The sequence below is a fragment of the Nucisporomicrobium flavum genome (assembly GCF_016464385.1).
Classification (GTDB): Bacteria; Actinomycetota; Actinomycetes; order Mycobacteriales; family Micromonosporaceae; genus Actinoplanes; species Actinoplanes flavus_A.
Map to the genome: position 1 here is coordinate 489,724 of NZ_JADMLH010000003.1, position 56,685 is coordinate 546,408.

Here is a 56,685-nt window from a genome sequence, read left to right on the forward strand (position 1 = left end):
CGCGGGGGGGGCCGGGGGCGTCCGGGGGGGGGCGGGGCCCCCCCCCCCGGCCCCCCCCCCCGGCGCCTCAAGCGGCGACCAGCCGCAGCTTCAGGGTGTGCGAGATGTCGTCGCTCAGGTTCCCCTCGAAGCCCAGCGCGATGCTGCCCTCGTCGGTGACGCCGAACGACATCTCGACCGTGCTCTCCTCCAGCTCGAACGGGTCGTCGCCGGTCGCGGCGCTCCGGACCGCGGCGCGGATCCGCTCGATCGCCTCGACGAGGGCGTCCTGCAGCGCCACGCCGCGCAGCTCGACCCGGTCCCTCAGGTCCGGCGGGACCAGGCTGATCGTCACCGTGTGCAGGTCCGTCCGGGTCAGCTTGCGGCCGAGCCGCAGCTGCAGGCCGAGCACGGGCACCCGGAAGTCGACGCCCCCGCCGCCGGACCGGGTCACCACGGTGTGCAGGGTGAGCTCCACCCCGGCCACCCGCAGGTCCCGCCCCGGCTGCGCCTGCGACATCCCGGCCGCGACGATGACCTCCTTGACCGTGCCGATCACGTCCGTGACCGCGACGCCGTCCTCGATGACATCCATGGCCCCGCACTCCTCCTGCTCAGACCGCACGGCTGATCGTGGCGGTCGGGTCTCCGTACGCGGTGTACGCCAGCCAGGTGGGATCGCCCGGGTCCGCGATCGCCTGCCGGGCCCGCAGGGACGCCGTGCCGAGGCCCGCGCCGGCCGTCAGCTCGGCGTAGAACGCCTCCGCGAACCCGGCCGCCCGGGCGCTGCCGACCGGCCAGAGCGTGCCGACGAACGCGCCCGCGCCGGCCAGCATGAACTGGCTCGCCCAGCCCATCATCCGGGTGTACTCCGGTGCCACGCCGGCGCTGCGGCAGGCGTTGACGAAGACCAGCGGATGCCGGTCCGCGAACCGCCTCCGCTGCACCGCGCTGTTGAGCATCAGCGGCACGAACGCGCCGCCCTCCATGGCTATCGCGGACCCACCCTGCTGCAACGAGAAGGCGTTGTGGCAGGCGAAGTGCAGCAGCCCCACGTCCGGGCCGTCCAGCACCGCCATGAGGTCGTCCAGGTGCGTCACGTACGCCGGTTCCGCACCGCCGGCGAGGATGCGGTGCACCGCCGCTGCCTCCTCGCGGGCGTTCGCCGGCGAGCGCCCGGGCACGATGTAGCGCGCGTGGTCGACGGACACCGTCTGCGCGGACAGCGTGCCGAACACCCGGCGCAGTACCGGGAACTGCTCGACGAGGAAGCCGTGGTCCTCGGCGCGGGCGAGCGGGTACAGCAGCTCCCACGGCACGCTGTCGTCGGCGCAGGCGATCGTGAACGTGCCGATCTGCCCGCGCAGTTCCCAGAACGCGTCCTTGATCGCGTCGGGGACCATGTCCCGCCACAGCCCGACGCCGGTCTCCTGCACCCAGCGCCGCGCGGCGGCGGGGCCGTACGCGGCCTGCCCGCCCGCGAACCGGCGCAGCATGTCGACGGTCCGCTCCACCGCCTGCCCCGGAGCCTCGGTCAACGACCGGGCCACGATCTGCTCCGACCAGTACCGGCTCGACGCGATCTGGAACAAGTAGCGGCTGCCGTCGAAGCTCACCTGCAGCGTCACGTCGCCCGGCCGGGAGGCCAGCTCGGACATGGGGGCGCGCCGGTGCTGCGTACGCTCGTCGACCGCGGCGGGCTCGGCGGAGATTTCGAGGGTCAGCTCGGCCAGCGCGGTGCCGCCGATCCACGCCGACAGCTCGAGCCGCAGCAGACCCACCTCGTGCGCGCGCAGCCCGAACCGCACCGGGGCCGAGCCGCCGTCCGCGGGGACGCGTACGGTCGCCTGCAGGTCCTCGCCCCTGAGCCCGGACCGCGGCTGCACGAGCAGGACGACCTCCACCTCGTCCGGGCCGGTGGGGAAACCGACGAGGGGTGCCGCGGAGGCGCCGGGCCACGGCTTGTCCACGGCGATGCGCGCCACCAGGCTGAACTCCTGGCCCACCCGTACGCTCGTCGGCAGCTCGCCGATCAGGAACCGTTCGAGGTCGCCGGAGGGCGGCGATGACCGGACGGCGCCGCCGGGCACGTTGCCGATCCGCGCCTCGACGACCTCCTGTTCCCACTGTTCCCACACCTCGGCACGGCCGTGCTGTGCCGGTGGGAGCTGCGGTTCGACGGAGAAGACGGTGATGCCCTCGGGCAGGCGTATCTCGTCGCGGAAGCCCCGATCGATCCCGCGCGCCCTCAGGAAGGCCCCGATGATCGGCTCGGGGTCCTCGACGGCGTTGCGGACGACGGCGAGCGGATCGTGCACCCGGAATCCCACCTCCACCGGGTACGGCTCGCCCTCGAGACGGAGCACGATCCGATGGTCTGCCGTGTCCACGTCGTACCGCATGCGGTAGCGGGTGCTGACCTGCTCGGAGGAGGTGAGTGCCCGCCCGCCCAGCGAGAAGAGCTCGCCGGTGCCGGTGGCGTAGACGACGTGGACGCCGGGCCCGGGCGGGGCCGAGACCGGGGCGACCCGGTGCACCGGCTCGACGCGGAGGATCAACCGCAAGGCGTCTCACCCATCCCGCCATTATGGACCCGGGGCGGCCGTCGTGACCGCCCCGGGCGTTGCGTCACGGGGTCCAGCGCAGGTACGGGTTCACGTGCCCGGTCCAGTCGAAGGTCGCCATGTTGTCCCAGCCGTCGCCCGTGCCGTTGATGTTCGCCGGGTCCCAGCCGTTGCCCTTCACCGCGTACCAGGTGGGTTCCCAGTAGAAGACGCCGATGGCGCCGGCGTTACGGGCGGTGTTCTGCACCCAGGCGAACTCCTGCGCCTGGCCCTGCCACGTGGCCGGGATGTTGTCGCACAGCACGGTGCCGGGGATGGAGTTCTTCTCGCTGTCGGCGTCCGCGGTGGTGAACTGGTACGCCGTCTCCGCGATCACCACCGGCTTGCCGTAGCGGGCGCGCACGTCGGTGATCACGTTGTACAGGTTCGCCAGCGTGCCGTGCCACATGCAGTAGTACGACAGGGCCGTGACGTCCCACTGCACGCCCTGGGCACGGATGCCGTCGTAGAACCAGTGCGCGTTCGCCATGCTGTCCGCGTCCGCGGTGTGGATCATCACCTGGGTGCCGGGGTTGCACGCCTTGGTCGCCGCGTACCCCTGCTTGAGCAGGCTCGCCAGCGGCGCGAAGTTGCTGTTGTCGACGCGGCCCTCCGGCCACAGCATGCCCACGTTGATCTCGTTGCCGATCTGCACGCTGTCCGGCGTGGTTCCCTGCGCCTTGAGGGCGGTGCACACGTCGTACGTGTAGCCGTAGACGTCCCGTTGCAGCTGCGCGAGCGTGTGCGACGACCAGGCGGCCGGCTTGAACTGCTTGCCGGGGTCCGCCCAGGTGTCGGAGTAGTGGAAGTCGATGAGCAGCTTGAGGCCCTTGGCCTTCAGCGATCGGGCCTGCTGCAGCACCTTGGCCTTGTTGTTGTAGCCGCTGGCCGGGTTGTTCCAGACGCGCAGCCGGGCGTAGTTCAGCCCGGCCGACCTGAGGATGTCCATCGGGTCGCGGGCGGTGCCGGCCGCGTCGTAGTACTTCGCGCCGAGGTCGAGGCTGCGCTGCAGCGACGAGACGTCGGCGCCGAGCATGGACAGGGTGCCGGCCGCGGTGGCCGGGGCGGGGACGGTGAGGCCGAGGGCGGCCGTCGCGAGGACGGCGACCACGGCCCGGAGGTACCTCTGCATGGCGGTTCCTTTCCGGTAGGGAGCGAGAAAGGGTGGTGCCGTGGGGAGAGGGTGGTGGAGCGGGTACAGGGTCGTCAGGCGGGTGAGGACTCGCGGAGCACCAGCGAGGTGGGCACCGTGATCGACAGGGGCGTACGCCCGGCGACGAGCTCGCCGAGCAGCCGGACCATCTCCTCGCTGATCCGGTCGAGCGGGTTGCGGACGGAGCTGAGCGGCGGGTGCAGCGTGGCGGCCAGGCCGGAGTCGTCGAAGCCGACGAGGCGGACGTCGCCGGGCACGTCCCGGCCGGCCTCGCGCAGCACCGGCAGCGTGCCGGCGGCCATGGCGTCCGAGGCGGCGAACACCGCGTCGAGGCCGGGAACCCGGCGCAGCAGCTCACGCATCCCCGCGGCGCCGCTCTCGTGGCTCCAGTCGCCGTGCACGATCGCCGCCTCGTCCACCGGCAGGCCGTACGCGGTGAGCGCGTCGGCGTACCCGCGGAGGCGCTCGACGCCGCCCGAGGTGTCCTGCGGGCCGGCGATGTGCGCGATCCGCCGGCAGCCCGCGGCGAGCAGGTGCTCGACCGCCGAGCGCGCGCCGGCCCATTCGTCGGCGGCGACCGAGCTGATCGTCGTCTCGTGGCCGAGCACCTTGCCGCAGGCCACGATCGGCACCTCGGCGCGGACGAGCTGGCTCAGCAGCGGGTCGCCGGAGTGCGGCGAGACCAGCAGCACCCCGTCGACGTGCCCGCCGCTGAGGTACGTGACCGCGCGGCCGCGCTCCTCCGGCGTCGCGGCGATCATCAGGATCAGCGTGAGCTCGCGCGCCGACAGCGCCTGCGCCACGCCGCGCAACAGCACCGCGAAGTTCGGGTCCTCGAAGAGCAGGTGCTGCGGCTCGGTGAGCAGGAACGCGATCGACCCGGACCGGCCGGTCGCCAGCGAGCGGGCGTGCGGGTTCGCGGTGTAGCCGGTGCGCGTGATGGCGTCGCGGACCGCCCGGACGGACTCGGGGCTGACCCACTCCCGGCCGTTGAGGACGCGGGAGACGGTGGCGTAAGAGACCCCGGCCTCGCGCGCCACGTCGCGGATGGTGGGCCGCTTGCGCCCCGTACCGGGCGAGGTCGGCACGGTAGGGATCATAGTCGCGTCCATGCCGGCCTCATGCCTTGACCGCGCCCGCGGCCAGGTCGACCTGCCAGTAGCGCTGCAGGCTGAGGAAGAGCGCGACCAGCGGCAGCACGGACAGCAACGCCCCGGTGATCACCGAGGTGTACATGGCCGGCTGGGTCGCGCCCTGGTTGAGCAGCCCGCTCAGGCCCACGGTGACCGGGAAGAGCCGGTCGTCGCCGAGCATGATGTACGGCAGCATGAAGTTGTTCCAGATCGCCACGAACTGGAACAGGAACACGGTGACCAGCCCCGGGCGCATCATCGGCAGGGCCACCCGGGCGAACGCGTGCCAGTCGCCGGCGCCGTCCATCCGGGCGGCCTCCAGCACCTCGCCGGGCACGGCCGCAGCGGCGAAGATCCGGCAGAGATAGATCCCGTACGGGCTGATCATGCTGGGCAGCAGCACGGCCCAGTACGTGTTCGTCATGCCGACCTTGGCCAGCAGCAGGTACTGCGGAACGGCGAGGATGACCCCGGGCACGAGCACGCCGGCGAGGATCAGGTTGAAGATCACGGACTTGCCGGGGAAGGCGTACCTGGCGAGGGCGAAGCCGGCCATCGCGGACACGAACGCCGAGGCCAGCGCGCCCACGCCGGCGTAGAGGGCGGTGTTGGCCATCCACCGCCAGTAGAGGCCGCCGCGGTAGTCGCTGAGCGCGGCGACGTTGTCGAAGAGGTGCGTGCTGGGCGTCAGGGTGAAGGTGGAGAACAGCTCCCCGGCGCTCTTGGTGGAGGCGATCACCACCCACAGCACCGGCAGCAGGCAGTACGCCGCGCCCAGCACCAGCAGCACGGTGGCGGCCGGGCTGCGGCGGGTCCGCGCCTTGACGGCGGTGGCGACGGCCATGCTCAGTCCTCCTGCCGGAAGGCGCGCGAACCGACGAGCTTGAGGAAGCCGAAGGACAGCGCGAACGTCGCGACGGCGATGACGACCGAGGTGGCCGCCGCGGCGTGGATGTCGTTACGGATGAACGCGTCGCGGTAGACCATCATCAGCGGCGTCCAGGTCGCGGAGATGGTGTTGGCCAGCGGCCGCAGGGTCATCGGCTCGGCGAAGACCTGCAGCGTGGCGATGAGCGAGAAGACGAACGTCATGATCAGCGACGGCAGGATCACCGGGATCTTGATGCGCAGCGCGATCTGCACGTCGGAGGCGCCGTCGATCCGGGCCGCCTCGGACAACTCGCCGGGGATCGTCCGCAGCGCGGTGTAGAGCACGATCATGTTGAAGCCCATGCCGCCCCAGATCGCGATGTTGGCCACGGCGTAGAGCACCCACGAGGAGGAGAACACGTTGGGTGCGCTCAGGCCGGCCCCGTTCAGCACGTCGCTGATCGGGCTGATCCGCGGCAGGTAGAGGAAGCCCCATAGCAGGGAGGCGATCACGGCGGGGACCGCGTACGGAAGGAAGATCGCCGTGCGGGCGAACCGGCCGGCCCGGCTACGCCCCGCGTCGATGAGCAGCGCCATGAGCAGCGCCCCGCCGAGCATCAGCGGGACGACGATCAGCCCGTAGAGGGCGATCCGGCCGACGCTGGGCAGAAATTCGGAGTCGGTGAGCACGCGGGTGTAGTTGCTCAGCCCGGCCCACTGCTCGACCCGCGAGCCCCGGCCGAGCCCCAGCCCGGAGACCTTGACCCGGCGCAGGCTGAGGTAGCCGGCGTAGACCACCGGCGCGCCGAGGAACGCGGTGAAGAGCACCAGGGCCGGGGCGAGGAAGGCGTACGGGGTCCCGGAGCGCCGGCGGCCGCGCCCCGGGCGGTCCGCCGCCGTGGTGACGGCGGACCTCTCGGCGGCGGGCGTCACCGCGGGCAGCGTGGTCATCCGGCGACCTTGAACCCGGCGGTCTTCATGTCGCTCACCGTGGTGGTCTGCATGGTGCCCAGCGCGGCGGTGAACGCGGCGCTCTGCTCAGCTTCCGCCGCCTTGCCGAACGCGTCGTTGTACGCGCTGTACGCGACGTTGACGTTCGGCCCGTACGTGAACGGGTTGGTGACCTTCCCGGCCTCGGCGGCGATCGCGTAGAAGTCCTGCTGGCCGGCGAAGAACGCGGGCGGCGCGGTCAGCGCGGTGCTGGTCGCCTCGGTGGCGGCGGGGTAGATGTTCGCCGTGCCGGCCAGCGCCTTGAGCGCGGCGGGATCGGTGTTGAGCCAGGTGATGAACTCGACGGCCTGCTTCTTGTGCTTGCTCTGGGTGGTGACGCTGGTGGCCGACCCACCCCAGTTGCCGCTGGCCGGCTTGGCCGGGTCCCACTGGGGGAGCGCGGCGACCTTCCACTTGCCCTTGGTGGAGGCGGCGTTGCCCTCGAGCACGCCGGGGGCCCAGACCGCGCTGAGCCAGCCGACCTGGGTGCCGTCGTTGAGCGCGGCGTTCCAGTCCGGCGTGTACATCGGGGTGTTCGCGATGACGCCCTCCTGCACGAGCCCACCCCAGTAGCCGGCGACCTTCTGCGTCGCGGCGTCGTTGATGGTCACGGTCCAGGAGTCGCCCTGCACGCCCCACCAGGACGCGCCGGCCTGCTGGGCCAGGCCCGCGAACCAGCCCGGGTCGTTGGCGGAGAAGGTGCCGAGGTACTGCTTCTTGTTCGCCGAGTGAATCTTGCGGGCGGCGTCGGCGTACTGGTCCCAGGTGGCCGGCGGGGAGATCGAGAGCTTCTCGAACACGTCGGCGCGGTAGTAGAACATCATCGGGCCGGAATCCTGCGGGACCCCGTACACGGACTCGGAGCCCAGCGTGACCGCGTTCCAGGCGGAATCGGGGAACTTCGCCTTGAGCCCGCCGGCGTCCGCGGCGATGTCGGCGATCGCGTCGGCCGAGACCAGCGTCGGGATCTTCTGGTATTCGGCCTGCATGACGTCGGGCGCGCCGCTGCCGGCCTTGATCGCGGTGAGCAGCTTGGTGACCGCGGGATCGCCGCCGTCCTGCTTGTTGACGGTGACGTGGATGCCGGGGTGGCCGGCGTTCCAGCCCTCGACGACCTTGTCCATGTTCGGCGCCCAGCTCCAGTAGGTGAGCTCGACCTTGCCGCCACCGGCGGTGCCGCCGCTGTCGTCGTCGCTGCCGCTGCAGCCGGCGGCCAGGAGCAGAAGGGATGCGGCGAGCGCGCCGCCGATGGCTTTCCTCACGGGTCCTCCTCAGGCAGGCGTGCCATTCCTGTAACCGGTTACAGTGATGCTCGTTTACACGCGTGTCAAGAGCTTGCTTCCGCGCTGTTAACCCGGTGTATGGTGCGATGACCTCGCCTGTGACCGGTTACAGGCGTCCGCGCCGAAGGGGCTCGCGTTGCCGACCGATCACCCACCCCTGTCCGTGCGCCACCGGCCCTGGGCCGCACCCCTGCGCCGGCCGCGGATGAGCAACGCGGAGGACGTCCGGCCCGGGCTGGGCCTGACCAGCCGCTACCTCACCCGCGACGGGGTGCCGCTCATCCCGGTCTCCGGCGAGCTGCACTACAGCCGGGTGCCCCGGGCACGCTGGGCGCACCGGCTGCGGCAGATGCGGGCCGGGGGCGTGACGGTGGTCAGCTCGTACGTCTTCTGGCTGCACCACGTCGAGCACCGCGACGAGCCCCGCTTCGACGGCAACCTGGACGTGGCCGCGTTCGTCGACCTGGCCGCGGAGGCCGGCCTCGACGTGATGCTGCGGATCGGACCGTGGTGCCACGGCGAGACCCGCAACGGCGGCTTCCCCGACTGGGTCCAGCGGGCGCCGGTGCGGCACCGCACGGACGACCCGGCGTACCTTGACATGGTCCGCGACTGGTACGGCCAGCTCGCCATCGCGCTCGGCGGCCGCTGCCGCGCCGACGGGCCGGTCCTCGCCATCCAGCTGGAGAACGAGCTGTACGAGCAGCCCGGGCACCTCGTCACGCTCAAGCGGCTGGCCCGCGAGGCCGGGATGGCCGCCCCGCTGTGGGTGGCGACCGCGTGGGGCGGCGCCGACCTGCCCGCCGAGGAGGTCCTGCCCCTGTACGGCGGCTACGGCGACGGCTTCTGGGTCGACGCCGACGCGCCCTGGGACCCGACGTTCCGCGACCACTTCTTCTTCTCGCACACCTGGGACGACCCGGGCATTGGCGCCGACGTCCGCCGCGCCCAGCACGCGGGGCACACCGCCGTGCCGCCGCGCAGCCCGTCCACGCTCTTCCCGCCGGCCACCTGCGAGCTCGGCGGCGGCATGGGGACGGCGTACCACCGGCGGCCCCGGCCCGCGGCGCTCGACATCGCCGCCGCCGCACACTGCAAGATCGGCAACGGGTCCGCCTGGCAGGGCTACTACATGTACGCCGGCGGCACCAACCCGCCCGGCGACCACGGCATGCAGGAGTCGCACGCCACCGGCTACCCCAACGACCTGCCCCGGCTCGGGTACGACTTCCACGCCCCCATCGGCGAGGCCGGCACCCTGCAGCCCAGCCACGCCGAACTGCGCCGCCAGCACGCCTACCTCGCCGCGTTCGGCGCCGCGCTGGCCGAGATGCCGTCGACGCTGCCCTCGTCGCGACCGTCCGGAGTGGAGGATGCCGAGACCCTGCGGTGGGCGCTGCGCTCCGACGGCGACAGCGGCTTCCTGTTTCTCGCCTGGCACCAGCCGCACGTGCCGCTGGCCACGTACCGCGGGGCCCGGTTCCGCGTGGAGCTCGACGGTTCCTCGCTCCTGCTGCCGTCCCGGCCGGTCGACATCCCGCCCGGAACCCTGGCCCGGTGGCCGCTGCGGTTCACCGCGGGCGGCGTACGGCTGAACTGGGCCACCGCCTCGGCGCTGACCCTGCTGCCCGGCGCCGTACCGACCCTCGTGCTGACCGCCGAACCCGGCATCGACACGGAACTCGCGCTGGACGGCGGCGAGCTGCTGACCCTCACGCCGGACCGCACCCCCGTACGCCTGACCGCCGGCGGCGGCGCGCTCGACGTGCTGCTGCTCGACCCGGAGACGGCCCGGACGGCGTGGGTCTGCGAGGACGGCGGCAGGCGCCTCCTGCTGTCCGCCGACGAGCTGTCATGGGGGCCGGACGGGCGGGTCACGGCCCGCGGCCGGGTGCCTTCGGTGCAGGCGTACGACCCGGCCACCCGCAGGTTCGCCGACCTGCCGATGGACCCGGCGGGGCCCGTGCCGGCCGCGGTCGGCGACGCGGGGATCGAGCTGCTCCGGGCTGCCGACACAGCTGTGCCGGTCTCGTACGGCAAACACGACGGCCGCCCGTCCGCACCCTCGCCCGAGACGTTCTCCTCGCTGGCCGCGGTCTACCGGCTGACCCTGCCGGGCTGGGACGAGCTCGACGTGCTGCTCGACCTCGCGTGGGCCGGGGACGTGGCGGAGCTTCGGATCGACGGGCGCACGGCCACGGACCGGTTCTGGGACGGCTCGGCATGGACGGTGAACCTGCGCGACGCCGGGTACCGCCCCGGTGCCGAGGTGACCGTCCACATCCTGCCGCTCGCGGTGGGCTCGACCGTGCACCTGCCGCGGGATGCCCGCGACCGGCTCCTCGCCGCGGACGGGCAGCTGGTCGCGCTCGACCGGGTCCGGGTCACCGGCCTGCGAACCTGGCACGAGCGACGACCGTCGTGACCCCACGCCCGGCGCCGCTTGCTGGTCCGGCTTGTTGGCCGCGTTACTTGCTGGGCCGGGTTGCTGGTCGCGTTGCTTGCTGGGCCGGGTCGTTCGTTGCGTTGCTTGCCGGGCCGGGTTGTTCGTTGCGGCGCGGGGGTCGGGGTGGGTGGCGGTAGGGTCGGTGGGTGGAGACGCTTGCCGAGGAGACGCTCGCGGCGATCGGCCGCATGACCGTGGCGGCGACCGACCTGGAGCACCTGCTCGCCTGGGTGGGCGCGGACCGGTCCGGCGGCAACCCCGACCCGGTCTTCGCGGTGCCCGGCGAGCCGCTGCGCGCGGCCCGCGGCGCGGTCGAGTTCGCCGCGCCCGCGCACCGCGAGGAGCTGATCCGCTACGTCGAGGCGGCCGGCACCCAGCTCGCCCTGAGCCAGGCGGCGCTGCGGTCCCTCTGGAAGGCCAACGCCCGCCGCGACCGCGCCACGTTCGACGAGCTCGCCGCCCGCCTGGTGCGCCTCCGCGGCATGCTCGGCGAGCTCGTCGAGAGCCACCTGCAGGCCCACCGATGACCCTCAGAATCCGGCGAGCGCACGAGGAACCGTCCACAGACGACGGTTACCGCGTCCTGGTGGACCGCCTCTGGCCGCGTGGCATCTCCAAGGACCGCGCCCACCTCGACCAGTGGCTGAAGGACATCGCCCCGAGCACCGACCTGCGCCGATGGTTCCACGCGGACGAGGGCACCTTCGACGAGTTCGCCGCCCGCTACCGCGACGAACTGAAGACCAACCCGGCAGTGGACGAGCTCCGCGACATCCTCGCGGCCCACCCGGTCGTCACACTGGTGTACGCGGCCAAGGCGCCACACGACCGCAGCCACGCCGCGGTGCTCGCCGCGCACCTCGGGCTCACACCGTCCAGTTGAGCGCCGCGGTGCTCGCCGCGCACGAGGGCTCGCGCCGTCCGGTTGAGCGCCGTCGTGTGCGGTGCGTGGCCGAGGGCTCGCGACGTCCGGTTGAGCGCTGCGCACCCGAGGCTTAGGCCGTTCGCTTGAGCAGGCAGAACTCGTTGTCCTCCGGGTCGGCGAGCACGGTCAGCGTGTCGGTCTCCCACAGGAACCGGGCGCCCAGCGCGGTCAGCCGTTCCAGCTCCGCGCCGGGATCGTCGGCGGCCACGTCCAGATGGACCCGGTTCTTCACGGTCTTCGCCTCGGGCACCTTCGTGAACCACAACCGAGGACCGCCACCCGCCCCGGGCAGCACGAGCACGGTCGGATCATCCTCGGGATCCTCGACCCCCTGAGCCCGCAGCCGCTCCAGATCCTCCGCCGTGTACGGCGCGATCGCATAGTCCTCCAGCACCGCCACCCAGAACCGGGCAAGCGGAGCGGGCCGAGCACAGTCCACGACAATGTCCTTGATCCGCGCCATGCCGCGAGCGTAATGCCGCCCACCCGCGCCGGCACGCCACGACGAAGGACGGGACCGGCGCGATGTCGGGCCGGGCGGGGGAGGGGGCAAGTCCGGCGCGGACCGTGCTGTCTCAGCCCCTGCGGCGACGGCCGGCGTGCCCGCCCCGCTTGGCCCGGCGTGGCCGCCCCGCTTGGCCCGGCCTGGCGGTCCCGCTTGGCCTGGCGTGGCGGTCCCGCTTGGCCTGGCGTGGCCGCGCCGCTTGGCCTGGCGTGGCTGCCCCGCTTGGCCCGGTTCGGTCCGACCGAAGCGCCTCGCTCGGCACAGGCCGGTTGTCGAGCGGGACCGGCCGGGGCTGGTTGTCCGGGGCGGCCTGGCGGTGGGCTGGTTGTCGGGGCGGCACGCCACGGGCCGGGTGTCGAGTGCGGCCCGGCGGAGGCTCGTTGTCGGGAGCGGCCCGGCGGGGCTGGATGTCGCGTTCGGGGCGGCGGGGCCGTGTTACGCCGCGCGGCTCTCGTCGGTGTCTGCCGGGAACGTGACCAGCGTGCGGCGGGGCCGGGCGTCCGGGTGGGGGAAGACCCAGCGGCGGAAGGCCCACAGGCGGAAGGCCATGGCGAGCAGCGTGCCCAGGATGATGCCGGCCACGAAGTCGCTGACCTCTTGCGACAGCCGGCTCACGTCCGGGACGCGCAGGTCGAGCACGTAGCGGGCTATCCACATCGGGATGTCGTTGACCACGATGCCGACCGCGCTGATGCCGAAGAACAGGAGCGCCTCGTGGTGGCGTTGGCGACCGCCTCGGGTCTTGAAGGACCATTCGCGGTTGAGGACGTACGAGACGCCGGTGGCGACCATCGTGGCGATGGTGAGCGCCGCGATGGGCTTTTCGTGCAGCACGGTCAGCTTGAGCGCGTAGTTCACCACGACCGTGATGACGAAGCACGTGCCGCCCACCACCAGGAACTTGAGCACCTCACGGTGGCGTACCAGGTAGCGGCGGGCCGGGCCGGGCAGCACGGCGAGCAGGCGGCCGACGATCCGGCCGTAGCGCCCCGCGGTGGCGGTTCCGTCTGTCATCCGCGGGACTCTAGCGGTGGCCGCCCCCGCCCCGCTGCCCGCCGAAGCGTGATCTCCGCCGCTCACCCTGGCCGGATCGCAGAGACCTCAGCCCATGACCCAGCCGTAGAGCCGCTCCACCTTCAAGCGCAGCACCAGCCTTCCGTCGGCCACCATCGCGCGGCGGTATTCGGCCCAGTCCGGGTGCTCCTTGCCGCCGACCAGCCGGTACACCTCGACGAGCTCCTCGACCGTGGCGTCGTGCTCGTCGGTGGACGGTGGGGAGAGGGTGGCCGTCGCCTCGGCCACGGCGTAGCCGCCACCCGGGGCTTCGACGCGCAGCGTGGCGCGGGGGTCGCGGCGGAGGTTGTGGACCTTGGCCAGGGTGGAGCGGGTCGAGGCGCGGAGCACGCGGGTGGCCGGGTCGGCCGTGTAGTTGACGTCGGAGAGTTGGGGGCGGCCGTCCCGTTTGATGGTGGCCAGCGTGCACAGGTTGGCCGCGGCGATGACGGCCCAGAGATCCTCGGACATGGGAGAAACACTAGAGCGCCGCGGGCCCCTCGTGGGGGTCCGCGGCGCTCGGTGATCAGATCGTCAGATTCGTGCGCACTGGCCCAGGCGGGCGCCCGTACCCGTGGTGGCGAGGCCGTTGTTGACCGGCGCCGGCTGGTTGCCGGTGCAGGTCAGCGGGCCGTTGACCGTGTCGGCCGCGACGACCGTGGCGGTACGGTTGTTCAGCAGCGTGACCGCGCCCTTGATGGTCGACGCCTCCAGCAGCACCGGACCCGAACCGGTCACCGTGACCGGTCCGTTGACCGTCGCGTGCAGCAGCGACACCGTGCCGGCGCCGGTCGCGGTGACCGCCGCTCGCAGGCTCGCCCCGGAGACGTAGAGCGACGCGCCCTTGGAGACCGTCACCAGGCCGGTCACGGTGGCGCCCTCCTTGATGCAGGTGACGCCCGACTTGACCGACACCGCGCCGACCACCTTGTCGGCGATCGTCGTGGTGCAGGCCGGCGCCGGCCTGCCCAGCAGCTCGACCTCGGCCAGCGTGGTGCTGGTCTCGCCGGTGTTGGCGGTGACGTCGAGCTTGTACGACGCGTACCGGCCCGGCTTGGCGATCTTGAATGGCCGGGTCTGCAGGCGCCAGTCGAACGTCTGGTCGCTGCGCTCGTCGATGGTCGTCCAGGTGGTGCCGTCGTACGAGCCGGAGAGCTTCCAGGCCTTGGGATCGCCGGCCACCGCGCCCGAGGTCAGGGTGTAGTAGTCGGCCTTCTGACCGCCGCCGGTGAAGTCCCACTGCCACGACGGCGTCGCGGAGGCGAAGACCGCGCGGGTGTTCGACGTGTCGTCCACCAGCGCCGGCTCCGACGCCGTGCCCTTGCCGGGGCCGGTGAGGTCGCGCAGCGGGCTCGGCACCGCGTCACCGGTGGTGATCGACGGCGGCGCCGCGTCGTCGCCCGTACCCCAGGTGGACGGTTCGGGGCCCATGGCGAAGTCCAGCACCGCGCCGTCGGCGAGCAGCGAATGCGGCAGGGACGTCGACGCGTACGCCTTCCCGTTGACCTTCAGCGACTGCACGTACACGTTCTTCGCGCTGTTGTCCGGCGCGTTGACCACGATCTTCTTGCCGCCGGGCAGGTTGATCGTCGCCTTGGTGAACAGCGGCGACCCGATCGCGTACGCCGGGCTGCCCATCTGCAGCGGGTAGAAGCCCAGCGCGCTGAAGACGTACCAGGCGCTCATCTCGCCGTTGTCCTCGTCGCCCGGGTAGCCCTGGCCGATCTCGCTGCCCAGGTAGAGCCGGGACAGCGCCTCGCGGACGATCTTCTGCGCCTTGGCGGGCTCGCCGGCGTAGTCGTACATGTAGGGGATGTGGTGCGACGGCTGGTTGCTGAAGCCCCACTGACCCATGCGGACGTCACGCGCTTCGAGCATCTCGTGGATCGTGCCGCCGTACGAGCCGGGGAAGGTCGCCGTCTCTGGCGTGGAGAAGAACTTGTCGAGCTTGCCGGCCAGCTTGTCCTTGCCGCCGTACAGGTTGGCGAGGCCCTGGCCGTCCTGCGGTACGTGGAACGCCATGTTCCAGCCGTTGGTCTCGGTGTAGTCGTACCCCCAGACCCGCGGGTCGTACGAGGCCGGCGGGTTGCGCCAGGTCCCGTTGCTGTCCTTGCCCTGGAAGAAGTTCACATCGGGGTCGAACATGTTCACGTAGTTCTGGGCCCGGTTGCGGAAGTACTCGGCCTGTTCGGCGTACTCGCCGGCCTTGGGGCCGCCCTTCTTCGCCAGCGCCGCGGCCATGTTGGCGATGCCGAAGTCGTTGATGTAGCCGTCCATGGCCCAGGACATGGCCTCGCCGGTGACGTCGAGCGGGGTGTAGCCCTTGAAGATCGACGTCGCCAGGCCCTTGCGGCCCACGTTCGCATTCGGCGGCGTCACGGTCGCGTTCTTGATCGCCGCCTGGTACGCGGTCTCGGCGTCGATGCCGGGCACGCCCTTGAGGTACGCGTCGGCGAAGGCGACGTCGGAGCTGGTGCCCACCATGAGGTTGGCGTAGCCGGGGGAGGACCAGCGGGAGATCCAGCCGCCGTCGCGGTACTGCTGGACGAACCCGTCGACCATCTCGCCGGCGGTGTCCGGGGTCAGCAGCGAGTACGCCGGCCACGTGGTGCGGTACGTGTCCCAGAAGCCGTTGTTGACGTACACCTTGCCGTCCTTGACCGGCGCGCCCGTCTCCGTGGGCGAGCTGGCCGGGCTGGTGACCGCCGACTGCACGGTGTGCTTCCACACCGGCGCCGCGGCGGTGCCGGTGTTCTCGTAGCCGGAGTTCGGGTAGAGGAACAGCCGGTACATGTTCGAGTAGAGGGTGACGAGCTGGTCCTCGGTCGCCCCCTCGACCTCGACGGTCCTCAGCTTGGCGTCCCAGGCGGCCTGTGCCCGGTCGCGGATCTGCGCGACGGTGGCGTCGGCCGCGACCTCGAGGTCGAGGTTGTGCTTGGCCTGCTCGACGCTGATCAGCGAGGTGGCGATGCGCATCGTCACCGTCTTGTCCTGCGCGGTGTCGAACTTGACGTAGCCGGTCGAGGGCCGGTTGCCGGTGGGCAGCATGCCGCTCGCGGTGATCGGGGCGTCGACCGTCGCGTACATGAACATGCGGGTGTAGCCGGCGGAGAGGCTGCCGCTGTTCACGTCGGACCAGCCGGAGACGGCGCGGTTCGCGGCGTCGATCGTCAGGCCCGCGCGGCTGTCCACGTTGTCGAAGACGAGGTTGGAGCTGTCCCCGGTGAACGTGAACTGGAACAGGGCCGCGTGGTCGGTCGGTGCGAACTCGGTCTTGAGGCCGTTGTCGAAGGTGACGCCGTAGTAGTACGGCTTCGCGACCTCGTTCTCGTGGCCGAAGGCGAGCGCGCGGTTGGCGCGGTTGGCGTCCGGCGTGCCGGTGGCGGCCGACGGCATCACCTGGAACGTCTGCCGGTCACCCATCCACGGGCTGGGCTCGTGGCTGGCGGCGAACGCCTGCAGGGTCGGCCGGTTCGCGGCGTTGTTCTGGCGGTGGTACTCGTACAGCCAGTTGACGGAGCCGGCGTTGGTCATCGGCGTCCAGAAGTTGAAGCCGTGCGGCACCGCGGTGGCCGGGAAGTTGTTGCCGCGCGAGAAGTCGCCCGAGGACTGGGTGCCGCGGCGGGTCTCGGCGTACTCGGAGAGGTGGGCGCGGGGCTGGGCCGGCGGGACCTCGCGGAGGGCGATGTCGTCGTACCACGCCCGGAAGCTCGTGGGACCGTCCGGCTTGTCGTACCCGATCAGGATCCGGTCGACGGTCTTGCCCTCGGCGACCTTGCCGATCCGGCTGGTGCGCTTGTTCCACTGCGCGGTGTAGAGCGTCTTCGACGCGCCCTGCGCGGCCGGGCTGACGACCACCCCGTGCTGGTCGACGGCCTTCAGGTCCGACAGGTACGTGCCGTCGGTGAACGCCAGGTCGACCGAGGTGTACGTGGCCGGGTTGCTCAGGTCCTCGCGGTTGAACTCGGGCAGCACCAGGTACGACAGCTCGGTGTCGGCGGTGACCGCCACGTCCACGTCGAAGACCTTGTTGTACGAGTACCCGCGCCCCTCGGCGGTGTGCCGTCCGGCGATCTGGAACGCCTTGAGCCCGGTGTAGCCCACGCCGGCCTTGGCGGTCGGTGAGCTCGCGGGTCCGTTGCCGGGCCGGCTCTGCATCGGTCCGGCCGGCGGCGCCCCGGTGTTGTCGTCGGCGAGCTCGAGGTCGGCGAGCTGGGTGAGGTTGCCCGACGGGTGGCCGGTGATGCTCAGGCGGTAGATCGGGAACGAGCCCGGGTTCGCCACCGTGTACGTCTTCGTCTGGAAGCGCTCGTCGAACGTCTGGCCGGTCCGGGTGTCCACGGTCGTCCAGGTGGTGCCGTTCGCGGAGCCCTCCAGGGTCCAGTCCCGCGGGTCCCGCTCGGGCGCGTCGTTGGCGGAGGTCAGCGCGTACTTGACGACGGTGGCCGGGGCGTCCAGCGTGTACTGCGCCCAGCTGGTCGGCGTGTCGACGAGCCACTTGGTCGCCGCGTCGCCGTCGTTGAGGTTGTTCACGCCCTCGTTGGGGTTGGGCTGGGCGTTCGCGGCGATCGCGGTGACGTGATCGCGCAGGCTGCCCGGCATGCCGACGGCGACCGAGCCGTCGACGCCGCTGCTGTGATCGCCGTCCACGGTGTCGGTCCAGGTGGGCTGCGGGTCGTCGGTCTCGAAGGACGACGCGAACGAGGTCGCGGCCGCCGCGTGCGCGGCGCCGCCGCCGGCGACCGTCGCGGCCGCGGCCACGAGACTGACGGATAACAGGGCTGCGCCCCATCGTGGCCGGTGCATGCCGTCTCCTTGCAAGGCTGAGGGGAAGGGCTGACGGAAACATCCGCGACACATCGTCACGTGTACCTGTCTCAATATGCAAGGTCTCTACCGAACACGATCGCCCATGATTGACATCGATGTCATCTTGACCCCGTGAACCCCTTGCCCACGCTCGTCACCTAGGCATATGGTCGAACGGCCGGACCCTGGACGCGATCGAGGACGCCATGATCCATGTGCGATCGTGTGCGGTTCTAGCCACGTGCATCATCGCGGCGTGCCGAGGGTGCTCAACCAGCGTTCCACCTCGGACGGCGAGCGCAGCAGCACGACCTCCGGCACGGCCGGGTCCGACCGCCACGCGCGCATCCGATCACGTTTGCGCGCGAACGACTGGAAGTGCCACGCGACGATGCCGTCGCGGCTGAGCGCCTCCCGCAGCCGCTCCCGGTTGCCGTTGCAGATCTCGGTGCGCGACACGATCCGGTACGCCGTCCGGCGCAGCAGCCGGCCCAGCGAGCGCCACCGCGGCAGGTCCAGCCCCACCACGAGATCGGCGCGTGCGAGCGGGAGGTCGCGCCAGGAGCCGTACGCCGAGTCGAGCACCCACTCGTCGCCGGCGCAGATCCGAGCGATCCGCCGCCGCTGCTCCTCCTCGGGCACGGCTGTCCAGCCCGGCTCCCACGCCAGGTCGTCCACCGAGTGGTACGGCACCCCGGTCGCCGCCGCGATCCGCCGGGCGAGAGTTGACTTGCCGGAGCCCGTCACGCCGTACACCAGAATGCGCCTCATTGTCCGGCCAGCCCTTCCTCGTACGCGACGATGACGAGCTGGACCCGGTCCCGGACGCCGAGCTTGGCGATCGCCCGGGTGATGTGGGTCTTCGCCGTCAGCGGGCTGATCACCAGACGACGGGCGATGTCCTCGTTGGACAGACCCGTGGCCACCAGGGCCACCACCTCCCGCTCGCGCGCCGTCAGCACCTCGAGCCGCCGCCCGCCCGGCGCGGCCGCGGGCCGGTTCGCGAACTGGGTGACGACCCGGCGCGTGACGCTGGGCGAGAGCAGCGCCTCCCCGGCCGCCACGACCCGGACGGCGTGCCGCAGGCCCTCCGGCTCGACCTCCTTGGTGAGGAAGCCGCTCGCACCGGCAGCCAGCGCGGCGAACACGTACTCGTCCGTCTCGAACGTGGTGAGGATGACGACCCGGCACTCCGGGAGCTCGGCCAGGATCCGCCGGGTCGCCTCGATGCCGTCCAGGCCGGGCATGCGGATGTCCATCAGGACCACGTCCGGGCGTACGGCGCGGGCCGTGCGGACCGCCTCGTCACCGGTCGACGCCTCGCCGACGACCTCGATGCCCCGGTCGCGCTTGAGCAGGCTGCGGAACCCGGCCCGGACGAGGTGCTGGTCGTCGGCGAGCAGGACGGAGATCGTCACGGCGCCAGCGGGATCGTCGCGTGGACGGTGAAGCCGCCCCCGGGCCCGGGCCCCGCCGTCAGCGCGCCGCCCAGCGCGGCGACCCGCTCCCGCATCCCCATGATCCCGCGCCCCTCCGTCACCGGGCCGCCGCCGCCGTCGTCCGTGATGTCCGCGACGACCGTGTCCGGGCCGTAGTCCAGCGTCACCGTGGCGGAGGCCGCTCCCGCATGCCGCACGGTGTTCGTCAGCGACTCCTGCACCACGCGGTACACCGCCGTCGCCACGGGAGCGGGCACGACCGTCCGTTCGCCGCGCTCGGCGAGGCGTACCGGCACCCCGGCTGACCGTACCCGCTCAGCGAGGTCGTCGAGGCCCTCCAGGCCGTGCGCCGGCTCACCGCCGTCGAAGCGCAGCACGTCCACGAGCGCCCGGAGGTCGCTCATCGCGCGGCCGCGGACGTCCTGGGCCAGCCGTACCGCGTCGCGGGCCTCCGCCGGGTCCTCGTCGAACGCGTCGAGGGCCACGTTGAGATGCACCCCCACCACGGCCAGGGTGTGCGAGACCACGTCGTGCAGGTCGCGCGCGATGTCGACGCGCTCCTCGGCCCGGCGCCGCCCGGCCTCGAGCTCCCGCTGCTCCAGCGTCTGCCGCAGCCGCGCGGCGACCTCGTCCTGCCAGCGCCGGGTGCTCCGGTACGCCTGCGTCAGCGCGAGCGCCGCGGCCAGCCACAGCGCCTCGGCGCCGACCCGGCCGACCGTGGCGTCGAAGGTGCCCAGCTGCACGAAGTAGTCCCAGACGAAGGCGTACCAGACGGTGATCGCTCCGGCGACGATCGCCGTACGGACCCGCCCGGCGAGCACGTTCGCCGCGAACGCCGCGGTCGCCGGCCACACCCAGCCGGCGCCGATCAGGTCGGCCGTACGCCACGCCACCACCGTGCCCAGCGACACGATCAGGACCGTGGCGGGCCACCGGCGCAGCAGCAGGGTCAGCGTTGCCAGGAAGAAGGCCAGCGACCAGGTCAGCACGGGGTCCACCGTGCCACCGGTCAGCGCCAGACCGGCCGGTACGCCGACGAACGTGAGGCCGGCGGCCGTCCACAGCAGAGAAGTGCGCATGCGTCTCACCTCCCGATGAGGGTCTCATTGATGCCGCCGACGCTATGGCCGCACGCGGGCCGGCCGCGTCGTCCCACCGGGGTCTGCGCGGCGGACGCCGCCGGAGTACGCGCTACTGCGATCGATGTACGTCTAGGGTGAGCGGGTGATCGCATCGCGACCCGGGCTGTCCGGCGCCGAGTTCGACGCGGTGGAGCGAGAGTTCGGCTTCTCGTTCGCCGACGACCACCGCGCCTTCCTCGCCGCAGCGCTGCCCGTGGGCCGCGGCTGGCCGGACTGGCGCGACGGTGACCGGGCCGAGCTGCGCGACCGCTTGGCGATGCCGGTCGAGGGCGTGCTCTTCGACGTGGCGGAGAACGGTTTCTGGTACGGCGCCTGGGGCCCGCAACCACCGGAGCCCGCCGACGCGGTGACCGTGGCACGCCGCTTCCTGATGACTGTGCCGCGCCTGATCCCCGTGTACTCGCACCGCTATCTGCCCGCGGGCCGGGGCACGTCAGGTCATCCCGTGCTGTCGGTCATGCAGACGGACGTCGTCGCGTACGGCACCGACCTCGACGACTACCTGCGGCGCGAGTTCGGCGGCGGCGAGCCCGGCCCGGTGCAGGGCGCCCGGCCCACCGTGGCGTTCTGGAAGGACCTGCTTCAGGCCTTCAGGTGAGCCCGGCCACGATCGCGTCGACGAGCGGGGCCAGCCCGACCTCCTCGGGTACGTGGTCCGGGTTGACCTCGGTGACCGTCATCCCGGCGAACTGCGGGCTCGCCACCAGCACCGACAGCGTCTCGACCACCTCCTGCAGCGTCAGGCCCTGCGGCTCCGGCACGTCGGCGAACGGCGCCTGCGCGAACGCGAGCACGTCCACGTCGAAGTGGACGACGAAGTGCGTCGCGGCGGCCTCCGCGGCGAACCGGGCGCGGGCTGCCGCTTTTGCCGGCCCGGTGTGAACCTCGCCGGCCGGCACGTACCCGAGCCGCAGCCTCTCCACCAGGTCCCGCTCCGGGTCGCCGGGCGGCAGGTCGAAGCCGTACGTGACCACGCGCTGCGGGGTGATCGACGCGACCGACGCGACCGTGGGGTCGCACCCCGGCAGGCCGAGCAGGTGGGATAGGCCCATCGCGTCGAGGTTGCCGTGCGGGCGCGTCTCCGGGGTGTAGAGGTCCGGCCCGCCGTCGATGTAGATCAGCGCGGCGCCGGGGGTGGCGGCGACCAGGCCGAGCGTGACGGTGCAGTCGCCGCCGAGGATCAGCGGCATGCCGGGCGCCGTCGCGGCTGCCCGGGCCACGTCCGTGGCGACCCGCACGACCGCGGTGGCGTTCTGGGCGTTGGGCCGGCTCAGGTCCGGCCGCCAGCGGAAACCCTCGACGTCACCGAGGTCCTGCACGGCGACGCCCCGGTCGTTCAGGCCGGCGAGGAGGCCGGCGGCGCGCAGCGCTGCCGGGGCACGCTCGACGCCCGGCGTGTGCGCTCCCGCGCTGGACGGGGCACCGATCACGCTCCAGCGAAGAACCATGCCGCCCATGCTGCCATGACCCCGGTCCGCCGGCCGGACGCGGAGATCGCTCGAATCCCGCCGAAGCCGACGGTTTCGGGCACGGTGCCGTAGGGCGTGGCCGACATCGATGTCATACTTTCGTCCTCCACCGCTTGGAGGAACGGGTCCTCGCACCGCTGGAAGAATGGGAAGAATCCGCCGCCTGTGAGATTCGGAGCGCCATGACCGCATCCCGGTCCGCCGACGGAGCCGTCGACGTGGCGGCCCTGCGCCGACCCACGCTGACGCAGGTGGCCGCGCTGGCCGGCGTCAGCCTGAAGACGGCGTCGCGGGCGCTCAACGACGAGCCGAACGTCGCCGAGGCCACCGGCCGCCGCGTGCGCGAGGCCGCGGACCTGCTCGGTTACCGGCTCAACGGGATCGCGCGCGAGCTGCGCCGCGGCGCGACCTCCGCGCTGGTCGGCCTGATCAGCGGCGACCTGACCAACCCGTTCTACTCGGCGGTGGCCAGCGGCATCGAGCGCGAGCTGCGCCAGCACGGGCTGCAGCTCGTCACCGCCAACAACGACGAGGACGCCGAGCTCGAACGGGCGCTGGTGGACGCGTTCCTCGAGCGGCGGGTCCGCGCGCTCCTCGTGGTGCCCAGCGGCGCGGGCCACGAGTACCTCGCCATCGAGGGCAACCGCGGCGTGCCGTTCGTGTTCCTCGACCGCCCGCCGGACGGCCTCGAGGCGGACGCGGTGCTCATCGACAACGTCGGCGGCGCCCGGGCGGCGGGGGAGCACCTCATCGCGGCCGGTCACCGGCGCATCGCCCTGGTCGCCGACCTGGCCCGGATGGCTCCGCAGCAGGGCCGCATCGACGGGTTCGTCCAGGCGATGGAGGCCGCGGGCAACGACGGCTGGCGGCCGTACCTGCGCACGGACGTGCACGACGTGCACCGCGCCGAGCGGACCGTCCGGGAGCTGCTGGAGCTGGATCCGGCGCCCACGGCCCTGTTCACCACGAACAACCGGCTGACCACCGGGGCGCTGCGGGCGCTGCGCGGGCACCCGCAGCCACCGGCGCTGATCGGCTTCGACGACTTCGACCTCGCCGACGTGATCGGCGCGACGGTGGTCGCGCACGACTCGGTCGCCATGGGGCGCGAGGCCGCCCGGCTGGCGCACCAGCGGATCAGCGGCTTCTCCGGGCCGGCCCGTACGGTCACCATCTCCACCTCCGTCATCGCCCGGGGGAGCGGGGAACGCCCGGCCGCCTCGTGACACGACGCGCGCCCGGGCCCGGGCTGCCCTAAAGTCCTTGGCGTGACGCTGGAGATCGAGGGGTCGCCGCTGGCGCCCCGGCCGGTGGCGTACCGGACGGCGGAGGAGATCCGCGAGGACCGGCTGGCCGCTGCGCGCCGCACGGAAGCGGCGCTGCACGTCCTCCTCGTCACGCTCGTGTGGCTCGTCGTGGTGCCGTTCCTGCTCGGCTGGGGTCTGCTCGGCGCCCAGCGGGAGGCCGGCACGCTCGCCCTCGCCGCCCTGCTCGCCGTGGTGCTGCCGTTCACCGCGGCGGTGATCGCCACCCGCAGCCGGCTCTACTTCACCGGTGGCGTGTACGTGGTGCTGACCCTGGTCATGATGCTTCCCGCGATCAGCATCGTGCGGGCAGGATGAGCCCATGGCGGCGGAGAAGGAAGAACGCGACGGCGTACCCCTGACCAACCTGGACCAGGAGCTCTTCCCCGGCGCCGGGGCGACCAAGCGTGACCTCGTCGACTACCTCGACGCCGTCCGCGACCGCATCGTCCCGGTCCTGCGCGACCGGCCGCTCTCCGTGGTCCGGGTGCTGCGTGGCCAGGACAAGTTCATGCAGAAGAACCTGCCGAAGTACACGCCCGACTGGGTGCCGCGGACGAAGGTGTGGGCCGAGGCGTCGCACCGTGAGGTCCTGTACGCCCTCTGCAACGACCGCCGCACCCTGCTGTGGTTCGCCAACCAGCGCGCGGTCGAATACCACCCGACGCTGATGACGGTCGCCGACGTGCACCACCCGACCCACCTCATCATGGACCTCGACCCGCCGGAGGGCGGCGACTTCGGGCTGGCGGTGGCGGCGGCCCGGCTGGTCCGGCGGGCGCTCGCCGACGCCGGCCTGGACGGTGCGGTCAAGACCAGCGGTTCTAAGGGCCTGCACGTCTTCGTGCCGCTCGACGGCGTCGCGACCGAGGACGTGGCGGCGGCGACCCGGGCGGTGGCCGCCCGCGCCGAACGGCTCGACCCGGAGCTCGCCACGACCGCGTTCATCCGCGAGGACCGGCACGGCAAGGTGTTCCTCGACGCGACCCGTTCCGGTGGCGCGAGCGTGGCCGCCGCGTACAGCCCCCGGGTGCGGCCCGGGGTGCCTGTGTCGTTCCCGCTCTCCTGGGACGAGCTCGACGACGTGACGTCGGGGGACTTCACCGTGCACACCGCGCCCGCCCTGCTGGCCGGCCGGGACCCGTGGGCGGACGGCATGCCCGCACCGCAGAAGCTCGACGCCGGGCTGGTGGCTGAGGGCCACACCATCCCGGTGGCCCGGGTGGCGGCGATGCACGAGGGCAAGCGACGGGCCCGGGCGCGGCGCGCCGAGGGCTGACCGCGGTCACCCCGCGAGCGCTACGTCCGACCGGGAGGCGGGCAGGTCGCGGCGGCCCCGGAACGGGCCGAACAGCACGATCAGGCCGCTGAGGGCGTACTCGACGGAGAGCAGGACCAGGGCCGTGCGGGTGCCGAAGGCGGCCGCGGCCGCGCCGCCCAGCACGGCGCCCACCGGGATCGCGCCGTAGTTCACGAACTGCATGCAGGTCAGGATCCGGCCGAACATCGCGGGCGGACAGTACGCCTGCCGGAAGCTGCCGGAGATGACGTTCGCGGCCACCGCGCCGGCCGAGATCCCGGCCATTCCGGCGACGAACAGGGCCAGTCCGGGCCCCCGCGAGGCCCACGGCACCAGAAGCGACGCAAGACCGGTGGCGCTCTTGCAGGCGACGAGGGCGCGGGCGCCGCCGACCCGGCGTACCAGCAGCGGGGTCAGGCTCGCCGCGGCGACGCCGCCCACGCCGGAGACGGCGAGCAGCAGGCCCACCGCGGCCGTGCCGACCCGCACGTCACGGACCAGGAAGACCACGAGCAGCGCGTTCATGCCGGTCAGCGCCAGGTTCGCCGCGGCGCCGTGGACCATCAGATTCCGCAGGTACGGATCCCCCAGCAACCACCTGGCCCCCGCGGCGATGTCGGCGCGGATGCCCCGCCGCTCGACCGCCGCGGGCCGGCGCTCCGGCCGGCGGATGCGCCAGACGCAGAGCGCCGAGATCAGGAAGCTCAACCCGTCCACGACCAGCCCGGCGGCGGCGCTGACCGCGGCGATCAGCACGCCGCCCACGGCGGGCCCGGCGACCTGGGTGCCCGACTCGGTGCCGTACAGGACGGAGTTCGCGGTGACGAGGTCCGCGTCGTCGAACATCGCCGGCAGGTACGCCGTCCAGGCCACCGAGAAGAACACCGTGGCGACCCCGAGCGCCATCGCGACGACCAGCAACTGCCCCATCGTGAGCACGCCCAGCCACGCGGCCACCGGCACGCTGAGCACCACCACCGCGGACACCACGTCGGCGGCGAGCATCACCGGCCGGCGGGCGACCCGGTCCATCCAGGCGCCGGCGGGCAGCCCGACCAGCAGCCACGGCAGCCACGCGACCGCCGTGAGCAGGCTGACCTGGAACGGCCCGGCGTCGAGCACCTGTACGGCGATCAGCGGGGTGGCGACCCCGGCGACGGAGGTGCCGAGCTGGCTGACGGTCGTGCCCGCCCACAACCGGCGGAACGCGCCGTCGCGCAGCACGCCTCCGCGGCTGCCCTTGTGCAGCCGGCCGGTCACGGTCGCGCTTTCGCCCGGGCCGGTCACGGGCGGGCCGGGAAGCCGCGGCTGAACACGAAGACCGGCTCCCGTTCCGGGTCCTCGGGCCGGTCCCGGAAGCGGTCGATGACCTGCTGGAGCTCCCGGCTCAGCTCGGCCAGCTCCGCCGGGCTGAGCCGCAGGAAGCCGTCGGTGGAGAACGCGCTGTCCACCCACTCCCCGTCCCGGGACGCCGGGCTGCCCAGCCACGACGCGGTGAGCTCCACCTGCCGCTGCAGCCCCAGCGCCTCGGCCGCGTCGGCGGCGGCGAGGTCGGCCGCGTCCCCGGTGAAGTCGGCGACGTTCCAGCTGATGCTCCGGTCCGGCATGCGCCACCAGTGCTCCTTGCGGTTGCGCGCGAGCTCCGGCGCCTCCTCGATGAGCCCCGCCTCGGCCAGCACCCGCAGGTGGTGGCTGACGTTGGCGACGGCCTGGCCGGTGACGCGGGCGAGCACGCTCGGCATGGCCGGCCCGTCGACGCGGAGCACGTCCAGCAGCCGGCGCCGGACCGGATGAGCGACCGCCTTCAGCACGGCGGCGTCCTTGATCTGAGCCATGCCATCACCCTGTCATGGTAAAGAGCTGTTGCGCAAGAGCTCTTTACTTATGCTGGACGCATGGTGCGGGACCGGCAGACCGGAGACCTCGAAGAATGCGTACGCCTGCTCCGCGACGTGCACGAAGCCGACGGCTACCCGATGAACTGGCCCGCCGACCCGATCAGCTGGCTGTCCCCACCGGGCCGGCCCCTCGTGGTGCTCCGCGACGGATCGGTCGCCGGGCACGTGGTGGTGACCCCGGCCGGCGAGCTGAGCCGGCTCTTCGTGGACCCCGCGCGGCGCGGCCGAGGACTCGCATCTCTGCTGGTCACTACGGCGGAGCGGTACGGCGCCCGTTGGCTGGAGGTGGTCGACGGGCGCGCCGCCGGCTTCTACGAGCGGCTGGGCTGGATTCTGACAGGGACGAAGCGCGCGGAGTGGGACGCGTCCGTGCGACTGCGGTGCTATCGCAAAGCACAGTGATGCCACAGGTGACGCACAGCGGCGGCCGGTTAGCTCGATACAGCCGACCAGAAAGGGCGTCCACTGATGGAAGACAACGCCGCGTACGTGCGCCGCGTCCACGACAAGGGCCTGCAGTTCGATCTGCGTACGATGTCCCGCCGCCGGCTGCTGGCCGCGCTCGGTGGCGCCGGGGCGCTGGCCCTCGTCGGAGCCTGCGGCACCGGCGCGGAGGCGGAGACCACCCCGGCGGCGTCCGCGTCGAACGGTGGCTCGCCGAACGGTGGCTCGCTGGCCGAGGTGGAGTCGGAGACCGCGGGACCCTATCCGGCCGACGGTTCCAACGGGCCCGACGTGCGCACCCTCGACGGGATCGTGCGCAAGGACATCCGGTCGTCGTTCGGGGGAGCCGGCGGCACTGCTGAGGGCGTACCCCTGGAATTCTCTCTGGTCGTGAAGGACCTCGACGGCGCGGCGGTGACCGGCGCGGCCGTCTATGCGTGGCATTGCGACCGGGACGGCAACTACTCGCTGTATTCCACCGGCGTCACGGACCGGAACTACCTGCGCGGCATCCAGCAGACCGACGACACCGGTACGGTCGCCTTCACCAGCATCTTCCCGGCCTGTTACTCCGGCCGCTGGCCGCACATCCACTTCGAGGTCTACTCCTCGCTGGACGACGCCACCAGCGGCTCCGGCCCGATCGTGAAGACCTCACAGATCGCACTGCCCGAAGACATCGCCAAGACGGTGTACGCGACAGCCGGGTACAGCAAGAGCGTGACCAACCTGGGTCAGGTCACGCTCGCCACGGACAATGTGTTCGGCGACGATTCGGCGGCCCGCGAACTGGCCACGGTGACGGGCAGCGTGGACGCCGGCTACCGGGCGACCCTCACCATCGCGATCGACCCGTCCGGCGAGGAGACCGGCGGCAGCGCACCCGGCGGTACCCCGCCGTCCGGCGGTACCCCGCCGTCCGGCGGCCCCGGCGGCCCTCCGCCCTCGCGCCCCTGACGTGGGATATCCCACAGCGCGGCACTTGTCGACCGATCGGGGTACGTCGAACGGGCCATAGCCTTCGGTCGATGCCGCTGTCCAGAATCATCACTCATGACCGCGCCCGCGAACGACGCCTTGCTCATCACGCTGCTCGCCGTGTTCACCGCCTGCGCCGGCTACGCGGCCGGCCGCCTGCACCAGTGGTACCGGACCGGCCTGGACCGCGACGAGGCGTACCGGGACGGCTACGACACGGCGACCCGCAGCGTCTTCAGCATGGCGGCCCGGCTCATCGGCCCCCGCCGCGCGATCCGCGGCACGGCGGTCGTGACCTCGGCCACGATCACCCCCGCGGTGATCACGACGGCCGGGATGACCGCCGGCGCCGACCAGACGACGCTGCCCATCAGTGAGCGGTCGTCGTCGGCCGGCTCCCTTTCGGGGCCGGAGCGCTCCTCCTCGGCCGTTGTTCTTTCGGCCGGCGTCATCACCTCGGAGGACGACGGGTCGCCGGACGAGGGCTCGGGCGGGCGGCACCTCGTGCCGGACGAGCTCGTGTCGGCGCCCACCTACCGGCTGCCGCCGGACCGGGTCGCGCGGGCCAAGGTGCGCCAGGCGCCGGCCGCGGGGGACGAGGAACAGGAGACGACGCGGCTGCCGTCCGTACCCCGGCCGAGGTCGTCCTGAAAGTGTCGTACCGGGGCGCTAGCGTGCCGGAATGGTCACGGTGCAGCAGGTCAGAACGGTCGCGCTGGGGTTGCCCCGCACGACGGAGCATCTGATCCACGACCGGGTCAAGTTCCGGGTCGGCGCGATCGTCTACGTGGCGTTCTCCCGGGACGAGACGGTCATGGGGTTCGGCTTCCCCAAGGTCGAGCGGCAGGCCCTGGTCGACTCCGAGCCCCGCGTCTTCCACCTGCCGGACGCGTCGAACATGCGGTTCCAGTGGGTGCAGGCGTGGCTGTCCGAGCTGGACCCTGCCCGGATGGAGGAGCTGGTGGTGGACGCGTGGCGCATGGTGGTCCCGAAGCGGGTCGCCGCGGCCTACGTGGCCGGCCTGCCGGACCGCCGATAGCCTGGGTGGCGGGCCACGTCCTGCCGCCCATCACCAGGCCGATGCCGACGCGCTGGCCTTGGCCATCGCGCCCAGCTTGCCGTCGCGCCGACCGGCCCTGAGCCGCCCGCCCCCTGTCCGCGGCGGCCGTTCCCGGCTCCGCTCGGTTACTCCCAGCGGAATTTGCGCGCGGCGGCCGTCAGCGCGACCACCGCCCACAGCGTGAGGCTCAGCCAGATCGTGCCCGGCACCGCCGTGCCGTGGGTGAGCGTGTCGCGCAGCGCCTCCGCGTGGGCGGCGAGGGGGAGCAGGAACCAGCCTGCCGTGCCGAGGCCGGGCGCCGCGAACATGATGCCGCCCGCCGCGAGCATCAGCACGTAGATGAGGGTCGCCGCGGCCGTGACGGTCTCCGGGCGCATCAGGCCGGCGATGAACAGCGCGAGCCCGCAGTACGCCGCGGTCGCCAGCACCGTCACGCCGATCGCGGGCAGCAGCTCGGTCAGGTCCGGGCGCCAGCCCGCCACGACGCCCACCGCGGCCAGCGCCAGGATCTGCAGGCCGACCAGGCACAGGATCGCCGCGGTCTTGGCGAACAGCAGGCCGGGCCGGGTCAGCGGCGAGGCGCCGAGGCGTTTCAGCACGCCGTAGCTGCGCTCGTACCCGGTGGTGATCGCCTGTCCGGTGAACGCCGTCGACATGACCGTGAGGGCCAGGACGCCGGGTACGACGTACCCGAGGCGGTCGTCGGTGGGCAGATTGGTCGCGTGCGTGAGGCCCGCACCCAGCAGGACCAGCAGCGGTACGCCCATCGCCAGCACCACCGCCTCGCCGCGGCGGGCGGTCAGCACCAGTTCCATGCGGATCTGCGACCGGAGGATGGTGCGCATCGGCGCCCGGCGCGGGGCGGGCGTGAACGTGCCGGTGCTCGCGGTCATCGGGAAGCTCCTGCGGTCAGGGCGAGGTACACGTCCTCGAGGGTGCGGCGGCGGGTGTTCACCGCGGTCACCCTCGCGCCGGCCTGCGCGAACCGGGTGAGGACCGCGGCTATCGCGTCGGTGTCGAGGGCGCCGGCGACGGCGTACTCCCCCGGTGCCTCCTCGGTGACCTTGGCGTCCAGCCCCGCGGCCAGCGCGGCGATCGGCAGGCCGGGCTCCGCGCGTACCTGAAGGAGGTCGATGCCGGCGGCGGCCGTGAGCTCCGCCGGCGTGCCCGTCGCCGCGACCCGGCCGCCGTCGATGATCACGACGTGGTCGGCGAGGCTCTCCGCCTCGTCCAGCAGGTGCGTGGTCAGCAGCACGGACACACCGTCGGCGCGGAGATCCTCGACCAGCTCCCAGGTGGTCCGGCGCGCGCCCACGTCCATGCCGGCGGTGGGCTCGTCGAGGAACACCAGCTCGGGCCGGCCGACCAGCGCGACGGCCAGCGACAGCCGCTGCTGCTCACCACCGGACAGCCGCCGGAAGGTCGTCTTGGCGAATTTCCGCAGACCCAGCCGGTCGAGCAGCATGTCCACATCGAGCGGATTCGCGGAGTACGAAGCAAAGAGCCGCAGGATCTCGCCGGCCGTCGCCCACGGGTAGACGCCACCGGACTGCAGCATGATCCCGAGGCGCGGCATGAGCGCGTCGTGGTCGCCGGTCGGGTCCAGGCCGAGAATGCGTACGGATCCGCCGTCGGGCTTCCGGAACCCCTCGCAGACCTGCAACAAGCTCGTCTTCCCGGCGCCGTTGTCACCCAGCAGCGCCAGGATCGACGCCCGTGGCACTGTCAGCGAGACACCGTCCACAGCGGTGACCTCGCCGTACCGGACGATGACGTCCTGCACGTCCACGGCGGCTTCGGGCATGCCGAAACTGTACTGTCCGCCGGGCCGGCTCCCGCCGCGCACCGCCGCGGTGTGGCGTACGCCCCGCTCCGGCATCGATGGGCCGGCGTCATTGGCATTTACGGGCCCGTCGTCGTTCGGTAAGGTTCGTTGCTGGGAGCGCTCCCAGCGTTCCCCGTTCTGCGGGGGCAGGCCGCCGGCCCGGGCCGGTTCCCCCTGGAAACCTGTCAGTCACACAGGTACCCGGCCGGCGGCCTGACACATTCGCCCTGCCCGGCCTGCTGCTGGCCGGTCTGCCGTTTCCCGCGCTCCTGTTGCGCGGCCTTGGCGGAGCCCTCGGCCTCGCCGGCACGGCGGTGCGTCGTCGTCGCCCGGCTGCTCGGTAGGGTGCTGCCCATGACGGGCGCGGTGACGGCGGTGGAGATCTTCACGGACGGCGCCTGCGTGCCGAATCCCGGCCCCGGCGGCTGGGGCGCCGTCCTGCGCTGGGGCGCCCGCGAGAAGGACCTCTGCGGCGGCGAGGCCACGCCGACCACCAACAACCGCATGGAGCTCATGGCGCCGATCCAGGCACTCGAGAGCCTGACCCGGGCCCCGCTGCGCGTGCTGCTGTACACCGACAGCATCTACGTCCGCGACGGCATCACGAAGTGGCTGCCCCGCTGGCAGGCCAACGGCTGGCAGACCTCGGCCAAGCAGCCGGTGAAGAACGTCGACCTGTGGCAGCGCCTCGACGCGGCGGTCCGGCGCCATGACGTCGAATGGCACTGGGTGAAGGGCCACGCGGGACATCCGGAGAACGAGCGCGCCGACCGCCTCGCCGCCCGCGGCCTGAAGGAGGCGTTGGCGGCGCGCTGATTCGCCGCACGGCACGTCTCCGCAGCTCGTAACGCCGCCGGGTGTCGCTTACGGCGTGCCCGGGTCCAGGTGCTGCAGGGCGCGCAGGAAGGTGCGCCGGTCCGCCGGCGGCAGCTCCGCGAGCAGGCGTTCCTCCTCGGCCCGGATCGCGCGGCGCACGGCCGTGTGGACCCGCCGCCCCTCGGGCGTCAACCGCAGCAGCCGTACGCGCCGGTCCGCCGGATCGGGCTCCCGTTCGATGAGGCCGCGCTCCTGCAGGTCGTCCAGGTCGGCGATGATCCGCGTCTTGTCCGCGCCGATGGCCCGCGCGAGGGCCGCCTGGGTGCGCATGGGTTCGTCGGCGAGCGCGGTCAGCACGACATAGCCCCACATCGACACGTGGTGCGCGGCGAGGATCGGGCGTTCGGCCGCCATGAGGGTACGGCCGAAGCGGCCCACCATGGCGGCGAGGTCGGGGCGGTCGTCGGCCACGGGTGCACGATAGCGATTGACATACCGTACGCATGAGCGGATCGTAAGCGCATGCATATGATTGAGCTTGACGAGCGGGCGGTGCGCGCCTCCGTGACTGTCGTGGCCGGGGTCTCGCCGGACGACCTTCCGCGACCGACGCCGTGCGCGGAATGGGACCTGGCCACCCTCCTCGCCCACATGACCGTGCAGCACCGGGGCTTCGCGGCGGCGGCCGCCGGACGGGGCGCCGATCCCGCGCTGTGGGTTCCGGCACCGCTCGCCGCGGACTTCGCCGCCGGCTACGCGGCCGCCGCCGAGGAGGTGATCAGCGCGTTCGCCGCCCCGGGCGTCCCGGACCGGGGCTTCGACGTGCCCGAGTTCGGAGCGCAGGCGGTGCCCGGGCACATGGCGATCGGCTTCCACTTCGTCGACTACCTCGTGCACGGCTGGGACGTGGCGGCCGCGATCGGCAGCCCGTACGAACCGGACGCCGACCTGGTCGAGGCGGCCCTGCCGATCGTCGAGGCTGTCCCGGACGACGAGCGCCGGCTCCAGCCGGGAGCGCCGTTCGCGCCGGCCCTGCCTGACCCCGGCACGGGACCGTTCGACCGGCTTCTCGCCCTGCTGGGCCGGAGCCGCCGGCAGAGTGTCACACCCGGCCGCTAGCGTTCGCGACGTCCGTCGGATGGACACGGCGCGGGCCCGGCTCGACCATGGGTGGCGTGCCGCACATCGATCTGCCCGGGTTGCCGGGCATCGCCGCTCTCCTCGCCCGCTACCCGCTGACCGCCGCCCCGCTCAACGACCTGGCCCAGACCCTGCTCCGCGGCCCGTCGCCGCTGAGTCCGGGCGAACGGGAGGCGATCGCGGCGTACGTCTCGCAGCGCAATGACTGTGCGTTCTGCGCCGGCACCCACGGGGCGGTCGCGCGGTATCTGCTCGACCGTGAAGGGCGGAGCGCCGACGATGCCGAGGCCGACCCGAAGATGAGGGCGCTGCTGGCCATCGCCGAGAAGGTCCGGCTCGACGGGCGCAGCGTCGCCGCGGACGATGTCGCCCGGGCGCGCGAGCAGGGCGCCGACGATCGGGCGGTGCATGACACGGTGCTGATCGCGGCCGCGTTCAGCATGTTCAACCGGTACGTCGACGGGCTGGCCACGGTGGCCCTGCCGAGCCCGGAGGCATACGAGGGGCACGCGAAGCACCTGGCGGAGAACGGCTACCTGGCACCGCCGGCGGGTTGACGACGGGGCCGGTGTCCATCGATCGGTGGACACCGGGTGACCGTCTCCCGGTCGTCCCGCCGGGCACCTCTCTACCGCGATTCTCGATGGCATGACAGCGATCAAGGCGCGCGGACTGCGCAAGACCTACGGCACCCAGATCGCCGTGGACGGGATAGATCTGGACATCGCCACCGGTGAGGTGTTCGCGCTGCTCGGCCCGAACGGGGCCGGGAAGACCACCACTGTGGAGATTCTGGAGGGGCATCGGCGCCGCACCGGCGGTGACGTCTCCGTTCTCGGGGAGGACCCCGGGTCCGCCTCCCGGGCATGGCGGACCCGGATCGGCATCGTGCTGCAGACCGCCTCGGACGCCGGCGACCTCACCGTCGCCGAGGTGGTCCGGCATGTGGGCGGGTTCTATCCGCGGTCGCGGCCGGTCACCGACGCCATCGAGCTGGTCGGGCTGGAGGACAAGGCGGGCGCCAGGGTACGGACGTTGTCCGGCGGGCAGCGGCGCCGGCTCGACGTGGCGCTGGGCATCGTGGGCCGTCCCGAGCTGGTGTTCCTCGACGAGCCCACGACCGGTTTCGACCCGGAGGCGCGGCGGCAGTTCTGGGCGCTGATCCGGGCGCTGGCCGCCGAAGGGACGACGATCCTGCTGACCACGCACTACCTGGACGAGGCAGAGGCGCTCGCGGACCGGCTCGCCGTGATCGCCGGCGGGGTCATCGTGGCCGAGGGGACGCCCGCGACGCTGGGTGGGCGGTCGGCCGCGGGCGCGGTCGTGCGGTGGGGCGGCGATCAGGAGATCCGTACGGACGACCCGGCCGCGCTCATCGCCGGGCTGGTCGGGCGGGGCGCCGACCTGAGCGGCCTCACCGTGAGCCGCCCGAGCCTCGAGGACACGTACCTGAGCCTGATCGGAGAAGCCCGATGACCAGCACCCTGACGATCGGCCGCCGGCGTGGTGGCATCGAGATCCTGCAGTTCGTCCGGGACCGGACGGCGATGATCTTCACGTTCCTGTTCCCGGCGCTGCTGCTCCTGCTGTTCGGCTCGATCTTCGGCGACGACTACGACCACCCCGGGCTGAGCGCGGCGCGGGTCTTCTCCGCGAGCATGATCGCGTACGGGATCGTGTCGACCGCGTTCATCACGATGGGCGTCGGCATCGCCACCGACCGGGAGGACGGCACGCTGAAGCGGCTGCGCGGCACCCCGGCGACCGCCGGCGCGTACTTCCTCGGCAAGCTCATCCTGGTGGCGGCGCTGACCGCGGCCGAGGTGCTGGTGCTGCTCGGCGTGGGTGTGCTGTTGTTCGACATGCCGTTGCCGTCGGACGCCGGGCGGTGGTTCACCTTCGGATGGCTGTTCCTGCTCAGTGTCGTCGCCTGCGGCCTGCTGGGCATCGCCGCGAGCGCGCTGGTGCGCTCCGCCCGTACGGCGGGAGCGGTCCTGAATGTCCCCGTCGTCGCGTTGCAGTTCCTGTCCGGGGTCTTCATCCACCCGATCACGCAACTGCCGGACTGGATGATCACTGTGGCGTCGATCTTCCCGGTGAAGTGGATGGCGCAGGGCTTCCGGTACGTGTTCCTGCCGGACTCGGCGGCGGACCTCGAGGCCGCCGGGGCGTGGGAGCTCGGCCGGATCGCCTTGGTGCTCGGCGGCTGGTGTGTGATCGGATTGGTGCTGTGCCTGCTGACGTTCCGCTGGACGAACCGCCGCGACGGATGACCACGGCCGGTGCCCCGCGGCGGCTCATGGACGAGGTGCTGTGGGATGTCTTCTTCGCCGTCGTCGCCCTCGGGGTGGCGACGGCGGTGGCCGTCCAGGACGCGCCCGGCCGGGTCGCCGGCCTGGCGAGCATCGCCGCGATCGCCCTCCTCTACGCCGCGTGGGGCCGGCGGCTGGTGCGCAAACAGCGTCAGGGCATCGGGTACGCGGTCACGGTCCTCGCCGTCTTCGCGAGCGGCGCGGCCGCCTCGGACATGGTGAGCTACCTGCTGTTCGGCCTCTGCCCGATGTTGTTCATGCTGCTCGACCTGCGGCCCGCGCTCGTGGCGGTGGTGGTCGCGAACCTCACGCCGCTGGCCGTCGGCTTCGCCGCGAACGGGTTCGACGCCGGATACCTCCTGCATGTCGGGCCGGTGTTCGTGATGACCGCGGGCGCCGCCGCCTGGCTGGGTGTCTGGATCAACCGGGTGGTGCGGCAGAGCACCGAACGCGCGGAGCTCATCGCCGAGCTGGAGCGCAGCCGCGCCGAGGTGGCCCGCCTGTCGCACGAGGCCGGCGTCGCCGCCGAGCGGGCCCGGCTCGCCGGCGAGATCCACGACACCCTGGCCCAGGGCTTCACCAGCATCATCACGCTGCTGCAGGCCGCGGATCCGGCGCTCGCCGACGAGCGGCTCGCGCTGGCCGTGCGGACGGCCCGGGAGAATCTGGCCGAGTCGCGTGCGCTGGTCGCCGCCCTCGCGCCGCCCGCGCTGGGCGACGGTTCGCTGCTGGATGCCGTACGCCGGCAGGCGGCCCGCGCCGCGGAGGACTCGGGGGCGTCGTCGTCGTTCCGGACGACCGGGGAGGCGAGGCCGTTGCCGACCGCCGTGGAGGTCGTGCTGCTGCGGGCGGCGCAGGAGGCGCTGACCAACGTACGGCGGCACGCGGCCGCGAGCGACGTGTCGGTGCTGCTGGCGTACGAGGCGGAGAAGGTGCGGCTGGTGGTGCGCGACGACGGCCGGGGCTTCGACCCGGGGCGGCGGCACGGTTTCGGCCTCGACGGCATGCGGGCACGCGCCGGTCAGGTCGGCGGGACGCTGACCGTCCGCAGTGAGCCGGGTGCCGGCGCCACGATCGAGCTGGAGGTTCCCGCGTGATCCGGATCCTGCTGGTGGACGACCATCCGGTGGTACGGCACGGCCTGCGCGGCATGCTGGAGGCAGAGCCGGACCTGACCGTGGTGGGCGAGGCCTCGTCGGGCGCCGAGGGTGTCGAGCGGGCGGTCGAGCTGAGCCCCGACATCGTGCTCATGGACCTGCGGATGCCCGGCGGGGACGGCGTCGACGCGACGGCTCAGATCCTCGCGCGCACCCGGGGCGTCCGCGTGATGGTGCTGACCACGTACGAATCGGACCGTGACATCCTGCGCGCCATCGAGGCCGGAGCCGGCGGCTATCTGTTGAAGGACGCGTCGCCGGCGGAGTTGGCCGGCGCGGTGCGAGCCGCCGCCCGGGGTGAGACCGTGCTGGCGCCCAGCGTCGCGTCCACCCTGGTGCGTCAGGTGCGCAGCCCCGCGCCGCCGACCCTGTCGCAGCGTGAGGCGGAGGTGCTGCGGCTGGTCGCGCGCGGCTTGACGAACGCCGACATAGGCCGGGAGCTGTTCATCTCGGAGGCCACGGTCAAGACGCATCTGCTGCGCGCGTTCAACAAGCTGGACGTGGCGGACCGGACGGCGGCCGTGACCCGGGCGATGGCGCTCGGCATCATCTGAGCGGGCAGCCGAACGGCGGGAGCGTTCCCAACGTGGGAAGCGCCTTCGGCGGTCGATGAGCGAAAAGAGTCTGCGCCCCGGGACTTACGCGGTGAAGGTCATCCGCAGCATGATCACTATCGGTCGCACTACTCCTACGTGGACCGATGTCAAGTGGGCCGATCGGTGGGCGTGTCTCACATCCGGATGGTTTCTGCCAGGCCGGATGTCCCATCCGGCCGGTGCTGACATCGATGATCACAAGTTGCCCCTGGACGCGTTGCGAGTCGGCTGTGTTACCGTGCGGGTCCGCGAATTCCCCTACCGGACAAATCACGAGTGCCAATGCGTCCAAACCGGACATCGTTCGGGGGCGGGAGAAAGCCTTCCGTCACGCTCGGGACGACTGCTATTTTGTCCGATGTAGACCGGAGTTCACCTGCAATGCATGGGGATGCCCTCCGCATCGGCATCCGAAATTCAAGATGTTCCTCAGTAAAGATTGCGACACGCGGGGTCGGGCCCGGCCCGATTCTCGTCTAGCGTTCACCGCCTGGGCGTCCTTGCGCTTGTACGTCGTGGGCCAAGGGGTGGGGGGCGTGGAAAGAGTGGTATTCGCAGAATTGCCGAGTGGGCGTGGGGTCTCACTGGAGGCAGAGGCGTCGTGACAACGACGGGAACAACGGCGGGTAACGCCGACACACAAGACATACCGAAAATCGCAGAGTATTCGGATGCCACCGAAAGGGAAATCGGTGACATCTGGGCGCGGGGCCATGCCGACCGCTGGGTGTGGGAGGCGCGGTACGTCAAGCTGCTCCTGGTCATCGACTTCGGAGCGACGCTCGTGGCGACGCTGGCCGCGTTCGTGCTCCGGTTCCAGGGCGCGGCGTACGCGAACTGGTACCTCGCCCTTTCCGCGCTCATTCCGCCGGTCTGGGTCGGACTGCTCGCGCTGACGCACGCGTACGAGCGCCGCGTGTTGTTCGTCGGCGGTGAGGAATACCAGCGGGTGCTGCGCGCCGGTGTCCGCCTGACCGTCGGGATGGCGCTGGCGTCGTACGTGTTCAAAGCCGACATCGCGCGCGGCTATCTGCTCATCGCGCTGGTCCTGACGACGCTGTTCTCGTTGGCCGGCCGGTTCGTGTTACGGAGGATCCTGCACCGGGCGCGCCGCCGGGGCGCCTGCATGCACCGCGTGCTCGTGCTGGGTCACGCGCCGGCCGTCGCGCAGATGACCCGGCAGCTGCACCGGCGCTACCACCACGGACTGCAGATCATCGGCGCCTGCCTGCCGGCCGACCAGCTCGCCGACGCGGCCCGCACGCTGGAGGTGCCGGTCTTCGGGGCGCTCGGTGCCGCCGCCAACTCGGCCGCCGCGGCGGGGGCGGACACCGTCATGGTGCTGTCCTGCCCGGAGCTGGACGGTCCGATGCTGCGCCGGCTCGCGTGGGAGCTGGAGCGCGACGACATCGACCTGATCGTGTCGTCGTCGCTGGTGGACACCGCGGGGGACCGGATCACCGTGCGCCCGGTGGACGGGCTGCCGATGATGCACATCGAGCATCCGCGGCTCTCCGGCGGCCGGCGGCTCATCAAGTCCGTCTTCGACGTCTCCGTCGCGGCGCTGCTGCTGATCCTGTTCGCACCCCTGTTCCTCGTCATCGCGCTGGTCATCAAGCTGGACACCGGCGGGCCGGTCTTCTTCCGGCAGGTCCGCGTGGCGCGCGGCGGCGAGATGTTCCGCATGTACAAGTTCCGCACGATGCACACCGATGCCGAGGCGCGGTTCGCGGCGATGCGGGAACAGAACGAGTTCGCCGGCGTGCTCTTCAAGATCCGGGAGGATCCGCGGGTCACCCGGTGCGGCCGTTTCCTGCGCCGGTACTCGCTGGACGAGCTGCCGCAACTCATCAACGTGCTGCTGGGGGAGATGTCGCTCGTGGGGCCGCGCCCGCCGCTGCCCAGCGAGGTCGAGCAGTACCCGCAGGACATGCGCCGGCGGCTGGTCGTCAAGCCGGGGATGACCGGGCTGTGGCAGGTGAGCGGGCGGTCGGATCTGTCGTGGGAGGACTCGATCCGGCTGGACCTGCGGTACGTGGAGAACTGGTCGCTCACCGTCGACCTGGTGATCCTCATGCGCACCGCGATGGTCGTGTTGCGGGGCGCAGGCGCGTACTAGACGCGCGGGGCGATGAAGGGGATCGTGCGGTCGGGACACCGCGGGATGTGGGGACGGTTCGGTGGTATTGCTGTATTTCGTCGCGGCCTTGGCCGTTGTGGTTCCGGCCGTCGCCGGGCCGTTGCTGGCGTACGGGCCCGGGCGGCGGCTCGCGCGTGGCCGGCTCGCGGGCAAGACGCGGGAGGCCGTGGCGGGTCTGGTGACGACACTGGGCCGCCCGGCCACCGCGGCCGTCTTCGTGCTGTTCTGGTCGGCGCTGACGATCGCCGTGTTCTGGCCCGTCGGCCTGCTGGCGCACAGCCTCGAGGACGCCGTGGACTGGCCGGTGCTGCTGTGGGTGACCGACCGCCGCAACCCCGCCTTCGAGGACTTCAACTGGTTCTACACCGCGCTGGGTGACCGCGAGCCGCTGAAGCGGGTCGTCGTGGTGGCCGCCGTGGTCTTCGCGGTGCTGTGGCGCCGGCGGTTCTGGGTCCCGCTGCTCGCCATCCTCGCCAGCTTCCCGCTCGAGCAGTACGTCCAGGGCATCCTGGCCAAGGTGGTGGACCGCGGCCACCCGCCGACCGGGCTGGGCACGTACCCGTCCGGCGGCATCGCCCGCATCGTGATGACGTTCGGCGTGATCGCGCTCTTCGCCGCCCTGACGTGGCGGCTGTCGCGGCGCTGGCACGTCGCGCTCGGCACGGTGGTGTTCGTCATGGCCACGTACGAGGGCTACTCCCGCCTGTACACGCAGAAGCACTGGCTGACCGACGTCATCACGGGCCTGGTCTTCGGGCCGGCGCTGTTCCTCGGGTTCGCCCTCGCGGTGTGCATCCTGGCCGGTCGGTACCCGCGCCCGGAGTCACCGGCGGCCGCGCCGGTCGCCGCGCGCGAGCCCGAGGCGGTCGGCGCACCGTGACCACGCTGCTCGTCGCGTCCACCGGCGGCCACCTCGCCGAACTGCACGACCTGGCGCCCCGGCTCGGCCTGGGCGCGCGACGCTGGGTGACGTTCGACAGCCCGCAGAGCCGGTCCCTGCTGGACGGTGAGGACGTGGTGTTCGTGCCGCCGGCCACGAGCCGGGACGTCGCCGGGGTGCTGCGCGAGATGGTCGTCGCCCGCCGCATGCTCCGCTCCGAGCGGTACGAGCACGTCATCAGCACCGGGGCCGCCGTCGCGATGGCGTTCTTCCTGCCGGCCACCGCAGCCGGGGTGCCGTGCTCGTACATCGAGAGTGCGACCCGGACGCAGGGCCCGTCGCTGACCGGCCGGCTGGCCGCGCGGGTGCCGCGGGTGCGGCTCTACACGCAGTACCCGGCCTGGGCCGCGGGAGCGTGGCGGTACGGCGGGTCCATCTTCGACGCGTTCGAGGCGGAGGCGTTCGCCGACCCGCCACCGGTGCGCAAGGTGGTCGTGACTCTCGGCACGCACCAGCGGTACACGTTCCCGCGCCTGCTCACCCACCTCGTCGGACTGCTCCCGCCGGAATGGGACGTCCTGTGGCAAGTAGGTTCGACCGTTATCGATAAGATGCCCGCCGGCGCCCGCAGGCAGGTGCCGATCGGCGAGATGCGCCAGGCCCTGGCGGAGGCGGACGCGGTCATCTCGCACGCCGGCGTGGGTTCCGCGCTGGCGGCGATGCAGGCGGGCAAGCGCGCCGTGTACGTCCCGCGACGCCGCGCCCACGGTGAGCACGTCGACGACCACCAGGTCGAGATGGCTCGGGAATTGGAAGGCAGGAAACTCGTCGTGGCCCGTGAGGTGGAGGAGCTCACCCTCGCGGACCTGGAAACTGCGGCAGCTTGGTCCGTACGATCCGTCCCCGGCGTCGCGCCGTTCCGGCTGGTTCGCTCGCCTGACCACCCACAAGCGGACTGAAGCCGTCCGTACGGTCGATGGCGTACCGACCGTCGCCGAACCAGGCTGCGTCAATCCTCACGTTCCGATTAGGAGGGCTCGTGTCCCTGAAGCGTCGACTCCGGTCGCGGCGGCTCACCAGGTTGCTGGTGCCGGCCGCGGTGACGAGTCTGACGGTCGCTCTGACCGCCATACCGGCCAGCGCCGTGTACGTACCGCCGAGCGCATCGGCCACCATCGTCACGGCCAACCCGGCGGACAACACACCGCACGCCAAAGACGGGAGCATGCGCGCCTTCGCACAGATCGGTAACACGGTCTACGCGGGCGGCTCCTTCACCGGCGTCAAGGCGGACGGCGCCACCAGTTGGTCGACCGCGAACAACCTCATCGCGTACGACGCCACCACCGGCGCCCTGAAGACCGGATTCACCCCGGCCATCGACGGCGCCGTGCAGACCCTCGCGGTCAGCCCCGACGGCAAGCTCATCGTGGGCGGCAGCTTCGGCACGGTGAACGGCGTGGCACGCAAGAACCTCGTCGAGCTCGACCCGGCGACCGGCGCGACGATCACCAGCTGGGTGGGTCGTGGCGATGGCGGCGTCGTCCGCCGGGCGATCGTGCACGACAACTACCTCTACATCGCCGGCGCGTTCCACTGGGTCAACGGCACCGAGCACTCCCTCCTGGCGCGGCTGAACGCCACGACGGGCGCGATCGACTCCACCTTCCAGGTCGACGCGAGCGGCGCGCGGCCGTACGACAACTCGACGGAGCTGATCTGGGGCCTGGCCGTCGCGCCGGACGGCGACACGGTCGTGGCGGTGGGCAACTTCACCTCCGTCAACGGCAACGCCCGCAACCAGGCGGTCATGATCGACACCTCGGGCACGCCGACCGTCGCCGACTGGAACACCGACCGGTACGTCGCCGCCTGCTACAGCGGCACGTTCCCGTTCTACGCGCGCGACGTCGACTTCTCCGACAACGGTGACTACTTCGTCATCATCGCCGACGGTGGCCGGGGTGACGCGTACTGCGACGCCACCGCCCGCTGGGAGACGGCCGACCGCGGCTCGAACGTCAAGGCCACCTGGGTCGACTTCACCGGCACCGACTCGGTCACCTCGGTCGAGGTCACCGGCGGCGTCGTCTACGTCGGCGGGCACTTCCGCTGGCAGAACAACGCCAACGGCAACGATGCGCAGGGCGCCGGCGGGGTGAGCCGGTACGGCATCGCCGCGCTGGACCAGCAGAACGGCGTACCGCTGAACTGGAACCCGACCCGTTCGCCCGGCAGCGAGCTGCCGTCCGGCGGCACCAACTGGGGTCCGATCATGTGGGAGCTGTGGTCCGGCCCGAACGGCCTGTTCGCCGGGTACGACTCCGACGGCCTCGGCAACGAGTACCACGGCCGGATGGGGTACTTCTCCAAGTCCGGCGGCCGCACGATCGCCGTCCAGGACGCGCCGCAGGCCGACTCGGGCTTCCTGTACCTCGGTGCGGGCAACGGGCAGGTGACCAAGGTGTCGTTCGGTTCCGGCGGTATCGGCACGCCGGCGACGGTGAGCCAGCCGCAGCTGACCAGCGCCAAGGCCGCGTTCGCGCTCTCCAACAAGCTGTACTGGGCCAAGACGGACAGCACGAAGCCGACCGGCAGCGTGCTGAACGTGTCGATGCTCACCGGCGGCACCATCGGGGCGCCGTGGGAGAGCAGCGGCTGGAACACTTCCTGGTTCAACGCCGCCAGCATGACCGGCGCCTTCTACCTGCAGGGCCGCATGTACTACACGACCTCGTCGAGCAACTCGCTGTTCTACCGGTACCTGACCCCGGACGGCTCCGTTGTGGGCTGCACCGCGTTCACGTTGCCGACAACGGGTATCGACTGGCGCACTGTGCGTGGTATGACCTGGGTGGCGGGGAAGCTCGTCTATGGCTCCACCAACGGTTCGCTGCGATCGGTCGACTTCGACCCCGCGGCGAGCACGGCGGTGGTGGGCTCGACGGCCACCGTGGTCGCGGCGCCCACGGCGGAGGCCACCTGGAACAACCCGACCCTGTTCTTCGCCACCTCGTAGCGAGGAACGCACCTCGGGGCATCCTCCCCGGCCGGGCAGCGAAGCCCGGCCGGGGAGTTGTCCGAAATCGGTAAACAACTGCATGTCGGGGAGAGACGACACATGGATGTGAGTGATTCCGTCGCCGCGAGCCGGCAGCGGGTCGTCGGCTTTGCGGACGTGGTACGGATTCCGCTGCGCCGCTGGCGCATCGTGGCCACCGTCGCCGGCATCGTGACGGTGGCGGCGCTCGCGTACCTGCTCTTCTTCCCGGCCACCTACCGGGCCACCACCGTGGTGGTGCTGCGGCCCGTGGTCACCGACCCGTTCACGCTGCCGTCCAGCGGCGCGGACCGGGCCATCAACATGACGGCCGAGAACGGCATCGCGCTCGGCAACGACGTCATCGACTCGACGGCGCGGATCCTCAGCCGGGATCCGGAGGACGTGCGGGAGGCGCTGAGCACCGAGGTGCCGACCGGTGGCCAGGTGCTGCGCTTCCAGTACACCAGCGACTCCGAGCGCAGCGCGATCACCGGCGCGAACACGGCCGCCGAGACGTACCTGCGGGTCCGCGAGGACATCTACAAGCAGCAGCGGGCGGCGCTGATCCTGTCGTACGACAACACGATCAAGTCGGTCACCGCCCAGCGGCTGAGCGCGCAGAAGGATCTGCCCTCCAACCACTCGAGCTCCGACACCACCTCGCCGCGTACGCAGGCCATGCTCGACCAGGTCAGCGCGCTGAACGACCAGATCGCCCAGCTCGCGAACGCCCGCGCGAAGGTCATCTCCGCCGACCTGAGCCCCGGCTCGGTCACGGCCGCGGCCCGCGCGCCGGTGCCGTCGAGCCACGACGCGGCCGTGCTCTACCTGACCGCCGCGGTCCTCGGTGGCCTGCTGCTCGGCGCCATCGCCGCGCACGCGCGCGAGGCGCTGGACCGCCGGGTGCGCTCGACCGACCAGGCCGCCGACATCGTCGGCGTGCCCGCCCTCGGCGTGGTACGGGCGGCGCGGCGGCACGGCGAGTCCGCGGCCGCCGCCGACGCCCGGTACGTCTCGCTCGCCGTGCTCAAGTGGATCGACCGGCACCCGGACCGCGCCCTGGTCGTGCTCTCCGGCCGCGACGACGAGGGGCGCACGACGGTGAGCGGCAACCTCGCGGTCGCGCTCGCCGAGGCCGGGCAGGACGTCACGCTGAGCGCCCCGCCCGAGACGCACGAGGAGCTCAAACGCATCCTCTTCGCCGCCCAGAAGCGCACGCCCCCGCGGCCCCGCACGCTGTCGCCCTCCGGGGGCGGCCTCAACGGCTCGTCGTCCGCCGGCGGCCTGGGCCGCGGCGGCGCCGGCAGCCCGGCGCCCGGGGTCACCCGGCTGCAGGGCTCGCCGATGCGGGTGGCCGACCCGCTGCCCGAGGTCAAGGCGACCTCCAACGACCCCGAGGCCACCCTCATCATGGAGACGTCCGCCAGCCGGTCCTCCTCCGCCCCGATCGTCGCCCCCGCGAAGGCCCGTCCGGCGGCGGATCTCGACGGGCGTTCGCCGCTCGTGGTGCTCCTCGGCGGCGGCGTGGTCCGGCTCTGCACGCTCGGCGAGGAGCCCGACACCGGTGTGGTGGTCATCGACGCGCCGCCGTCGGACACCGACGAGCGTGGTGTCCGCGCGGCCCAGAGCGGCGTCGCGGTGCTCGTGGTGGCCCGGGACCGCACCCGTAACGCCGAGCTGAGCCGGCTGGTGGACCGGCTGCGCTCGGCCGGCGCGCAGACCGTCGGGTTCGTCCTCACCGGAGGCCGCGGTGCCTGAGAACCTGCCGGACGTCACCGTCATCGTCGCCACCCGGGACCGGCCCGGCCTGCTGGAACGCGCCGTCACCAGCATCCTCAGCCAGGACTATCCCGGCCATGTCGAGTGCATCGTCGTCTACGACCACGTCGACGTCCGGGAGCTCGACGTGGCCGTGGGTCCCGGCCGGTCGCTCAAGCTCATCAACAACACCCACCGGCAAGGGCTGCCCGGTGGCCGCAACAGCGGCGCCGACGCGGCCACCGGCGACCTGCTGGCGTTCTGCGACGACGACGACATCTGGCTCGCCGCGAAGCTCAGCCGCCAGGTGGAGCTGCTCGCCGACCCGGCGATCGGCGCGGTCAGCTGCGGGCTGCGGCTGCGCGGCCCCGGCATCGACAAGGAGCGCGTGCTCGACCGGGACGTGGTCACGCACGAGGACTTCCTCGCCGACCGGGTGATGGAGGTGCACTCCAGCACGATGCTGATCCGGCGGTCCACCTGGGCCGCGGCCGGCGAGGTCGACGAGCGGATCCCGGGCGGGTACAGCGAGGACTACGAGTGGCTGCTGCGGGTCTCCGCGCAGACGCCGGTGGCGGTCGTCCGCCAGGCGCTGGTCATCGTCGACTGGCACGGCGGCTCGTTCTACTTCGGCCGCTGGGCGACCATCGTCGAGGCCCAGCGCTACCTCATCGCCAAGCACCCCGAGCTGGCCCGCAGCCGCGCCGGCCTGGCCCGGCTCCGGGGACAGATCGCGTTCGCTCTCGCCTCCGGCAACCGGCGCACCGAGGCGCTCAAGGAGCTCGCGGCGGTCGTGCGGCTCAACCCGCGGGAGAAGCGCGTGCTGGTCACCGTACCCGTGGTGCTGCGGCTGGTGACCGGCGAGCGGGTCCTGCGGATGGCGCAGAAGCGCGGCAGGGGGATCTGAGGTTGGCCAGGACGTCCCTGCGGCCCAAGCGCGTCGCGCGCGCGGCCGTGCCGGCCAGGGCGCGTGCGATCGCCGCGGTCGAGCCGGGCGTCCTGGACCCGGCGGCCTGGCGGGTACGCACGGCCAAACTGCCGATGTGGCCGCTGTTCGCGATGTTCGCGCTGATGCCGCTGTGGTGGGTGCTCGGCGTCTGGTACGTCATGTGGCCGTTCTTCGGGGTGGTGCTGTTCACCCTGCTCGCCACGCGCGGTGACGTCCGGTTGCCGCCGGGCACCTGGCTCTGGCTGATCTTCCTGGGCATCGTCGCGATCAGCAGCACCCGGCTGGAACGGGTCACCTCGATGGTGGTGTTCGGCCTGCGGCTGGGCCACCTGTTCACCGCGCTCCTGGTGGGCATCTACGTCTACAACCTGGCCCGCGACCGGATCCCGTGGGCGCGGATCGCCGCCCCGCTCGCGCTGTTCTGGCTGGCCATGGTCGCGCTGGGCTGGTTCGGCGTGCTGGCGCCGCGGTTCAGCATGCCGAGCCCGTTCGAGCTGATGCTGCCCGGTGGCGTCCGGGGCGAGCGGTACATCCTGGACGTCGCGCACCTCGACGCCACCGAGTTCAACCCGGCGAGCCGAAACCCGATCTACCGGCCGGCGGCGCCGTTCCCGTACACCAACAACTGGGGTACGGCGTACAGCTTCCTCGTGCCGTTCGTGCTCGCGTACCTCATGTCGGTCCGTCGTGGCGCGCTGCGCGGCGTCCTCCTGGTGTCGTTGCCGTTGTCGCTCGTCCCGGCATTCCTGACGCTGAACCGGGGCATGTTCATCGGCCTCGGCGCCGGCGTGCTCTACCTGCTGGTCCGCGAGATGGCCCGGGGCCGGGTACGGCTGCTGCTGCCGATCACCCTGATCGTCTTCGCCGGCTGGGTCGTGACCCTGTTCATCCCCGTGGTCGACCTCATCACGCACCGGACGTCGACGACCGACACCAACACCGACCGGTTCGACCTGTACGTGCAGACGTGGGCCGCGGTGCTGCGCTCGCCGTTGCTGGGCTTCGGTCAGCCGACGCAGGTCGACACCACGCACGCCGCCGAGCCGCTCGGCACCCAGGGCATGATCTGGCAGCTGCTGTACAGCCACGGGATCCCGGCCACGATCTGCTTCTACCTGATCCTGCTGGTCCTGGCCCGCCGGCTGTCCGGCGCGGTCAGCCCCGCGGGTCTGTGGCTGAGCGCGTTGCCGGTCATCGCCGCGGTCGTCACGCCGTTCTACTCGTACATCGACCCCAACATGTCGGTGCTGCTCTTCGCCGTCGGCCTCGGGCTGGCGGCGGTGGACGGCCCGGTCAACCGTGAACCGAGGACCAGGACCACATGACGGCCGTCGCGGACAGGGACGAAGTTCGGCGCAGCACCCGCAGCGGCCTGATCGGGCTGCTCGGCGCCGCGGTCAACGGTGCCTGCGGGTTCGTGCTCACCGCCGTGATCGTGCGGGTCTTCGGGGCGGCCGACTCGGGTGCGCTGTTCACCGCCATCGGCCTCGTCAGCATCATCGGACCGCTGTGCTGCCTGGGCGCCGACACGGGCCTGATGTGGGCGCTGCCGCGCCGCGAGCGCCTCGCCCGGGACGGGGCGCGCCTGCTCGTGCTGGCGCTGGTGCCCACGGTCGCCCTGGCCACGGCCGTCGCCGTCGCGGGCTGGCTGGCGGCGCCCCGCCTGGGCTCGGCGCTGCTCACCGGCGGCCCGGACGACGCCGCGCTGATCCGGCTGGCCTTCGTCGGTGTACCGGTGTTCGTGGCCGCGACCGTCCTGCTCGCCGCGGTCCGGGCGACCCGGCCGGTCAGCGCGTACGTCGGGCTGCAGCTCGTCGCCGTGCCCATCGCCCGGCCGGTGCTGGTCGGCATGGCCGTCGCCGCGGGCGGTTCGGTGGTGCCGGGCTTCGGTGGCTGGGTGCTGCCGCTCGCCTTCGCCGGGGCGGCCGCGGCGGTCCTGAGCCTGCGCCCGCTCGGGATCGGGCGCGGCGCGGCGCTGCGGCCGACCCCGCAGGACCGCCGTGAGTTCGCCGGCTTCGCCCTGCCCCGGGCGCTGTCCACGGCCATCGACGCCAGCAGCATGTGGGTCGGGGTGCTGCTCACCTCCGCCCTGGCGGGCCCGGCCGCCGCCGGCGTCTTCGGCGCGGTCGGCCGGTACGTGCTGGCGGGGCTGCTCGTCATGCAGGGCCTGCGGGTCGCGATCGCGCCGCAGCTGTCCGGGCTGCTCGGCGCGGGCCGGCGAGCGGCCGCCGCGCAGATCTACCGGCGCACGACGGTGTGGATCGTGCTGCTCTCCTGGCCCGCGTACCTGCTGCTGGCCGTTTTCGCGCCGGCCTTCCTCGCGCTGTTCGGCGGCGACTTCTCCGGCGGCGCCGCGCCGCTGGCGGTCCTCGCGGTGGCCATGATGGTGAACGTCGGCGTCGGCCTCGTGCAGACGGTGCTGCTGATGAGCGGCAACAGCCGCGGTCACCTGCTGGGCACGGTGGCGGGACTCGCGGTCAACGTCGCCGGGTGCGTGCTGCTCATCCCGCGGCACGGCGCCCTGGGCGCGGCCGTCGCCTGGTCGCTGGGCATCGTCTGCGAGAACGTCGTCGCCGCCGTGCTGGCCCGCCGGGTGCTCGGCGAGGCCCTGTTCGGGACCGGGCTCATGGCGGCCGCGGCCGCGGTGGTGGCCGGCACGGGCGCCGCGGCTGCGGCCGGTGCCGGGCTCGCGGGCCGGGGCGTACCGGGCCTCGCCGTCGCCCTGGCCGTGCTGCTGGCGCTGTGCGCCGCTGCCCTCGCAAGCCCCCGGGTCCGGCGCGCCGTCGCGGCCGCGCGGACCCAGCTCCGACCACCCGCGAAACAGGAGGCTCTGTCGTGACGGTGCTGGACCGGTTGAAGAACGCGGCGCCGCAGGGCGCCCGGGACGGGCTGCGCAGCGCCCTGGTCCGGTACGGCGAGCGCACCAGCGCCCGTCGCCCGCTGCCCGACTTCCTCATCGTCGGCACCAAACGCGGCGGCACCACCTCGCTGTGGCGGTACCTCGTCCAGCACCCGCTCGTGCCCCGCCTCTTCCCGGCGTGGAACACCAAGACCTCGCACTACTTCGAGGAGAACTGGTCGCGGGGGGAGGCCTGGTACCGCTCGCACTTCCCGACCGAGCGGCAGCGGGCCGCCCTCGAACGACGGTACGGCGCACCGCCCAAAGTGGGCGAAGCGGCGCCGCTGTACATGTTCCATCCCCTCGTGGCGGGGCGGGTCGCCGACCTGATGCCGCAGGCGCGCATCATCGTGCTGCTGCGCGATCCGGTGGAGCGGGCGTACTCGCACTGGAAGGAACGCCGGGGCGAGGGCGTGGAACCGCTCGGGTTCGCCGAGGCCCTCGCCGCCGAACCGGAGCGGACGGCGGGGGAGCGGGAACGCCTCATCGCGGAGCCCGACTCCTTCAGCGAGGCGTTCGACTGGTACTCGTACCGGGCGCGCGGGCGTTACCTCGAGCACCTGGAGCCGTGGCTGGCCCGGTTCCCGCGCGAGCAGATGCTGTTCCTGCCCAGCGAGACCCTGTACCGGGATCCCGCCGGCACGTACGCCCGTACGCTCGACTTCATCGGCCTGCCACGGCATGACCTGGAGTCCTACGACGTCTTCAACGACCGCCCCAGCAAAGGCATGGACCCCGCGGTACGGGCCGAGCTGACCGCCTACTACCGGCCGTTCAACGCGGCGCTGGCGGAGCGTCTGGGGCTATCGCTCGCCTGGGCCGAGTAGGGGCTTCCGCTCAGCCCGGCGCTGTACCCGCCGATTCGTTGGCCAACGGATGCCGTCAGGGCAGCCTTGGAGATCGGGCGACGGGCGTGAACCTTCGGTGGCACCTGACGCGGGTGGGCATGGCCCTGCGGGCGGGGCGTGCGGACCGGGAGGCCGGCCGGCGTTTCCACCGCGCGATGCTCGGCGGCCTGGTCCCCCATCTGGGCATCGTGGTGCTCGTCTTCCTCGCCTTCGCGACCGCCGGGAGCGGTGAGGACCGCGCGTTCGCCGTCATGCCCGTCTTCCTCGAGGTGCTGCTTGTCCCGGCCATGGTCGTCGCCGTGGTGGTCCTGGCCCTCGCGAAGGGCACCCGCCCGCTGGCGAAGGGCCTGATCACCGGAACCGGCCTGGGTCTCGCCACGGTCGGACTGCTGGTGGCGTGGCACACCACCGTCATCGGGTAGCCGGGATCAGGGCCCGGCCGCGGCCTCGACGAGGCGGGCCAGGTGCAGCACGTCGGCGCTGTGCGGGAACGCGTCGCGGGGCCGCTGCTGCACCTCCTCGATGGCGGCGCGCAGCATCGAGCGCTGGACCGGGGAGAGCTCGCCGCCGGACGTCAGCACCGCGACCGCGCTCGCCCGGATGCGGGCCGCCGCCGGGTCCTCCGGGATCAGCTGGGCCGCCACCCGCTCCCGGTACCACTGCTCGACCGCGAGCAGCGCGGCGTGGCTCATCGGGGCAGGCGGGTGGCCAGCACGTCCAGCAGGGCCGGGTGGAGCTTCGGGTTCCAGCCCGCGCCGCCGCCGGACAACTCGTACGTCCGCAGCCACAGCTCGACCAGGTAGGCGTCGGCGACGAAGCGCTGCCGCTCCGCGTCGAGGCCCAGCGCCGGGCCGTGCTCGCGCAGCGCCTCGTCGACGGCGACCGCGCACTCGGCGGCCGGCCGGCCGTGCGTGGACAGGGCGGTCTGGAACGCCTGGTGCGCCAGGTCGAAGCCGACCGGTACGCCCGCCGACCGGTTCTCCCAGTCCCAGACCAGCAGCCCTCCGCGATGCCGCGCCATGTTCCACGGCACCCAGTCGCCGTGCCAGTCGCCGAGTTCCAGGGTCAGATCGGTGTCCAGGGCGTCGATGAAGCCGTGGATGCGAGGGTCGGCGCCCGCCGCGCGCTGCCGCCACGTCCCGATCAGCGCCGTGACGGGCGCCGGGGGAGCGGGCGGGCCACCGCGGCGGGCCACGGCCAGCATCGCGTCCAGGCGCGGACGGCCGGGGCGGCGGATGCGCCGGACGGTGCGCGGCATCGGCTCGATGACGGCGATCTCCCGGCCGTTCCACCGGGTGTGCAGCACGAGCCGGGGCGCGGGCGGGAAGCCGCCGCCGGTGGGCAGGTCGGCCAGGGTGGCCGCCTCGGCCCGGACCATCGCGCGGGTGCCGTCGTTCCAGCCGATCTTCGCGTACCCGCGGGGGCGGCCGTGGTCGTCGAAGAGCTGCAGGGTCGGCTTGTGGTGCGGGTCCGGCGGGCGGATGCCGATCGCCGCGTGCAGCCGCGGCTCGCCGAGCTTCTCGGCCAGGAAGGCGGCGAGCAGGTTGCCCGGCTCAGTGGCGTGCACGGACAGGACCGGCGCCTTGGTGAGGCCGAGCAGGCCGGCGCGGGCCAGCACACCGACCGCGGCCCGGCCCGCGCGGACCTTCGGCGGCCGCAGCGCGTTGTAGGCCAGCAGGGAGGCCGCGGTGACCCGCCGGGAGGCCAGCGGGAGCAGGAAACGGGCGTTGTCGAGCGAGGGGATGACCGCGTACCGGACGGTCGCCCCGGGATCGTCGCCGACGGTGACCGTCACCCCCGGGTCGGCGAAGATCGCCCGGGTCACCCAGCCGAGGCCGTCGGTGCGCCCGCGGGGGTCGCCGGCGCCGACCAGCGGGTCGGACGGGGCACGCTGCCCGGGTACGGAGGTCCGCGTCGACTCGTTCAGCACGAGCTAGACGATAGGTGACCGTCCATCGAACGGAACAGGGCCCCGAGGTCACACCTCGGGGCCCTGTCGGATGACCGTCAGCGTTGGTAGACGCGTACGTAGTCCACGACGAAGTCGGCCGGGAACCGGGTGCCGCTGTCCGGGTTGCCGAGCCAGCCGCCGACCTGGAAGTTCAGCCGCAGGTTGTACGGCTTGTTGAACGCCTTGTCGTACCACGGGGTGGTGCTGCGGTCCCGCGTCCACACCAGCTTGCCGTCGATGTACCACTTGAGGGCGTTGGCGTCCCATTCGGTGGTGTACGTGTGGAAGCCGTCGCCCGGGTACCCGCCGCCGGGCAGCGCGATCCGGGTGTCCTGCTTGACCGGCGAATAGTCGAAGAAGATGGCCGCGGTGGACTTGTCGTACCAGTCCCGGCCGCCGGGCAGCTCGGTCACGTCGATCTCGCCGTTGCCGCCGTCGTCGGGCCGCAGCCAGAACGCCGGCCACAGGCCCTGGGACGTCTCCGGCTTGTTCGGCGACTTGGCGCGGATCTCGAAGCGCCCGTACTTCCACGACGCCTTGCCGATGGTGTCCAGGTACGACTGGGTGAACTGCCGGTTCTGCGAGCTGCAGGTGGCGCTCTCGCGCAGGGCCCGCAGGGTGAGGTTGCCGCCGCCGACGAAGGTGTTCTTCGGGTCGTCCACGTTGCAGCCGAGGTCGATGTCGCGGCCCTCGTTGTCGCGCAGGTTCCACTTCGAGCGGTCGACCGTGCCGCCGTCGAACTCGTCGGCCCACACCTGCCGCCAGCCCGTGGGCGGGGCGGGTGCCGTCGTGGCGGCCGGCGGTCTGGTGGCCGGGGCGGTGGTGCTCTTCGTCGGCTCCGGCGCCTTGGTCGTGGTGGGCGGCGCGCTCGCCGGCGGCGTGGTGGTCGCCGTGGCCGCCGGCGGCAGCACGGTCGCGGGCGTGGTCGGCGTGGCCGTCGGCTTCGTCTCGGTGTCGTACGACAGCACGAGCTGCGGGTGCAGGTTCTCCTTCGAGTTCTCCCGGGACGCCCAGTAGACCCGGGTGTTGTAGCTCTCCTGCGACAGCGCGAACGTGTACGTGCCGTTGCCCTGCACGGAACGGGAGACGTCGAACTCGTTGTAGCCCTTCTTGACCTCGTCCAGCGCCTCGAGCGAGCGGGCGGCCGCGAGCCTGGCCTCGTTGGCGGCCGCGCTGAGGTCGCCCGGGACCGCGCGGGCCACGATGCGGGCGGCGAAGTCGTTCCAGGCGTACACCCGCAGCGTCGCCTTGACCCGGGTGGCGTTGGCCGGCAGCTTGTCCACGGCGAACTGCAGGGTGGCGTCGCGCCGCCCCCGCGGGTTGCTGTCGCACAGCGTCGGGCAGCTGGCCAGCGTCGTCTTCATGCTGTTGTCGCCGTCCTGCGGCACCTGGGTGAGGGTGGTGTCGGCCACCGGGTACAGGGTCAGTCCGTTGTCGTCGTCCGCGAACACCGGCACGAGCGTCGCGGCGGTCAGGGCCGCGACGGCCGTTCCGATGATGGTCAGCGATCGGGTGCTACGGATCCCCCGTCGCGGTGCCGGCGCGTGGGCCGGCACGTGCGCCCTGCGCAACATCGTGTCCTTCTCGGGTAGGTGTCTCGGTCCCGGCCAGGTCCCCTGTGGCCGGTCGTCGCCGAGCGTAACCTCGACAACCACCGGTGACGACCCTCGATCGGGCGGGCTAACCCGGGTTTAAGGTTGTCCTAATGCCAACCTCCGGCCGATCGGCTGTCCCGGGCCCGGCCGGGGTCCCAGTATTCTGCCGCGATGAACCTGCACTCCCTGCGCTGGCGGCTCGTCGATCGGCCCGATTCCTGGGGCGCCAAGCGCCGGGAGGCGCGGTCCCGCTGGTTGGCGGAGACCTTTCCCGAGTTGTCCGAGATGTCGGTGGTGGACCTCGGCGGCCGCGTGGGATTCTGGCGCCAGCTGCCCGTCCGCCCGAAGCACGTCCACGTGGTCAACCTGGAGCCGGCGCCGGCCGAGCTGCCGGACTGGGTCGAGGTCGACCACGGCGACGCCTGCGAGCTGCCCCCGGAGATCGCCGCCCGGCGCTACGACCTCGTGTTCAGCAACTCGGTCATCGAGCACGTCGGCGGGCACGAGCGCCGGCTGCGCTTCGCCGAGTCCGTGCACGCCCTCGCCCCGGCGCACTGGGTGCAGACGCCGTACCGGTATTTCCCGATCGAGCCGCACTGGATCGCGCCGGGCATGCAATTCCTCCCTGTCGCCGCCCGCCGCGAGGTCGCGCGCAAGTGGCCGCTCGCTTACACGCCGGGCCGTACGCGCGAGGAGGCCCTCTCCCGCGTTTTGTGGACCGAATTGGTGGACAAGACGCAGATGCGCTCGTACTTCCCCGAGTCGATCCTGCGCAGTGAGCGGGTCATGGGCCTGACGAAATCCCTGATCGCCTTCAAGCGGGGGTGACTTCCGGAATTCGCGAGGGGTGAGGCCGTGGGCCCACCCCTCGCTGGCGTATGCCCTGACCAGCGCAACCTCCGCCGTTCGGAGGGGGAGGAAGTCGGCGCAAAGTCCCGTGGAAGGGGCTATCCGACCGAAAAGTCCATTTCCCCCACACCCCCGCAAATCCCTGGTTACAGTACGGTCGGCGCAGTTCCCAAGTGCGAGCTTTGTCCCCGCGCTTCACGGGCCGCGCCGAACCGGCCTGCGCCGGCGCTCCACAAGCCGTCGCGTGCGGCACCGAGAAAGGCAAACCCGTCGAGAGGCGGGGACGCAAAGCCAGGGACCTCCCGAGCGGGAGGCGGCCCAGCCGCCGAAGGAGACAGAAGTACATGCGCTATCAACCAGCCCATGCGGCCAAGAGCGGCTCGGTACCGTTCATGCTGCGTGGACCCAAGTCGGTCCGGACGGTCCTCTCGGCCGCCGTCGCCGGTGCGATCGCCTTCGCCCCGGCCGTCCTCATCAGCGCGCCCGCCCAGGCCGCACCGCTCGCCGGCTTCACCTTCGCCGACAACTCGATCAGCACGACCGAGGGCGGCGACCTGGTCTTCGAGCTCGTCCGTACCGCGGACGCCAGCCCGCTGAGCTCCACGAACCTGACCTGGACGGTCAGCACGGGCACCGGCCCGACGGACGCGACGGTCGACGAGGACTACACGGACGTCGGGACTGGCACCGTCACGTTCGCCGCCGACAACTCGGCGCCGTACGGCGGCGACAGCCAGTTCCTCACCGTGCAGACGCTGCAGGACACCCTCGACGAGAACGTCGAAACCTTCACGCTCACCGTGACGGACACCAATGGCGACACGCTCGAGGCCGAGGGCCGGATCTCCGACGACGACGCCGCCCCGCACTACGCGCTGTTCGTCGACGACCCGTCGCCCTCCGAGGACATCAACGGCGGCGTGGTCAACATCACGGCGGAGCTGGACGCCATCTCCGGCAAGGACGTCACGATCCCCGTGACCGTCACGCCGGGCACGGCGAAGCTGGGCGCCGCCCAGGACTACACGTTCACCCCGGGCTCGATCACCATCCCGGCCGGTACGAACACCAGCACGTCGCTGTCGATCTCCATCGTCGACGACGACCTGTACGAGGAGTCGGGCCAGACCCTCACCGTCCAGGGCGGCACGAACGCCTCCGTCACCGGCACCGACTCGGCGCCCGTGACGATCATGGACGACGAAGAGCAGCCGGAGATCGACGTCGCCTCCACGACCGTCGCGGAGGGCGGCACGCTGGCGTTCGGCGCCACCCTGAGCGGTCCCTCGGAGCGTCCGGTCACCGCCACCTGGACGGCGGCCGATGGCCCCGGCTCGGACGCGCCCAACTCGACGCACGGCACCGCCAAGGCGGGCTCGGACTACACCGCGGCGACCGGCACCGTCACGTTCCCGGCGGCCACGTCGAACACCACGGTGCCCGGCAACACCGCGCAGACGATCAGCGTCAAGACGGTCTCGGACCAGATCAACGAGGACGACGAGGACATGCATGTCGTCCTCACCAACCCGACGATCGCCACCATCGGCGACGCTCAGGCGACGGGTTCGATCACCGACAACGACCCGCTCCCGACGGCGACCCTGTCGCCCACCACGGACATCACCGAGGGCAACGGCGGGCGTACGGCCAAGACCTACACGGTCAAGCTGAACCGTGAGTCGGGCCAGACCGTCACCGTGAACTACGACGTCCGCACGGGCGGCGGGTCGGCCACGGAGGTCGAGGACTTCTTCGCCACCTCCGGCAAGCTGACGTTCAAGCCGGGTGAGCTGAGCAAGACCTTCACCGTGGACGTCGTGGGCGACAACGTCGACGAGCCGGGCAACTCGAACCGCGAGGACTTCGAGATCGCGCTGTCGAGCTCGACGGCGGACGTGACCAACAACGGCACCGCCGGCGTGGTCAGCGTCAACATCCTCGACGACGACGCGACGCCGACCTTCACGGTGGCTCCGATCACCATGCAGGAGGGCGACACCAGCTCGGTCGTGGTGTTCCCGGTCAAGCTGTCCAACCCCAGCGACACCGCCACCACCTTCACCCTGACCGACGTCCCGGGCAGCGCGACCAACTCGGGCAACGACCCGGGCGACATCGACTACGACCTGGTGCAGGGCACCGTCACCATCCCGGCGCGGCAGACCACGGGGTACCTGTACTTCCTGGTCACCGGCGATGACGTGTACGAGACCAACGAGCAGATGAAGGTCACGCTCGCGCCCTCGGGCAACATCACGGCGGGCAACAAGGACGCGAACCTGACGATCCTCAACGACGACGACGCGCCGTCGCTCGAGGTCGTCTCCGCGGTCGGTGAAGAGGGTGACACCGTGAACGTCATGGGTGTCGTCACCGGCACCGCGCAGGACGACACGGTCTTCAACATCAACTTCGCCGGCTCGTCGGTCAACGGCAGCACCGCCGCCTCGGTGAACGACTTCACCAACCCGGGCACGGTCTCGAAGACCGTGGACGGCGGCACGCTCTCCGGCAGCCCGGTGATGATCACGTCGCTCGACCTGCTCCAGGACACCACGCCCGAGGGCCCTGAGACGATCCTCGCCTCCGGCAACGCGGTCAACGGCTCGGTCGTCAACGGCGTCATCACCATCGCGGCCAGCGACGGCGGCACGCCGGCTCCGGCGCCGACCCTGGCGTCGTCGGCGAGCTTCCGCCTGGGCGTCGGCTCGCTGCGGCTGAGCGGTACGGCCGCCGCCGGCCAGACCGTGACGCTGTGGGGTACGCCGATCGGCGCGCCCGAGGACAAGGCGTGGCAGAACCTCGGCACCACCACGGCCAACTCCAACGGCGGGTACGTCTTCTTCCCGCGGTTCACGACGACCGGCTGGTGGTTCCGGACGGCCGTGGGCGACCAGCAGTCCAACGCGGTCAAGGTGTACCTGAAGGAGGACCCGGACTTCTTCACCCGGTCCTACAGCAAGGGCACCGCGACCCTGATCGCCTACGGTGACCCGCGCGTCGCCGGCCTGTCGGTCCGCTTCCTGCGCGCCAACAGCAACGGCACGTGGAGCACGGTCGGCACCGGCGTCCTCGACGCCAACGGCAAGTTCTCCAAGACGCTCACCGGCCTCAAGTCCGGCGCGTCGTACCTCTACAAGG

Annotated in this window: 54 protein-coding genes and 1 riboswitch (1 of these 55 only partly in view); of the genes, 30 read left to right on the forward strand and 24 right to left on the reverse strand. The window is 72.1% G+C overall.

Annotation, left to right across the window (positions count from 1 at the left end; translation table 11 throughout):
- Positions 1-67: 67 nt before the first annotated feature.
- The 7 genes from IT780_RS10305 to IT780_RS10335 form a co-directional block, all read right to left on the reverse strand.
- Positions 68-574 carry a trypco2 family protein gene (locus IT780_RS10305; protein ID WP_199511214.1) on the reverse strand — a complete coding sequence of 169 codons (507 nt, stop codon included), beginning with the start codon at positions 572-574 and terminating at the stop codon, positions 68-70.
- Between the two features lie 19 nt (positions 575-593).
- The gene (locus IT780_RS10310) at positions 594-2,543 is read right to left on the reverse strand and encodes a CHAT domain-containing protein (RefSeq protein ID WP_199511215.1); all 1,950 of its coding nucleotides are present in this window, start codon (positions 2,541-2,543) and stop codon (positions 594-596) included.
- 64 nt (positions 2,544-2,607) lie between these two features.
- On the reverse strand, positions 2,608-3,714 hold the full coding sequence (locus tag IT780_RS10315; RefSeq protein WP_199511216.1) for a glycoside hydrolase family 53 protein: 1,107 nt from the start codon (positions 3,712-3,714) through the stop codon (positions 2,608-2,610).
- Between the two features lie 74 nt (positions 3,715-3,788).
- Positions 3,789-4,823: a LacI family DNA-binding transcriptional regulator gene (locus tag IT780_RS10320; protein WP_307831121.1), complete on the reverse strand. Its 1,035-nt coding sequence runs from the start codon at positions 4,821-4,823 to the stop codon at positions 3,789-3,791.
- 31 nt (positions 4,824-4,854) lie between these two features.
- The gene (locus tag IT780_RS10325; protein ID WP_199511218.1) at positions 4,855-5,712 is read right to left on the reverse strand and encodes a carbohydrate ABC transporter permease; all 858 of its coding nucleotides are present in this window, start codon (positions 5,710-5,712) and stop codon (positions 4,855-4,857) included.
- Between the two features lie 2 nt (positions 5,713-5,714).
- Positions 5,715-6,689 (reverse strand): carbohydrate ABC transporter permease, encoded by a 975-nt coding sequence (locus IT780_RS10330; protein WP_199511219.1) that lies wholly within the window; start codon positions 6,687-6,689, stop codon positions 5,715-5,717.
- Positions 6,686-7,990 carry an ABC transporter substrate-binding protein gene (locus IT780_RS10335; protein WP_199511220.1) on the reverse strand — a complete coding sequence of 435 codons (1,305 nt, stop codon included), beginning with the start codon at positions 7,988-7,990 and terminating at the stop codon, positions 6,686-6,688. The genes IT780_RS10330 and IT780_RS10335 overlap by 4 nt, the downstream gene beginning before the upstream one ends.
- A gap of 157 nt (positions 7,991-8,147) precedes the next feature.
- On the opposite strand from IT780_RS10335, the gene IT780_RS10340 reads away from it, so the two are divergent.
- From IT780_RS10340 to IT780_RS10350, 3 genes are all read left to right on the forward strand, one after another.
- On the forward strand, positions 8,148-10,436 hold the full coding sequence (locus tag IT780_RS10340) for a beta-galactosidase (RefSeq protein WP_233412521.1): 2,289 nt from the start codon (positions 8,148-8,150) through the stop codon (positions 10,434-10,436).
- A gap of 167 nt (positions 10,437-10,603) precedes the next feature.
- Entirely contained in the window at positions 10,604-10,984 is a 381-nt protein-coding gene (locus IT780_RS10345; protein ID WP_199511221.1) for a hypothetical protein, read from the forward strand.
- Complete coding sequence (locus IT780_RS10350; RefSeq protein WP_199511222.1) at positions 10,981-11,340, forward strand: DUF488 domain-containing protein; 360 nt, start codon at positions 10,981-10,983, stop codon at positions 11,338-11,340. Before IT780_RS10345 ends, IT780_RS10350 begins: the two co-directional genes overlap by 4 nt.
- A gap of 112 nt (positions 11,341-11,452) precedes the next feature.
- Here the strand turns inward: IT780_RS10350 and IT780_RS10355 are convergent, their stop codons facing one another.
- The 7 genes from IT780_RS10355 to IT780_RS10385 all read right to left on the reverse strand — a co-directional run bounded on the left by IT780_RS10355 (position 11,453) and on the right by IT780_RS10385 (position 20,267).
- A complete protein-coding gene (locus tag IT780_RS10355; RefSeq protein WP_199511223.1) occupies positions 11,453-11,845 on the reverse strand; it encodes a VOC family protein in 393 nt (130 codons plus the stop codon).
- Positions 11,846-12,322: 477 nt separating this feature from the next.
- Entirely contained in the window at positions 12,323-12,901 is a 579-nt protein-coding gene (locus IT780_RS10360; RefSeq protein WP_199511224.1) for a GtrA family protein, read from the reverse strand.
- A gap of 87 nt (positions 12,902-12,988) precedes the next feature.
- On the reverse strand, positions 12,989-13,411 hold the full coding sequence (locus IT780_RS10365) for a PPOX class F420-dependent oxidoreductase (protein WP_199511225.1): 423 nt from the start codon (positions 13,409-13,411) through the stop codon (positions 12,989-12,991).
- A 63-nt stretch (positions 13,412-13,474) separates the two neighbouring features.
- The gene (locus tag IT780_RS10370) at positions 13,475-17,746 is read right to left on the reverse strand and encodes a GH92 family glycosyl hydrolase (RefSeq protein WP_199511226.1); all 4,272 of its coding nucleotides are present in this window, start codon (positions 17,744-17,746) and stop codon (positions 13,475-13,477) included.
- 249 nt (positions 17,747-17,995) lie between these two features.
- Positions 17,996-18,520, reverse strand: coding sequence for a P-loop NTPase family protein (locus tag IT780_RS10375; protein WP_199511227.1), 525 nt, complete (start codon positions 18,518-18,520; stop codon positions 17,996-17,998).
- Positions 18,517-19,167 carry a response regulator transcription factor gene (locus IT780_RS10380; protein ID WP_199511228.1) on the reverse strand — a complete coding sequence of 217 codons (651 nt, stop codon included), beginning with the start codon at positions 19,165-19,167 and terminating at the stop codon, positions 18,517-18,519. The genes IT780_RS10375 and IT780_RS10380 overlap by 4 nt, the downstream gene beginning before the upstream one ends.
- Complete coding sequence (locus IT780_RS10385; protein ID WP_199511229.1) at positions 19,164-20,267, reverse strand: sensor histidine kinase; 1,104 nt, start codon at positions 20,265-20,267, stop codon at positions 19,164-19,166. The genes IT780_RS10380 and IT780_RS10385 overlap by 4 nt, the downstream gene beginning before the upstream one ends.
- A 145-nt stretch (positions 20,268-20,412) precedes the next feature.
- Here IT780_RS10385 and IT780_RS10390 point away from each other — a divergent pair, with 145 nt between their 5' ends.
- Positions 20,413-20,928 (forward strand): hypothetical protein, encoded by a 516-nt coding sequence (locus IT780_RS10390; RefSeq protein WP_199511230.1) that lies wholly within the window; start codon positions 20,413-20,415, stop codon positions 20,926-20,928.
- Here IT780_RS10390 and IT780_RS10395 read toward each other — a convergent pair.
- The gene (locus tag IT780_RS10395) at positions 20,921-21,778 is read right to left on the reverse strand and encodes an arginase family protein (protein WP_199511231.1); all 858 of its coding nucleotides are present in this window, start codon (positions 21,776-21,778) and stop codon (positions 20,921-20,923) included. The genes IT780_RS10390 and IT780_RS10395 overlap by 8 nt on opposite strands.
- Positions 21,779-21,981: 203 nt before the next feature.
- Between IT780_RS10395 and IT780_RS10400 the strand changes: the two genes are divergently transcribed.
- The 3 genes from IT780_RS10400 to ligD are packed head-to-tail and all read left to right on the forward strand — an operon-like array spanning position 21,982 to position 24,382.
- Entirely contained in the window at positions 21,982-23,025 is a 1,044-nt protein-coding gene (locus tag IT780_RS10400; protein WP_199511232.1) for a LacI family DNA-binding transcriptional regulator, read from the forward strand.
- Positions 23,026-23,067: 42 nt separating this feature from the next.
- The gene (locus IT780_RS10405) at positions 23,068-23,421 is read left to right on the forward strand and encodes a hypothetical protein (protein WP_199511233.1); all 354 of its coding nucleotides are present in this window, start codon (positions 23,068-23,070) and stop codon (positions 23,419-23,421) included.
- A gap of 4 nt (positions 23,422-23,425) precedes the next feature.
- Entirely contained in the window at positions 23,426-24,382 is a 957-nt protein-coding gene (gene ligD / locus IT780_RS10410) for a non-homologous end-joining DNA ligase (protein WP_199511234.1), read from the forward strand.
- Between the two features lie 6 nt (positions 24,383-24,388).
- Here ligD and IT780_RS10415 read toward each other — a convergent pair whose 3' ends face one another.
- Positions 24,389-25,663, reverse strand: a complete 1,275-nt coding sequence (locus tag IT780_RS10415) for an MFS transporter (protein WP_199511235.1) — start codon at positions 25,661-25,663, stop codon at positions 24,389-24,391.
- Between the two features lie 23 nt (positions 25,664-25,686).
- Entirely contained in the window at positions 25,687-26,238 is a 552-nt protein-coding gene (locus IT780_RS10420; protein ID WP_199511236.1) for a winged helix-turn-helix domain-containing protein, read from the reverse strand.
- 60 nt (positions 26,239-26,298) lie between these two features.
- Here IT780_RS10420 and IT780_RS10425 point away from each other — a divergent pair, with 60 nt between their 5' ends.
- The 4 genes from IT780_RS10425 (at position 26,299) to IT780_RS10440 (ending at position 28,762) form a co-directional block, all read left to right on the forward strand.
- Complete coding sequence (locus tag IT780_RS10425) at positions 26,299-26,703, forward strand: GNAT family N-acetyltransferase (RefSeq protein ID WP_199511237.1); 405 nt, start codon at positions 26,299-26,301, stop codon at positions 26,701-26,703.
- Positions 26,704-26,769: 66 nt separating this feature from the next.
- The gene (locus tag IT780_RS10430) at positions 26,770-27,702 is read left to right on the forward strand and encodes a dioxygenase family protein (RefSeq protein WP_199511238.1); all 933 of its coding nucleotides are present in this window, start codon (positions 26,770-26,772) and stop codon (positions 27,700-27,702) included.
- Positions 27,703-27,798: 96 nt separating this feature from the next.
- Positions 27,799-28,374, forward strand: a complete 576-nt coding sequence (locus IT780_RS10435) for a hypothetical protein (RefSeq protein WP_199511239.1) — start codon at positions 27,799-27,801, stop codon at positions 28,372-28,374.
- Positions 28,375-28,405: 31 nt separating this feature from the next.
- Complete coding sequence (locus IT780_RS10440; RefSeq protein ID WP_199511240.1) at positions 28,406-28,762, forward strand: MmcQ/YjbR family DNA-binding protein; 357 nt, start codon at positions 28,406-28,408, stop codon at positions 28,760-28,762.
- A 146-nt stretch (positions 28,763-28,908) separates the two neighbouring features.
- Here the strand turns inward: IT780_RS10440 and IT780_RS10445 are convergent, their stop codons facing one another.
- The 3 genes from IT780_RS10445 to IT780_RS10455 form a co-directional block, all read right to left on the reverse strand.
- Positions 28,909-29,676 (reverse strand): ABC transporter permease, encoded by a 768-nt coding sequence (locus IT780_RS10445; protein WP_199511241.1) that lies wholly within the window; start codon positions 29,674-29,676, stop codon positions 28,909-28,911.
- Positions 29,673-30,587 (reverse strand): ABC transporter ATP-binding protein, encoded by a 915-nt coding sequence (locus IT780_RS10450; RefSeq protein ID WP_199511242.1) that lies wholly within the window; start codon positions 30,585-30,587, stop codon positions 29,673-29,675. Before IT780_RS10450 ends, IT780_RS10445 begins: the two co-directional genes overlap by 4 nt.
- 206 nt (positions 30,588-30,793) lie before the next feature.
- Complete coding sequence (locus IT780_RS10455) at positions 30,794-30,964, reverse strand: hypothetical protein (RefSeq protein ID WP_199511243.1); 171 nt, start codon at positions 30,962-30,964, stop codon at positions 30,794-30,796.
- Here IT780_RS10455 and rnhA point away from each other — a divergent pair.
- Positions 30,963-31,424, forward strand: a complete 462-nt coding sequence (gene rnhA / locus IT780_RS10460; protein ID WP_199511244.1) for a ribonuclease HI — start codon at positions 30,963-30,965, stop codon at positions 31,422-31,424. The genes IT780_RS10455 and rnhA overlap by 2 nt on opposite strands.
- Positions 31,425-31,472: 48 nt before the next feature.
- On the opposite strand, the gene IT780_RS10465 is transcribed toward rnhA, so the two are convergent.
- Positions 31,473-31,895 carry a MarR family winged helix-turn-helix transcriptional regulator gene (locus tag IT780_RS10465; protein WP_307831122.1) on the reverse strand — a complete coding sequence of 141 codons (423 nt, stop codon included), beginning with the start codon at positions 31,893-31,895 and terminating at the stop codon, positions 31,473-31,475.
- A gap of 51 nt (positions 31,896-31,946) precedes the next feature.
- Between IT780_RS10465 and IT780_RS10470 the strand changes: the two genes are divergently transcribed.
- The 16 genes from IT780_RS10470 (at position 31,947) to IT780_RS10545 (ending at position 49,568) form a co-directional block, all read left to right on the forward strand.
- Complete coding sequence (locus IT780_RS10470; protein ID WP_199511246.1) at positions 31,947-32,543, forward strand: TIGR03086 family metal-binding protein; 597 nt, start codon at positions 31,947-31,949, stop codon at positions 32,541-32,543.
- A gap of 56 nt (positions 32,544-32,599) precedes the next feature.
- Positions 32,600-33,121, forward strand: coding sequence for a carboxymuconolactone decarboxylase family protein (locus IT780_RS10475; RefSeq protein WP_199511247.1), 522 nt, complete (start codon positions 32,600-32,602; stop codon positions 33,119-33,121).
- A gap of 91 nt (positions 33,122-33,212) precedes the next feature.
- Entirely contained in the window at positions 33,213-34,040 is an 828-nt protein-coding gene (locus tag IT780_RS10480) for an ABC transporter ATP-binding protein (protein WP_199511248.1), read from the forward strand.
- Complete coding sequence (locus tag IT780_RS10485) at positions 34,037-34,837, forward strand: ABC transporter permease (RefSeq protein WP_199511249.1); 801 nt, start codon at positions 34,037-34,039, stop codon at positions 34,835-34,837. Before IT780_RS10480 ends, IT780_RS10485 begins: the two co-directional genes overlap by 4 nt.
- A complete protein-coding gene (locus IT780_RS10490; RefSeq protein ID WP_307831124.1) occupies positions 34,795-35,973 on the forward strand; it encodes a sensor histidine kinase in 1,179 nt (392 codons plus the stop codon). Before IT780_RS10485 ends, IT780_RS10490 begins: the two co-directional genes overlap by 43 nt.
- A complete protein-coding gene (locus IT780_RS10495; RefSeq protein WP_199511250.1) occupies positions 35,970-36,587 on the forward strand; it encodes a response regulator in 618 nt (205 codons plus the stop codon). The genes IT780_RS10490 and IT780_RS10495 overlap by 4 nt, the downstream gene beginning before the upstream one ends.
- 769 nt (positions 36,588-37,356) lie before the next feature.
- Complete coding sequence (locus IT780_RS10500; RefSeq protein ID WP_307831125.1) at positions 37,357-38,748, forward strand: sugar transferase; 1,392 nt, start codon at positions 37,357-37,359, stop codon at positions 38,746-38,748.
- 97 nt (positions 38,749-38,845) lie between these two features.
- A complete protein-coding gene (locus IT780_RS10505; RefSeq protein WP_307831147.1) occupies positions 38,846-39,649 on the forward strand; it encodes a phosphatase PAP2 family protein in 804 nt (267 codons plus the stop codon).
- A complete protein-coding gene (locus tag IT780_RS10510) occupies positions 39,646-40,608 on the forward strand; it encodes a glycosyltransferase (RefSeq protein ID WP_199511252.1) in 963 nt (320 codons plus the stop codon). Before IT780_RS10505 ends, IT780_RS10510 begins: the two co-directional genes overlap by 4 nt.
- Positions 40,609-40,688: 80 nt before the next feature.
- The gene (locus IT780_RS10515) at positions 40,689-42,668 is read left to right on the forward strand and encodes an NHL repeat-containing protein (RefSeq protein WP_372443659.1); all 1,980 of its coding nucleotides are present in this window, start codon (positions 40,689-40,691) and stop codon (positions 42,666-42,668) included.
- Positions 42,669-42,770: 102 nt separating this feature from the next.
- Positions 42,771-44,450: a hypothetical protein gene (locus tag IT780_RS10520; protein ID WP_199511254.1), complete on the forward strand. Its 1,680-nt coding sequence runs from the start codon at positions 42,771-42,773 to the stop codon at positions 44,448-44,450.
- Positions 44,443-45,357, forward strand: coding sequence for a glycosyltransferase family 2 protein (locus IT780_RS10525; protein ID WP_199511255.1), 915 nt, complete (start codon positions 44,443-44,445; stop codon positions 45,355-45,357). The genes IT780_RS10520 and IT780_RS10525 overlap by 8 nt, the downstream gene beginning before the upstream one ends.
- A 2-nt stretch (positions 45,358-45,359) precedes the next feature.
- Positions 45,360-46,724: an O-antigen ligase family protein gene (locus IT780_RS10530; protein ID WP_233412522.1), complete on the forward strand. Its 1,365-nt coding sequence runs from the start codon at positions 45,360-45,362 to the stop codon at positions 46,722-46,724.
- On the forward strand, positions 46,721-48,238 hold the full coding sequence (locus IT780_RS10535; protein WP_199511256.1) for a lipopolysaccharide biosynthesis protein: 1,518 nt from the start codon (positions 46,721-46,723) through the stop codon (positions 48,236-48,238). The genes IT780_RS10530 and IT780_RS10535 overlap by 4 nt, the downstream gene beginning before the upstream one ends.
- Positions 48,235-49,125, forward strand: coding sequence for a sulfotransferase domain-containing protein (locus IT780_RS10540; RefSeq protein ID WP_199511257.1), 891 nt, complete (start codon positions 48,235-48,237; stop codon positions 49,123-49,125). Before IT780_RS10535 ends, IT780_RS10540 begins: the two co-directional genes overlap by 4 nt.
- Before the next feature lie 86 nt (positions 49,126-49,211).
- Entirely contained in the window at positions 49,212-49,568 is a 357-nt protein-coding gene (locus tag IT780_RS10545; protein ID WP_199511258.1) for a hypothetical protein, read from the forward strand.
- A 6-nt stretch (positions 49,569-49,574) separates the two neighbouring features.
- On the opposite strand, the gene IT780_RS10550 is transcribed toward IT780_RS10545, so the two are convergent.
- From IT780_RS10550 to IT780_RS10560, 3 genes are all read right to left on the reverse strand, one after another.
- The gene (locus IT780_RS10550) at positions 49,575-49,838 is read right to left on the reverse strand and encodes a hypothetical protein (RefSeq protein WP_199511259.1); all 264 of its coding nucleotides are present in this window, start codon (positions 49,836-49,838) and stop codon (positions 49,575-49,577) included.
- Positions 49,835-51,076: a hypothetical protein gene (locus IT780_RS10555; RefSeq protein ID WP_372443660.1), complete on the reverse strand. Its 1,242-nt coding sequence runs from the start codon at positions 51,074-51,076 to the stop codon at positions 49,835-49,837. The genes IT780_RS10550 and IT780_RS10555 overlap by 4 nt, the downstream gene beginning before the upstream one ends.
- 77 nt (positions 51,077-51,153) lie before the next feature.
- Entirely contained in the window at positions 51,154-52,671 is a 1,518-nt protein-coding gene (locus IT780_RS10560) for a glycoside hydrolase family 16 protein (protein ID WP_199511260.1), read from the reverse strand.
- 192 nt (positions 52,672-52,863) lie between these two features.
- On the opposite strand from IT780_RS10560, the gene IT780_RS10565 reads away from it, so the two are divergent.
- Both IT780_RS10565 and IT780_RS10570 read left to right on the forward strand, forming a co-directional pair.
- On the forward strand, positions 52,864-53,520 hold the full coding sequence (locus IT780_RS10565; RefSeq protein WP_199511261.1) for a methyltransferase domain-containing protein: 657 nt from the start codon (positions 52,864-52,866) through the stop codon (positions 53,518-53,520).
- A gap of 271 nt (positions 53,521-53,791) precedes the next feature.
- Positions 53,792-53,871: riboswitch (cyclic di-GMP riboswitch) on the forward strand.
- 14 nt (positions 53,872-53,885) lie between these two features.
- Positions 53,886-56,685 carry the 5' portion of a Calx-beta domain-containing protein gene (locus IT780_RS10570; RefSeq protein WP_199511262.1) on the forward strand. It continues 74 nt past the right edge of the window, so the window shows 2,800 of its 2,874 coding nt (coding positions 1-2,800); its start codon is at positions 53,886-53,888; the stop codon falls past the right edge of the window.

What these genes read in the sequence shown, in the direction of transcription:
- IT780_RS10305 (WP_199511214.1), bottom strand. Translation starts at nt 574, where the DNA reads ATGGATGTCATCGAGGACGGCGTCGCGGTCACGGACGTGATCGGCACG.
- IT780_RS10315 (WP_199511216.1), bottom strand. Translation starts at nt 3,714, where the DNA reads ATGCAGAGGTACCTCCGGGCCGTGGTCGCCGTCCTCGCGACGGCCGCC.
- IT780_RS10325 (WP_199511218.1), bottom strand. Translation starts at nt 5,712, where the DNA reads ATGGCCGTCGCCACCGCCGTCAAGGCGCGGACCCGCCGCAGCCCGGCC.
- IT780_RS10330 (WP_199511219.1), bottom strand. Translation starts at nt 6,689, where the DNA reads ATGACCACGCTGCCCGCGGTGACGCCCGCCGCCGAGAGGTCCGCCGTC.
- IT780_RS10350 (WP_199511222.1), top strand. Translation starts at nt 10,981, where the DNA reads ATGACCCTCAGAATCCGGCGAGCGCACGAGGAACCGTCCACAGACGAC.
- IT780_RS10355 (WP_199511223.1), bottom strand. Translation starts at nt 11,845, where the DNA reads ATGGCGCGGATCAAGGACATTGTCGTGGACTGTGCTCGGCCCGCTCCG.
- IT780_RS10360 (WP_199511224.1), bottom strand. Translation starts at nt 12,901, where the DNA reads ATGACAGACGGAACCGCCACCGCGGGGCGCTACGGCCGGATCGTCGGC.
- IT780_RS10365 (WP_199511225.1), bottom strand. Translation starts at nt 13,411, where the DNA reads ATGTCCGAGGATCTCTGGGCCGTCATCGCCGCGGCCAACCTGTGCACG.
- IT780_RS10370 (WP_199511226.1), bottom strand. Translation starts at nt 17,746, where the DNA reads ATGCACCGGCCACGATGGGGCGCAGCCCTGTTATCCGTCAGTCTCGTG.
- IT780_RS10375 (WP_199511227.1), bottom strand. Translation starts at nt 18,520, where the DNA reads ATGAGGCGCATTCTGGTGTACGGCGTGACGGGCTCCGGCAAGTCAACT.
- IT780_RS10385 (WP_199511229.1), bottom strand. Translation starts at nt 20,267, where the DNA reads ATGCGCACTTCTCTGCTGTGGACGGCCGCCGGCCTCACGTTCGTCGGC.
- IT780_RS10395 (WP_199511231.1), bottom strand. Translation starts at nt 21,778, where the DNA reads ATGGTTCTTCGCTGGAGCGTGATCGGTGCCCCGTCCAGCGCGGGAGCG.
- IT780_RS10400 (WP_199511232.1), top strand. Translation starts at nt 21,982, where the DNA reads ATGACCGCATCCCGGTCCGCCGACGGAGCCGTCGACGTGGCGGCCCTG.
- ligD (WP_199511234.1), top strand. Translation starts at nt 23,426, where the DNA reads ATGGCGGCGGAGAAGGAAGAACGCGACGGCGTACCCCTGACCAACCTG.
- IT780_RS10420 (WP_199511236.1), bottom strand. Translation starts at nt 26,238, where the DNA reads ATGGCTCAGATCAAGGACGCCGCCGTGCTGAAGGCGGTCGCTCATCCG.
- IT780_RS10425 (WP_199511237.1), top strand. Translation starts at nt 26,299, where the DNA reads ATGGTGCGGGACCGGCAGACCGGAGACCTCGAAGAATGCGTACGCCTG.
- IT780_RS10430 (WP_199511238.1), top strand. Translation starts at nt 26,770, where the DNA reads ATGGAAGACAACGCCGCGTACGTGCGCCGCGTCCACGACAAGGGCCTG.
- IT780_RS10435 (WP_199511239.1), top strand. Translation starts at nt 27,799, where the DNA reads ATGACCGCGCCCGCGAACGACGCCTTGCTCATCACGCTGCTCGCCGTG.
- IT780_RS10440 (WP_199511240.1), top strand. Translation starts at nt 28,406, where the DNA reads ATGGTCACGGTGCAGCAGGTCAGAACGGTCGCGCTGGGGTTGCCCCGC.
- IT780_RS10445 (WP_199511241.1), bottom strand. Translation starts at nt 29,676, where the DNA reads ATGACCGCGAGCACCGGCACGTTCACGCCCGCCCCGCGCCGGGCGCCG.
- IT780_RS10450 (WP_199511242.1), bottom strand. Translation starts at nt 30,587, where the DNA reads ATGCCCGAAGCCGCCGTGGACGTGCAGGACGTCATCGTCCGGTACGGC.
- rnhA (WP_199511244.1), top strand. Translation starts at nt 30,963, where the DNA reads ATGACGGGCGCGGTGACGGCGGTGGAGATCTTCACGGACGGCGCCTGC.
- IT780_RS10455 (WP_199511243.1), bottom strand. Translation starts at nt 30,964, where the DNA reads ATGGGCAGCACCCTACCGAGCAGCCGGGCGACGACGACGCACCGCCGT.
- IT780_RS10470 (WP_199511246.1), top strand. Translation starts at nt 31,947, where the DNA reads ATGCATATGATTGAGCTTGACGAGCGGGCGGTGCGCGCCTCCGTGACT.
- IT780_RS10480 (WP_199511248.1), top strand. Translation starts at nt 33,213, where the DNA reads ATGACAGCGATCAAGGCGCGCGGACTGCGCAAGACCTACGGCACCCAG.
- IT780_RS10485 (WP_199511249.1), top strand. Translation starts at nt 34,037, where the DNA reads ATGACCAGCACCCTGACGATCGGCCGCCGGCGTGGTGGCATCGAGATC.
- IT780_RS10520 (WP_199511254.1), top strand. Translation starts at nt 42,771, where the DNA reads ATGGATGTGAGTGATTCCGTCGCCGCGAGCCGGCAGCGGGTCGTCGGC.
- IT780_RS10535 (WP_199511256.1), top strand. Translation starts at nt 46,721, where the DNA reads ATGACGGCCGTCGCGGACAGGGACGAAGTTCGGCGCAGCACCCGCAGC.
- IT780_RS10550 (WP_199511259.1), bottom strand. Translation starts at nt 49,838, where the DNA reads ATGAGCCACGCCGCGCTGCTCGCGGTCGAGCAGTGGTACCGGGAGCGG.
- IT780_RS10560 (WP_199511260.1), bottom strand. Translation starts at nt 52,671, where the DNA reads ATGTTGCGCAGGGCGCACGTGCCGGCCCACGCGCCGGCACCGCGACGG.
- IT780_RS10565 (WP_199511261.1), top strand. Translation starts at nt 52,864, where the DNA reads ATGAACCTGCACTCCCTGCGCTGGCGGCTCGTCGATCGGCCCGATTCC.